This window comes from Shinella sp. OV683 (genome assembly GCF_057787725.1).
In genome coordinates this window covers 848,009-905,679 of the sequence record NZ_CM173543.1, presented here as the reverse complement: position 1 = coordinate 905,679, position 57,671 = coordinate 848,009, and the positions used below count along the sequence as shown (strand labels likewise).

49 protein-coding genes (2 of these 49 running past the window's edge) are annotated in these 57,671 nt (G+C 60.5%); 31 read left to right on the top strand and 18 right to left on the bottom strand.

Annotated features, from left to right (window positions below; translation table 11 throughout):
- The 5 genes in view from ACXHRN_RS04420 to ACXHRN_RS04400 are tightly spaced (at most 41 nt apart) and all read right to left on the bottom strand, a layout consistent with a single transcriptional unit that may run on beyond the window.
- On the bottom strand, positions 1 to 814 hold the 5' portion of the coding sequence (locus ACXHRN_RS04420; protein WP_488640132.1) for an acyltransferase. 290 nt of this gene lie to the left of the window's left edge; 814 of the gene's 1,104 nt are visible here — the first part of the coding sequence; it begins with the start codon at positions 812 to 814; its stop codon lies beyond the left edge, outside the window.
- Positions 815 to 855: 41 nt separating this feature from the next.
- Complete coding sequence (locus ACXHRN_RS04415) at positions 856 to 2,226, bottom strand: FAD-binding oxidoreductase (protein ID WP_488640131.1); 1,371 nt, start codon at positions 2,224 to 2,226, stop codon at positions 856 to 858.
- Positions 2,223 to 3,392: an alpha-hydroxy acid oxidase gene (locus tag ACXHRN_RS04410; RefSeq protein WP_488640130.1), complete on the bottom strand. Its 1,170-nt coding sequence runs from the start codon at positions 3,390 to 3,392 to the stop codon at positions 2,223 to 2,225. Before ACXHRN_RS04410 ends, ACXHRN_RS04415 begins: the two co-directional genes overlap by 4 nt.
- Before the next feature lie 23 nt (positions 3,393 to 3,415).
- The gene (locus tag ACXHRN_RS04405) at positions 3,416 to 4,339 is read right to left on the bottom strand and encodes a dimethylarginine dimethylaminohydrolase family protein (RefSeq protein ID WP_488640129.1); all 924 of its coding nucleotides are present in this window, start codon (positions 4,337 to 4,339) and stop codon (positions 3,416 to 3,418) included.
- Positions 4,340 to 4,355: 16 nt separating this feature from the next.
- Positions 4,356 to 5,927, bottom strand: coding sequence for a zinc-binding metallopeptidase family protein (locus ACXHRN_RS04400; RefSeq protein ID WP_488640128.1), 1,572 nt, complete (start codon positions 5,925 to 5,927; stop codon positions 4,356 to 4,358).
- A gap of 138 nt (positions 5,928 to 6,065) precedes the next feature.
- On the opposite strand from ACXHRN_RS04400, the gene ACXHRN_RS04395 reads away from it, so the two are divergent.
- From ACXHRN_RS04395 to ACXHRN_RS04355, 9 genes are all read left to right on the top strand, one after another.
- Entirely contained in the window at positions 6,066 to 6,971 is a 906-nt protein-coding gene (locus tag ACXHRN_RS04395) for a LysR substrate-binding domain-containing protein (RefSeq protein WP_488640127.1), read from the top strand.
- Positions 6,972 to 7,079: 108 nt separating this feature from the next.
- Positions 7,080 to 8,153, top strand: coding sequence for an ABC transporter ATP-binding protein (locus ACXHRN_RS04390; RefSeq protein WP_488640126.1), 1,074 nt, complete (start codon positions 7,080 to 7,082; stop codon positions 8,151 to 8,153).
- Between the two features lie 93 nt (positions 8,154 to 8,246).
- The gene (locus ACXHRN_RS04385; protein WP_488640125.1) at positions 8,247 to 9,362 is read left to right on the top strand and encodes an ABC transporter substrate-binding protein; all 1,116 of its coding nucleotides are present in this window, start codon (positions 8,247 to 8,249) and stop codon (positions 9,360 to 9,362) included.
- Between the two features lie 191 nt (positions 9,363 to 9,553).
- Positions 9,554 to 10,378 (top strand): ABC transporter permease, encoded by an 825-nt coding sequence (locus tag ACXHRN_RS04380; protein ID WP_488640124.1) that lies wholly within the window; start codon positions 9,554 to 9,556, stop codon positions 10,376 to 10,378.
- 5 nt (positions 10,379 to 10,383) lie between these two features.
- Entirely contained in the window at positions 10,384 to 11,187 is an 804-nt protein-coding gene (locus ACXHRN_RS04375) for an ABC transporter permease (RefSeq protein ID WP_488640123.1), read from the top strand.
- A gap of 185 nt (positions 11,188 to 11,372) precedes the next feature.
- Positions 11,373 to 12,998, top strand: a complete 1,626-nt coding sequence (locus tag ACXHRN_RS04370; RefSeq protein ID WP_488640122.1) for a 5-guanidino-2-oxopentanoate decarboxylase — start codon at positions 11,373 to 11,375, stop codon at positions 12,996 to 12,998.
- Between the two features lie 50 nt (positions 12,999 to 13,048).
- Positions 13,049 to 13,372 (top strand): hypothetical protein, encoded by a 324-nt coding sequence (locus ACXHRN_RS04365; RefSeq protein ID WP_488640121.1) that lies wholly within the window; start codon positions 13,049 to 13,051, stop codon positions 13,370 to 13,372.
- Positions 13,373 to 13,419: 47 nt separating this feature from the next.
- The gene (gene speB, locus ACXHRN_RS04360) at positions 13,420 to 14,364 is read left to right on the top strand and encodes an agmatinase (RefSeq protein WP_488640120.1); all 945 of its coding nucleotides are present in this window, start codon (positions 13,420 to 13,422) and stop codon (positions 14,362 to 14,364) included.
- Between the two features lie 160 nt (positions 14,365 to 14,524).
- A complete protein-coding gene (locus ACXHRN_RS04355) occupies positions 14,525 to 14,806 on the top strand; it encodes a hypothetical protein (RefSeq protein ID WP_488640119.1) in 282 nt (93 codons plus the stop codon).
- Position 14,807: 1 nt separating this feature from the next.
- Here the strand turns inward: ACXHRN_RS04355 and ACXHRN_RS04350 are convergent, their stop codons facing one another.
- Entirely contained in the window at positions 14,808 to 15,533 is a 726-nt protein-coding gene (locus tag ACXHRN_RS04350) for a TetR family transcriptional regulator (protein WP_488640118.1), read from the bottom strand.
- 242 nt (positions 15,534 to 15,775) lie between these two features.
- Here ACXHRN_RS04350 and ACXHRN_RS04345 point away from each other — a divergent pair, with 242 nt between their 5' ends.
- From ACXHRN_RS04345 to ACXHRN_RS04315, 7 genes are all read left to right on the top strand, one after another.
- Entirely contained in the window at positions 15,776 to 16,921 is a 1,146-nt protein-coding gene (locus ACXHRN_RS04345) for an aromatic ring-hydroxylating oxygenase subunit alpha (RefSeq protein WP_488640117.1), read from the top strand.
- A 71-nt stretch (positions 16,922 to 16,992) separates the two neighbouring features.
- Entirely contained in the window at positions 16,993 to 18,096 is a 1,104-nt protein-coding gene (locus ACXHRN_RS04340; protein WP_488640116.1) for a polyamine ABC transporter substrate-binding protein, read from the top strand.
- Between the two features lie 55 nt (positions 18,097 to 18,151).
- Positions 18,152 to 19,282 (top strand): ABC transporter ATP-binding protein, encoded by a 1,131-nt coding sequence (locus tag ACXHRN_RS04335; protein ID WP_488640115.1) that lies wholly within the window; start codon positions 18,152 to 18,154, stop codon positions 19,280 to 19,282.
- A 2-nt stretch (positions 19,283 to 19,284) separates the two neighbouring features.
- Complete coding sequence (locus ACXHRN_RS04330) at positions 19,285 to 20,244, top strand: ABC transporter permease (RefSeq protein ID WP_488640114.1); 960 nt, start codon at positions 19,285 to 19,287, stop codon at positions 20,242 to 20,244.
- Complete coding sequence (locus tag ACXHRN_RS04325; RefSeq protein WP_488640113.1) at positions 20,241 to 21,080, top strand: ABC transporter permease subunit; 840 nt, start codon at positions 20,241 to 20,243, stop codon at positions 21,078 to 21,080. Before ACXHRN_RS04330 ends, ACXHRN_RS04325 begins: the two co-directional genes overlap by 4 nt.
- Positions 21,081 to 21,092: 12 nt before the next feature.
- The gene (locus ACXHRN_RS04320; protein WP_488640112.1) at positions 21,093 to 21,734 is read left to right on the top strand and encodes a dimethylsulfonioproprionate lyase family protein; all 642 of its coding nucleotides are present in this window, start codon (positions 21,093 to 21,095) and stop codon (positions 21,732 to 21,734) included.
- Between the two features lie 36 nt (positions 21,735 to 21,770).
- Positions 21,771 to 23,414 (top strand): amidohydrolase, encoded by a 1,644-nt coding sequence (locus ACXHRN_RS04315; RefSeq protein ID WP_488640111.1) that lies wholly within the window; start codon positions 21,771 to 21,773, stop codon positions 23,412 to 23,414.
- Between the two features lie 9 nt (positions 23,415 to 23,423).
- On the opposite strand, the gene ACXHRN_RS04310 is transcribed toward ACXHRN_RS04315, so the two are convergent.
- Genes ACXHRN_RS04310 through ACXHRN_RS04295 form a run of 4 tightly spaced genes read right to left on the bottom strand, consistent with a single transcriptional unit; the run spans position 23,424 to position 25,313 of the window.
- Positions 23,424 to 23,867, bottom strand: a complete 444-nt coding sequence (locus ACXHRN_RS04310) for a hypothetical protein (protein ID WP_488640110.1) — start codon at positions 23,865 to 23,867, stop codon at positions 23,424 to 23,426.
- 34 nt (positions 23,868 to 23,901) lie between these two features.
- Positions 23,902 to 24,477, bottom strand: a complete 576-nt coding sequence (locus ACXHRN_RS04305; protein ID WP_488640109.1) for an SRPBCC family protein — start codon at positions 24,475 to 24,477, stop codon at positions 23,902 to 23,904.
- Complete coding sequence (locus ACXHRN_RS04300) at positions 24,464 to 24,844, bottom strand: ArsR/SmtB family transcription factor (RefSeq protein ID WP_488640108.1); 381 nt, start codon at positions 24,842 to 24,844, stop codon at positions 24,464 to 24,466. Before ACXHRN_RS04300 ends, ACXHRN_RS04305 begins: the two co-directional genes overlap by 14 nt.
- A 31-nt stretch (positions 24,845 to 24,875) precedes the next feature.
- Positions 24,876 to 25,313 carry an EamA family transporter gene (locus ACXHRN_RS04295; RefSeq protein ID WP_488640107.1) on the bottom strand — a complete coding sequence of 146 codons (438 nt, stop codon included), beginning with the start codon at positions 25,311 to 25,313 and terminating at the stop codon, positions 24,876 to 24,878.
- Positions 25,314 to 25,571: 258 nt separating this feature from the next.
- Between ACXHRN_RS04295 and ACXHRN_RS04290 the strand changes: the two genes are divergently transcribed.
- The 11 genes from ACXHRN_RS04290 to ACXHRN_RS04240 all read left to right on the top strand — a co-directional run bounded on the left by ACXHRN_RS04290 (position 25,572) and on the right by ACXHRN_RS04240 (position 43,454).
- Entirely contained in the window at positions 25,572 to 28,895 is a 3,324-nt protein-coding gene (locus tag ACXHRN_RS04290) for a transglutaminase family protein (protein ID WP_488640106.1), read from the top strand.
- Entirely contained in the window at positions 28,896 to 31,301 is a 2,406-nt protein-coding gene (locus tag ACXHRN_RS04285) for a circularly permuted type 2 ATP-grasp protein (protein WP_488640105.1), read from the top strand.
- A gap of 3 nt (positions 31,302 to 31,304) precedes the next feature.
- On the top strand, positions 31,305 to 32,186 hold the full coding sequence (locus ACXHRN_RS04280; protein ID WP_488640104.1) for a transglutaminase family protein: 882 nt from the start codon (positions 31,305 to 31,307) through the stop codon (positions 32,184 to 32,186).
- A gap of 211 nt (positions 32,187 to 32,397) precedes the next feature.
- A complete protein-coding gene (locus ACXHRN_RS04275; RefSeq protein ID WP_488640103.1) occupies positions 32,398 to 33,567 on the top strand; it encodes a vWA domain-containing protein in 1,170 nt (389 codons plus the stop codon).
- 282 nt (positions 33,568 to 33,849) lie between these two features.
- Positions 33,850 to 36,315: a glycogen/starch/alpha-glucan phosphorylase gene (locus ACXHRN_RS04270; RefSeq protein ID WP_488640102.1), complete on the top strand. Its 2,466-nt coding sequence runs from the start codon at positions 33,850 to 33,852 to the stop codon at positions 36,313 to 36,315.
- Positions 36,312 to 38,627 (top strand): 1,4-alpha-glucan branching protein GlgB, encoded by a 2,316-nt coding sequence (gene glgB, locus ACXHRN_RS04265; protein ID WP_488640101.1) that lies wholly within the window; start codon positions 36,312 to 36,314, stop codon positions 38,625 to 38,627. Before ACXHRN_RS04270 ends, glgB begins: the two co-directional genes overlap by 4 nt.
- Positions 38,628 to 38,681: 54 nt before the next feature.
- Positions 38,682 to 39,944, top strand: a complete 1,263-nt coding sequence (gene glgC / locus ACXHRN_RS04260) for a glucose-1-phosphate adenylyltransferase (protein ID WP_488640100.1) — start codon at positions 38,682 to 38,684, stop codon at positions 39,942 to 39,944.
- Position 39,945: 1 nt separating this feature from the next.
- Complete coding sequence (gene glgA / locus ACXHRN_RS04255; protein WP_488640099.1) at positions 39,946 to 41,391, top strand: glycogen synthase GlgA; 1,446 nt, start codon at positions 39,946 to 39,948, stop codon at positions 41,389 to 41,391.
- 2 nt (positions 41,392 to 41,393) lie between these two features.
- Positions 41,394 to 43,022: an alpha-D-glucose phosphate-specific phosphoglucomutase gene (locus ACXHRN_RS04250; protein ID WP_488640098.1), complete on the top strand. Its 1,629-nt coding sequence runs from the start codon at positions 41,394 to 41,396 to the stop codon at positions 43,020 to 43,022.
- A gap of 3 nt (positions 43,023 to 43,025) precedes the next feature.
- The gene (locus ACXHRN_RS04245; protein WP_488640097.1) at positions 43,026 to 43,235 is read left to right on the top strand and encodes a DUF6434 domain-containing protein; all 210 of its coding nucleotides are present in this window, start codon (positions 43,026 to 43,028) and stop codon (positions 43,233 to 43,235) included.
- Positions 43,236 to 43,454: a DUF6500 family protein gene (locus tag ACXHRN_RS04240; RefSeq protein ID WP_488640096.1), complete on the top strand. Its 219-nt coding sequence runs from the start codon at positions 43,236 to 43,238 to the stop codon at positions 43,452 to 43,454.
- A gap of 21 nt (positions 43,455 to 43,475) precedes the next feature.
- Here ACXHRN_RS04240 and ACXHRN_RS04235 read toward each other — a convergent pair whose 3' ends face one another.
- On the bottom strand, positions 43,476 to 44,093 hold the full coding sequence (locus ACXHRN_RS04235; RefSeq protein WP_488640095.1) for a hypothetical protein: 618 nt from the start codon (positions 44,091 to 44,093) through the stop codon (positions 43,476 to 43,478).
- Positions 44,094 to 44,892: 799 nt separating this feature from the next.
- On the opposite strand from ACXHRN_RS04235, the gene glgX reads away from it, so the two are divergent.
- Together glgX and ACXHRN_RS04225 are read left to right on the top strand one after the other, a co-directional pair.
- Complete coding sequence (glgX, locus tag ACXHRN_RS04230) at positions 44,893 to 46,836, top strand: glycogen debranching protein GlgX (RefSeq protein WP_488640094.1); 1,944 nt, start codon at positions 44,893 to 44,895, stop codon at positions 46,834 to 46,836.
- A 49-nt stretch (positions 46,837 to 46,885) separates the two neighbouring features.
- Positions 46,886 to 47,938, top strand: a complete 1,053-nt coding sequence (locus ACXHRN_RS04225) for a DUF2332 domain-containing protein (RefSeq protein ID WP_488640093.1) — start codon at positions 46,886 to 46,888, stop codon at positions 47,936 to 47,938.
- Positions 47,939 to 48,047: 109 nt separating this feature from the next.
- Here ACXHRN_RS04225 and ACXHRN_RS04220 read toward each other — a convergent pair whose 3' ends face one another.
- From ACXHRN_RS04220 to ACXHRN_RS04205, 4 genes are read right to left on the bottom strand one after another with little or no spacing between them, the layout of a single operon-like run.
- Positions 48,048 to 48,593, bottom strand: a complete 546-nt coding sequence (locus ACXHRN_RS04220; protein WP_488640092.1) for a sarcosine oxidase subunit gamma — start codon at positions 48,591 to 48,593, stop codon at positions 48,048 to 48,050.
- Positions 48,586 to 51,582, bottom strand: a complete 2,997-nt coding sequence (locus ACXHRN_RS04215) for a sarcosine oxidase subunit alpha (protein WP_488640091.1) — start codon at positions 51,580 to 51,582, stop codon at positions 48,586 to 48,588. Before ACXHRN_RS04215 ends, ACXHRN_RS04220 begins: the two co-directional genes overlap by 8 nt.
- Positions 51,579 to 51,899 carry a sarcosine oxidase subunit delta gene (locus ACXHRN_RS04210; protein ID WP_488640090.1) on the bottom strand — a complete coding sequence of 107 codons (321 nt, stop codon included), beginning with the start codon at positions 51,897 to 51,899 and terminating at the stop codon, positions 51,579 to 51,581. Before ACXHRN_RS04210 ends, ACXHRN_RS04215 begins: the two co-directional genes overlap by 4 nt.
- A 12-nt stretch (positions 51,900 to 51,911) precedes the next feature.
- A complete protein-coding gene (locus ACXHRN_RS04205; RefSeq protein ID WP_488640089.1) occupies positions 51,912 to 53,165 on the bottom strand; it encodes a sarcosine oxidase subunit beta family protein in 1,254 nt (417 codons plus the stop codon).
- Between the two features lie 234 nt (positions 53,166 to 53,399).
- Between ACXHRN_RS04205 and rpsU the strand changes: the two genes are divergently transcribed.
- Both rpsU and ACXHRN_RS04195 read left to right on the top strand, forming a co-directional pair.
- Entirely contained in the window at positions 53,400 to 53,708 is a 309-nt protein-coding gene (gene rpsU, locus ACXHRN_RS04200) for a 30S ribosomal protein S21 (protein WP_488640088.1), read from the top strand.
- 127 nt (positions 53,709 to 53,835) lie between these two features.
- Entirely contained in the window at positions 53,836 to 54,717 is an 882-nt protein-coding gene (locus ACXHRN_RS04195; RefSeq protein WP_488641822.1) for a tetratricopeptide repeat protein, read from the top strand.
- Positions 54,718 to 54,787: 70 nt separating this feature from the next.
- Here the strand turns inward: ACXHRN_RS04195 and ACXHRN_RS04190 are convergent, their stop codons facing one another.
- The 3 genes in view from ACXHRN_RS04190 to ACXHRN_RS04180 are tightly spaced (at most 7 nt apart) and all read right to left on the bottom strand, a layout consistent with a single transcriptional unit that may run on beyond the window.
- A complete protein-coding gene (locus tag ACXHRN_RS04190) occupies positions 54,788 to 56,185 on the bottom strand; it encodes an NAD(P)(+) transhydrogenase (Re/Si-specific) subunit beta (RefSeq protein ID WP_488640087.1) in 1,398 nt (465 codons plus the stop codon).
- Positions 56,186 to 56,192: 7 nt separating this feature from the next.
- Entirely contained in the window at positions 56,193 to 56,600 is a 408-nt protein-coding gene (locus ACXHRN_RS04185) for an NAD(P) transhydrogenase subunit alpha part 2 (protein WP_488640086.1), read from the bottom strand.
- Between the two features lies 1 nt (position 56,601).
- Positions 56,602 to 57,671, bottom strand: the 3' portion of a protein-coding gene (locus ACXHRN_RS04180) for a Re/Si-specific NAD(P)(+) transhydrogenase subunit alpha (RefSeq protein WP_488640085.1). It continues 91 nt past the right edge of the window; only the last 1,070 of its 1,161 coding nucleotides appear in the window; the start codon falls outside the window, past its right edge; its stop codon occupies positions 56,602 to 56,604.

The window sequence follows — 57,671 nt, the reverse complement described above, 5'->3', positions numbered from 1 at the left end:
AGTCCGTGCCCGTTCTGGCAAGCGAAAACGCTTCAAACAGCTGAAACGCAAAGCCGGCGACAGCCAGCAAGCCAAACACCAGCGTATGCCTGGGCACATCGCGCGATGCGATAAACGCACCCACCGCCACAAACACCGTTCCGAAAAACGGCCCGTTGCGGGATGGCAAGGTCCCGGTCTCGAAGCCCAGTCCGCGCAATATGTCGGAGATACCCGTTACCTCGGCATAGGGGTTTAGCAGCAACGCCACAAGAAACAGCACGAAGGAAATCGACAATATATAGACCTGCGGCAACCTGCGGATCAGGGCGAACACTGTTACGCACGCTCCCAAACTCGGCAAAAACCAGAGATGCCAGGCGACGCCGCCGGAAATCAGCGTAAACTTCAGAAAGGCAAATGGCGCATAGTTGCGCTCCTTATCGCCAATCGCAAAATCAGCCGCGATGTAAACAATTTCCCAGAAAACAAACAGCGACAGCAGACGCTGCAGCATTCGCCACCATTTCTCGAATGTCGGTCGCGAGCTGCTTTCGAACAGGTAGCCGCTGATCATGAAATAGATCGGCACAGCCCATCTGGTCGCGTGATCGAGGACCGCCGGAACATCGGGAGATTGGGTTGAATGGGATACCGTGTGAAGCAGGGCGACGGCCAGAAATCCGAAAAAGCGGATGGAATCTATTGAATTGTCTCTCACCTGGACGGCACCAATTCCTCGGAAAAATCTTAAGCATTGTTCGCAACTGCGAGCCAATAAATCAACCGGGAATCTGAGTGTCAATCGCAAATGCCGGAATAGCAGGCTATTCATCTCGCAGATGCGAAGAAGTTTGCGGATAACGACTGCGAATATCAGCCGAGCACCTTCCCTGGATTCATGATCCCGTTCGGATCCAGCGCTCGTTTGATCCTCCGCATCAGATCAAGCTCCTCGGCACTACGCGAATAGGGCAGATAATCCCGCTTCAGCGTGCCGATGCCATGCTCGGCAGAGATGGAGCCCTGATGCTGGCGAACGTGCTCATAGACCACCGCGTCTATCCGGTGTTCGGTCGCGTCATCGATCGCGCCGGCCGAGATGCAGAGATGGATATTGCTGTCGGCGACATGGCCGAAGATCGACACATGGATGCCGGGGAACTCAGCCTCCAGCGCCGCGGTCACCTCGCCGACGAACACGTCCAGCACACCGATTGGCAGGCTGACGTCGAAATTGATCAGTCGCGGCAGCTTGTCGAGCGCGGCCCCCTCGCGGACTTTCCAGAAGCGCTCGCGTTCCTTTTCGGATTGCGCGATCAGCGCGTCAGAGATCAAACCCTGCTCGAACATCTCCCCGAGGAACGCTTCCAGCGTCCCTTCCTCGCCACCGGATTGCTCGATGATCACAGTGAATGGATAGTCGCTCTCGAAGAACTTGAGGCCCTCGGCTTCATAGCTGAACCGGAAGAACGTCTCCCACATCAGTTCGAACGCCGAGAGGCCGTTCAGCCCCTTCCGCGCCTCATGTAGTAGAGCCACTACATCCTCGAACCGCTCTATCCCGCACAGTGCGGTCGCCCGGCCTGTCGGCAGCGGCTTCAGCTTGAGAACGGCGCGGGTGATGACGCCAAGCGTGCCCTCGGAGCCGATGAACAATTGCTTGAGGTCATAGCCGGTATTGTTCTTCTGCATGCGATTGAGCGAGGAAATCACCGTGCCGTCTGCCAGCACCGCTTCCAGCCCGAGCACATTGTCACGTGTCACGCCGTGGGTAATGACGCGAATGCCGCCGGCATTGGTCGAGAGATTGCCGCCGATCTGGCATGAACCGCGCGCGCCAAGATCGATCGGCAGGAGGAAGCCCGCATCCTCGGCCGCCTTCTGCGCAACCTCCAGCACCGTTCCGGCCAGCACCGTCATCGTACCGGCAGCGGTGTCGATGTCCTCGATGCCGGTGAGGAGATCCAGCGAAATCACCACGTCATGTCTGTCTGGATTGGCCCCGCCCGCAAGGCCCGTCAAGCCGCCCTGCGGCACGACCGCAAAGCCATAGGCGTTGCATGCCCGAAGCGCCGCCGAGACCTCTTCGATGGATCGGGGCCGGATATAGGCCAACGGCAAATGCCGCCCCGTCTGACTGGCGTCACCGCGCGCTTTCTCCGGGATACGGTTTCCCATTAGCAGGACATTCTCGTCCAGCAGGGAGGTAAGCGTCGAAAGAAATTCGTCCTGATGCCGGCTCATGGCAACTCGCCTACGAATGGATGTTGGTGCAGGAAGTTCGGGAGATCCGCCAACCGCGCGCAGCCCATCTGCGCCATGCTGCCGGCCAACTCCTGCTTGAGCACGTCGATCAGATGCGCAGGCCCATCGTCGCCGATTGCCGCCGAAGCAAATACAAAGGGGCGCCCAAGCAGCACGTAGTCGGCGCCGAGCGCGATCATGCGGGCAATGTCGAGACCAGACCGAACACCGCCGTCCGCCATCACAAGCGCATCCTTGCCGACGCGCTTACGGACCAGCGGTAACATCGAAACCGAGGACGGCGCCGCATCCAGCTGGCGGCCGCCATGGTTCGACACCACGATTCCATCGGCACCGAGCGCCAGATAGGAAGCTGCCTCCTCCGGATCCAGCACGCCTTTGACAATGACCTTGCCCGGCCACTGGTCGCGTATGCGCTTGAAACGCTCCGGAGTGATATGCCCCGCGAGAATCTTGCCGAGGAAGTTGCCGAACTCGGTCACCGACAGTCCCGGCGGCGCATAGGGTTCGAGGTTTTCGAAATGGGGAATGCCATGCCTGGCGAGCCGCAACAGCCAGTGAGGCCGCATGGCCGCATGAAAAGCTGTGCGAAGGCCCAGCTGCGGCGGCACGGAGAGGCCGTTGCGGATGTCGCGGTCGCGGCGGGTGACCGCCGGAATGTCGACCGTGACCACCAACACCTCATATCCGGCACGCTTGGCCCGATCCAGCATGTCGGCTTCCATCTTCGCATCATTGGGCGGATAGAGCTGGAACCAGCCGTTCGGGCCGGAATGCGCCTTCATCTTCTCAAGGCTGGTTGTCGCGTGGGTCGAGAGCACATGCACGATGTTGTGCGAGCGCGCGGCCTTGGCGATCGGCGGCTCGATACCCGGCCATTGCAGGCCCGCAAGCCCGATCGGCGCGACACCGAAGGGGGCCGAGTATTCCTGTCCGAACAGCTTTGTCGAGATATCCGGCGTGCCGGCATCATTGAGATAGCGCGGCATGAACAGAACCTTTTGCAGGTCATCCATATTGCGCCGGACATTCTCTTCGACGCCGATGCCGCCGTTCATATATTCCCAGGCGAAACCCGGTATGCGCCACCGGGCCGTCTTTTTCATATAGGGGATCGATGGAAACCGTTTCGAGATGTTTGCCATGAATCCCCCAGTGCTATTCTAACTTACGCAGCCTCGCGGCGGAGCGCCTGCGCCATGCAGTGAATGCCGCCGCCGGTCTTGGAAATTTCCGCCGTATCGACTGCAGCAACTTCGAAGCCGCGTGCCTTCAGCTGTTCGATCAGCGTCTTGCTCGCAGTCGGCGCGATGATCTTGCTGTTGCCGAGCGACATGAAGTTGCAGCCCAACGCCATCGTGTCCTGGAACGGAACGTTGACGATTTCGTGCCCCTTGTCCTTCAGCCAGGTTACGATTGCCGGATCGGTGCAGTCAAGGCAGACAGCCGTCAGCTTGTCGGCGATCGGTACGACCATCAGGTCGATATGCACATAATATTCGTCGATGAAGGCCAGGCGGGTTTCCCAGCCCTCCTTGTCGAACCATTCCTTGACTTGGCGGGCACCGTCTTCGTTGGTGCGGGCGCCGCCGCAGCCGATCAAAACCACGCCTTCTTCGATGACATTGAAATCGCCGCCTTCGAACGTGCCGGCGGTGACCATGTCGTAGATCGGCAGGCCGAGCTTTTCGAATGTGCGGATTGCGGCATAGTTCTCGCCGCGACGCCACGGCTGTGACATCGCCGTGATGATCATGCCATAGGGTGTCATGACGGCGGAGTCGCGCGAATAGACCTGCATCGGCAGTTCCGGCGTCGGCTCATGCCAGTGCACCTTGACGCCGAAATGTTCGTAGGCCGAAACCAGTTCCTTGTGCTGGGCCTGCGCGGTCTGGATGTTGCAGGGGTTTTCGCGCAGATGCTTGCGCGACAGCGACGAGGTGGCGAGGTGCCGGAGGTAGGCCGGCGAACCAAGCAGCACGTCCGTCAGCTTGTCGGTTTCGTTGGCAAAGCCCCATTCCGTAAGAGGCGTCGTGCCGCCCTTGAGATTGCGGCGCTGCAGGGAAAACGGCTCTTTGAATTGCGTTGTCATCGATGATCTCCAGGTATTAGAATGAGGGAATCCACCAGTCCCGGCCACGTGGTGTGGTCACGTATTCTGGCCAACGGAAATGGATGGGCGGTTCGTAATCGCACAGCGGCGCAATCCACTTGCTTCCACCCTGACCGCCGCCGGTCCGGGTCCTGAACTCGTCCATTGCCGCCTTGCGGGCAGTTTCGTCTTCGAGCAGACGCAGCGCCGAAGCAGCCAACACCTTCGATGCCGTCGTCACCATCGGATCGATGGTCGCGGGGATGCCGCCAAGCGCGTTCATCACCCAGGAAGGATAGCGATAGCCTTGCGGCGCCTTCAAGGCTGGCCGCGCGATATAGAAGCGCGCCAGCGGCGCATGCCACGACATGTCGGTATAATCGTCCGACGTCGAGTTCAGCTGCGACGGTGGCAGGTCACGGCGCAGCGTGGCTTCCGCCTGCTGTGGATCGACCATTCTCTCCAATTCGTCGATGAAGGGATTGTCCATCGGCTCAAGGCCGAGATTGGTCTGGATCTCGCGGGCAACGGCACGTGCATCCTCATCCCATTTCGGTGCACCAACAGTCTGCATCGCATCCCAGACCACATTGGCCATGGCGTGGTTGGCAAGTCCGGGCCGCGATTTGCAGACCCAGTGGCGCTCATAGCGGCAACCGGTCATATCGGCGGCCGCCTGTGCATTGCGATCGAGCACGGCAGTGATCTGCTCGGCCATGGCAATGGTCGGCACCCGCATCATGTACTGGATCTCGGCCAGACCGGCAGGCAAATTGTCCGCAGTCGCCTGCCCCGCCGTGAGAAACGCCTCGCTGATCGACCAGCCGCCCTGATGCGGCAGCATCGAATCCCGCAGTGCCTTGGAGGCAGTGTACATCGTCATCAGCGCATCATTGGCGCCCGGCGCACGCACCGCCGAATGCGATTGCGGAATCGGCGCACCGTCGCTAAGGCCCCAATTCTCCGGCTCATCGCAGATGAAGCGATAGATCATTGAGTAAGCCGCGCCACAATGCGTGTCCCAGCGAACCGTATTGCACATCGGCAGCATGTAGAACGGATGGAAGGACAGCATTGCGTCCAGTCCGTCGTAATACCCCTTGGCCGCATGAATGGGCTTTGAGCCGCGCACCTTCTCGGCGGGCTCGCCGGTGAATCGCAAAGTGCCCTTGATGCCGAAGTGTTCCATCGCGGCCTTGGTGGCCAGAAGACCACCGAGGCCGGAAATGCCAAGACCTGAATGCGGATCGGTATGGCCGCCCGCGTGGACCGATAGTCCGCCACGCCCTTCTTGCCGGGTCGATGCCGCCTGGCTGTTGCCCGGCACCGCATCATATTCGGCATACATGCCGATCGACGGGCCGGCGCCATTGCTCCACTGTGCGGCAAACGCCGTCGGCATGCCGCCAGACCCTTCCTCGACGGAAAAGCCGTGCGAACGCAATGTCTTCACATACCAGTCAACCGACTGATATTCGCGCCAGGCGGTCTCGCCAAAATCGAAAATGGTCGAAGTCCAGGCCGAAAGGTCGGCTTTGATGCTGTCGATATAGTGGCTGGCACGGGCCTGTGCGGCCGAATGGGGCATTGCAATTCTCCTTGGTGGAGGCAGTACAACCCAGTTCGAAAAATTGAAAAAGTGAAATATTTTCCAAGCACCGGCAAATTCTGTTCACCATTGCTCATATTTTGGATTAGGCTCGGCGCATATTTCAGGAGGTGAGGTATGAAGCATCTGCCGTCGACACAATCGCTGCGGGCACTCGATAGTTTTGCCCGCCACGGCTCTGTCTGGAAGACTGCCGACGAACTCAACCTGACCCGCAGCGCCGTAAGCCATCAGTTACGCCTTCTCGAACGCGACCTCGGCTTTCAACTGCTAAGCCGTGTCGGCACCAAGGTCGAACTGACCGAGCAGGGGCTCGGCTATGCGCTGGATATCCGCCGCGCGCTCAACACCATTTCAGGCTCCGCGGTGCGCCACGCCAATCGCGGTATCAGCGGTACCGTCAATGTCTGCTGCTCGCCCGGCTTTGCCTCCAGTTGGCTCTGCGCCCACATTTCCAGCTTTCGCGAGGCCCATCCCGATGTGCGGCTGACCATCCAGACGCCGCACCGGCTCGACGATGTCAGCAATCCGGATGTCGACGTGTTCATCGCCTTCGGAAACGGCTATTGGCCCGACATGCAGGTGGAGCTGCTGGTCGAGGTGGAGTTCACCCCACTTTGCAGTCCGGTGCTCATCAACAAGGTAGTCGGCCTCGCAGATCCCTCCGACGTCAAGAAGACCTGCCTTCTGCATCTGGTGGACAATGAGGATTGGGAGAACTGGCTGATCACCGCCGGCGTCGATCCATCATACGCACAGACGGGAATTACCTTTTCTGATATGAATCTGGTCTACTCCGCAGCAACCTCCGGCCAGGGTATTGCGATGGGTGACGAATTCATCTGTCGCACCGCGATGGAGACCGGCCAGCTGGTACGGCCATTCGACGTCAACATCGAGTCCAAGCGCTCCTATTACCTTGTCGCTTCCGAGGCAAAAGCCGACAACAAGACGGTGATGGCCTTCAGCACGTGGCTGAAGGAGGAAGTGATGAAAAATGAAGCAGGCACGAGCGTGGGATGAGCAGCAATTGACCCTATAGGTGAATAGAATTTGTCGATAGGGCGAAAATATTTCGTTTGTGCTGCTGGAATTTCATCCTTACGCTCCAATAAAAAATAGGGAACGGCAATGCAGGCTACAAAAAGGGCGGCAGAACTGACCGCCCAGGGGATTGGCAAGACCTATGGGGATTTTCACGCGCTCAGCGATATCTCGCTGAACATCGGGCGTGGGGAATTTCTGACGCTGCTCGGCCCCTCAGGTTCCGGCAAGACGACATTCCTGATGATCCTCGCCGGCTTCGTCACTGCAACCTCCGGCACGCTCCACAAGGACGGCATCGACATTACCAAGCTGCCCGCTGAAAAGCGCGCCTTCGGCATGGTGTTTCAGGGTTATGCGCTTTTCCCGCACATGTCGGTTGAGAAGAACATCGCCTTCCCCTTGCAGATCGCCGGCAAGAGCGGTGCCGACATCCAGGCGCGGGTCAACGACATGGTCGACAAGGTCGGCCTGCGTGGCCACGAGAAGAAGCGGCCTGCCGATCTCTCCGGCGGCCAGCAGCAGCGCGTGGCACTTGCTCGCGCGCTCGCATTCGAACCTTCCGTGCTGCTGCTCGACGAACCCTTCTCGGCGCTCGACAAGAATCTGCGCGGCTCGATGCAGGACGAGGTGCGCAGGCTCCATCAGGAAACCGGCACCACCTTCGTCTTCGTCACCCACGACCAGTCCGAAGCCCTGGCGCTTTCCACCCGCGTTGCAATCTTCAATCATGGCAAGCTGCAGCAGGTGGCCACCCCGCGCGATATCTACGAGCGCCCGGCCAACCGTTTCGTTGCCGAGTTCCTCGGCGACATCAACATTCTGCCGCTATCCGGCGCCTCAAGCATCGCCAATGGCGCCGAGGCGAAATGCGGCGATCAGGTGATCCGCGCCGCGGCCACAGCGGGCGCACCGACAGCCAATCTCGCCATTCGCCCCGAACATATGGCGCTCTATGCGGACAAGCCGGCCACGGGCAATGCCCTTCCGGTGATGATCGAAAGCGTCACCTATCTCGGATCCACGACGCGCTTTGCGGCCAAGGCCGATGCAGGCCCGGCGCTGGTGCTCGAAACGCCCACCCATGCCGCAGCGCCTGGCCTCGTGCCGGGCAGCCATGCCTGGGTCGGCTGGAAGGAGGAGCAGGGATATTTCCTGTGATCAATGCCAAAGTCTGCAAATTGCGGCGGACCTGACATCAATACCACTACCGAAATCAAGCATGTCCAACCATAAAAACAGAGGTGAACCATCATGAGTGACAATTTCGAGAAAGATTGCCTTGATATCCTGGACCAGAAGGTCGCGCGCGGGGAGATTTCGCGCCGCCGGTTCACGCAGATCGCTGCCTTCCTGCTGGTCGGCGCACCGGCCGCCCTGAAGGCAAAGGGTGCGATGGCCGCCGCCAACGAACTGGTCTTCGTCAACTGGGGCGGCGATGCAGGCACGGCTTATGACAAGGCCTATGGTGCGCCGTTCCTGGCCGAAGCAGGCGTCACCGTCAAGCAGGACGGCTCCGGCCCGACCGAAGGCGCCATTCAGGCGCAGTTCGAAAGCGGCAAGCCCAGCTGGGACATCGTCGACGTCGACCCGTTCTCGGCCCAGGCGCTGGGCAAGAAGGGCATGATGGAGCCGATCGACTATGCAGTCGTCGACAAAAACAAGATGCGCCCCGGCTTCGGTTGGGAATTTGCCGCTTCGACCTATTTCTTCTCCTACATCATCGCCTATGACGCCTCGAAATTCGGCGACAAGGTGCCGACCGGCATGGCCGACTTCTTCGACGTCGAAAAGTTCCCGGGCAAGCGCTCGCTCTACAAGTGGGGTGCAGGCATGTGGGAAGCAGCGCTGCTCGCCGATGGCGTTGCCGCCGACAAGCTCTATCCCCTCGATCTCGATCGTGCCCACAAGAAGCTTGCCGCCTTCAAGGACAACGTGGTTTCCTATTGGGGCGGCGGAGCGGAAAGCCAGTCGGTTCTTCTGAACGGCGAAGCCTCGATGGCGCTGATCTGGTCGACCCGCGCCGGCCTGATCGAAAAGGATTCCGGCGGCTCTATCAAGTTCGTCTGGGACCAGGGCTTGATCTCGCCCGGCGCAATGGGCGTCATCAAGGGCAATCCGGGCGGCAAGGAAAACGCGATGAAGTTCATCGCCTCCTCCCAGGATCCGAAGAAGCAGATCGTGATGTTCGAAATGCTTGGACAGGGCCCGGCCAATCCGGCCGCCGACGAACTGCTGTCGCCCGAACAGGCGCGCCTCAACCCGGTCGATCCGGAAAACATGGCCAAGCAGATCGCGCTCGACATGGCCTGGTACGAGACCAACTACGGCCCGGCGCTCGACGCCTACACGAAGATCATCGCGGCCTAAAAAATATCCCCTCCCCATCCCCTCCCCACAAGGGGGAGGGGCTAATGCGCGGCACGCTTCCACCCCAATTCACCCATCTCGCGAATAGCAACATGGAATGGAAGGGCGAGGCGAATCGGCGAGTTAAGCCCCTCCCCCTTGTGGGGAGGGGTTGGGGAGGGGAATTTATCTTCAAGAAAGGAGGCGGTATCATGCGCGACTACCTAAAACCCACGCTCTTGATAGCGCCCCTGCTGCTGTTTCTCGCAGTCGCCTATATCGTGCCGTTCCTTGGTGTCGTCAGCTGGAGCTTCACGCTGCCCGAGCCAGGCGTCGGCAACTATGGCCGGGCAGTCGCCGATCCGCTGATCATTTCCGTCTTCGTCCGCACCTTCCGCATCTGCGCCTTCGTCACGGTCTTTTCCGTCATCATGGCCTATGCGATCTCGCTGATCTGGGTGCGCGGCACGCCGGGGCAGCGGCTGATCGCCGAACTCTGCATCCTCATTCCCTTCTGGATTTCCGTGTTGACGCGCGCCTTCGGCTGGGTGTCGCTGCTTTCCAATCGCGGCCTGATCAACACCTGGCTGACCCAGCTCGGCGTGATCACCGAGCCGCTGACGCTGGTGCGCAACGAGTTCGGCGTCATTCTCGGCATGACCCATTTCCTCATCCCCTTCGCGGTCTTCCCGATTGCATCGGCGATACGCAGCCTGGATGAACGCGTCCTACTGGCGGCCCGCGGCATGGGTGCCTCGCGCACCCGCATCTTCTGGCAGGTCTTCCTGCCGATGACCGGTCCGGGCATTCTCGGAGCCGCGATCATGGTCTTCGTCTTCTCGCTCGGCTTCTTCATCACCCCGGCGATCCTCGGTGGTGGCCGCTCGGTGATGGCAGCGGAACTGATCTATCTCCGCATATTCCAGAGCCCGGATTGGGGCCTTGGCGCAACGATCAGCGTGCTGATGATGGTGATCGTCGGCGGTTTGCTGGCGCTGCTGATGCGCTACGCCCGACCCAAAAGCATGTTGAGGTAGCCGCCATGTACAAGCCAAGCACCCTCGCCCTGGTCCTCGCCGCTTTCGTCGCAATCTTCCTGTTGCTGCCGCTGTTTGCCGTGGTGCCGGTATCGTTCACCCCTGCCCGCTTTCTGTCGATGCCGAACGGCAATTGGTCGCTGCGCCACTACCAGGCGCTGGTTGAAAACCCGGCCTGGCTGACGGCGACGCTGCTTTCGGTGCGCATCGCCGTCATGAGCGCCCTGATCTCCACCGCGCTGGCGCTGGCCTTCAGCCTCGGCATCTGGATGTTCCGCCCATGGTTTGCCGGCATTCTCATCGGCCTGGTGCTGATGCCGATGGTTGCCCCGCCTGTCGTCTCAGCGATCACACTCTATTTCTTCCTGATCTCGCTGTCCAAAATGAACGACTGGGTGGGTTATGACACGCCGATCGGCGTTGCCATCGCGCATGCCGTGATGATCGCGCCCTTCGCGGTGGTGCTGATCACCGTGGCACTGGCGCAGGTCGACCGGCGCATCGATCTCGCCGCGCGCGGCTATGGCGCCGGCATCTTCCAGCGGGTCTTCAAGGTCATCCTGCCCAACATCCGCTTCGGGGTGCTGACCGCCTTCTTCCTCGCCTTCGTGCTGTCCTGGGAGGAAATCGGCGTCACCCTGTTCATTACCTCGGTCAATGCCGTGACCCTGCCCCGGATGATGTGGATGGGCCTGCGCGACAATATCGACCCGGCCATCGCCGCGATTTCCGTTGTGCTGATCATCATCGTCATTGCCGTCATCCTCGGCAAGACGGCAATCTCGGCACTCGCTGCCGGCAAGAAGTGAAATTCCCTCCAGAGCCGGATGATTTCAGGTCGAATCGACCTGAAATCATCCGGCTCTAGATTCAAGAAAGTAGAGCATGATGTCGCCCGAAAACCGCGCACACTTTTCGGCATCATGCTCTAGCGCATCGGCCCGCAACAAATTATACAATTGTACAATAAAAGAATCTGACTTGGGAGAATGCTGTGATCAGCACAGGTATGTATCTGACGAAACTGCTGGAAGCCTATGGCGTCGACACCGTCTTCGGCATTCCGGGCGTCCATACGGTCGAGCTCTATCGCGGCCTCGCCGGTTCGTCGATCCGCCACATCACGCCGCGCCATGAGCAGGGCGCCGGCTTCATGGCCGACGGTTTTGCACGCGCATCCGGCAAGCCGGGCGTCTGCTTCATCATCACCGGCCCCGGCATGACCAACATCGTCACGGCGATGGGCCAGGCCTATGGCGACAGCATTCCCATGCTGGTGATCTCGACGGTCAACAGCCACGGCCACATGGGCTCCGGCGAAGGCTGGCTGCATGAGCTGCCAAACCAGCAGGCGCTGGTCAACACCGTCTCGGCCTTCAGCTACACGGTCAACCGGCCTGAGGAACTTGCGCCTGCACTGGCTCGCGCTTTTGCCGTGTTCGATAGCGCCCGCCCCCGCCCCGTTCACATCGAACTGCCGATCAATGTGATGCTGGCATCGGCCGATCACCTGCCGGTACCGCAGAAAGTCGCGCGCCTATCCCGTCCCGACGCCGGGGCTGCAGAAATCGCTGCGGCAGCAGCGCTTCTGAATGGCGCCAAGACTCCAGTGATCCTCGCCGGCGGCGGCGCAACCCGTGCGGCGTCTGAAATCCGCGCGCTCGCCGAAAAGCTCGATGCACCCGTGGCGATGACCACCAACGGGCGCGGCATCCTGCCGCCCGAGCATCCGCTCGGCGTGTCGATGTCGGCCAGCTTTTCCGCTACCCGTCAACTCATCGAGGCCTCGGATGTCGTGCTGGCCATCGGCACCGAGTTCGGTCCGACCGACTATGACATGTACGAAGACGGCTTCTTCAAGATTCCCGGCAAGCTGATCCGCATCGATATCGACCCGGTACATATCATGCGCACCGTGATGCCCGAGATAGGCATTGTCGGTGATTCAGCGACCAGTGCCAAACAGCTTGCATCGGCGGTCACCCCCGCCAAGCGCAATGGCGCTGCGCGCGCAGCCGTCGTTGCCCAAAACCCCAACCGCGACCTGACGCCTGCCATGCTCGGCGACCTGCATATCCTGCACGCGATCCGAGACCGGCTACCGGGCGTGATCTTCGTGGGCGACTCCACCCAGCTCGTCTATTCCGGCAATCTCGGTTATGCCTCCGCCACGCCCGGAACCTATTTCAACTCCGCCACCGGCTATGGCACGCTGGGCTATGGCATGCCGGCTGCGATCGGTGCCAAAGCTGCCGCACCCGATCGGCCGGTCATCGCTCTGGCCGGAGATGGCGGCTTCCAGTTCTCCGTCGCCGAACTCGCGTCGGCCAAGGAAGCCAAGCTTCCCATCATTGTCATGCTGCTCAACAATTTCGGCTATGGCGAGATCAAGTCCTACATGGTCTCCAAAAACATTCCGACCCTCGGCGTCGATCTCTACACCCCGAACTTCATCGGCATCGGCGAAGCCTATGGCTGGGAGACGGCGACGGCCAACAGTGTCGATGATCTGATCACCATGGTTGACGCAGCAAGCCGCAGCAAGGAGCCGACGCTGATCGTGTTTGGCGAGGATGTGCGGAAAGAGGCGGAGAAGATAGCGGCGAGGCCGCTCGATTAGCATCTTCTGTGCCTCGGATTGAAAAAGACCATCCCTGAGGAGCTGGTGAAATGGCCTACGAAGTCATTCTCGTTAACGCAAGTATCCGGCTCCTACCTACCACCGAGAGCGGCCGCGCCGTACCTATTCGCGAGGGAAGTTATCGTCCGAACCACAACTTCTTCGGCGCTGACAATCTAAACATGACTGTGGGTTCCATTGATGTGCCCGAAGGCCAGGAACTACATCCGGGTGAAAGCATGGATTTGCCGGTCAAGTTTCTATATTGGCCCGGCCTCAAAGACCAGATTTACCCCGGCCGCGAATGGCGCATACAGGAAGGCGCTCGTTTAGTCGGCATGGGGACAGTTATCGAAGTCCTACCCAACCCTTGAGAGTTAAGACGAGATCTGATCTCAGTCGAAAACGAAGGATCTTTACCATGACCACCTTCAACCAGCCGCTCGGCGGTAACGAAATGCCTCGGTTCGGCGGCCCCGCCACGATGATGCGGCTGCCGACGCAGCCGACCGCCGAAGGGCTCGATGTGTGCTTCGTCGGCATTCCTCTCGATGTCGGTACGTCGAACCGGCCCGGCACGCGCCTCGGACCGCGGCAGATCCGCGATGAAAGCCGCATGCTTCGTCCCTACAACATGGCGACGGGTGCCGCCCCTTTCGACAGCGTTCAGGTTGCCGATATCGGCGATGTGCCGATCAACACCTTCGATTTGAAGAAGTCGGTCGATATCATCACGGCTCACTACAACGAGATCCTCAAGCACGACTGCATTCCGCTCAGCCTTGGCGGCGACCACACGATGACCTATCCGATCCTGCGCGCCATCGCCAGGAAGCATGGCCCGGTAGCACTGATCCACGTCGATGCCCACGCTGACATCAACGACGAAATGTTCGGCGAGAAGATTGCCCACGGCACGCCGTTCCGTCGCGCCTATGACGATGGCCTCTTGAACAACGACAAGGTCTTCCAGATCGGCTTGCGCGGCACCGGTTACTCGCCTGAGGACTTCAACTGGGCCCGCACCAAAGGCTGGACCGTTGTCCAGGCGGAGGATTGCTGGGGCAAGTCGATGAAGCCGCTGATGGAAGAGATTCGCGCCAAGATCGGCGACACACCTACCTATCTCACCTACGATATTGACAGCCTCGACCCGGCCTTCGCACCCGGCACCGGCACTGTCGAAATCGGCGGCCTGACAACCTGGCAGGCACTCGAAATCATTCGCGGTTGCGCCGGCCTCAATCTCGTCGGCGGCGATCTCGTGGAAGTCTCGCCACCTTTCGATCCCTCGGGCAACACGGCACTGATCGGCGCCAACCTGCTTTATGAGATGCTGTGTGTATTGCCGGGCGTTAAGCGGTAACTGCGTGTCCCCGCTGGACGATCACGACAGTTTGATTGCCGACTGCAATCTTTGACGCTATTCTCTCCACCAAAATAGTGGAGAGAAATCAAGATGAAAACGTTGCCCGGACTGCTTTCCTGCCTGCTCGCGATCTCCGTGCTGCTTTCGGCATGTATGGGTGGCCGCACAGAAGTGGACCCAGACCGGCATCCCGACGACGGTCAGCGTAGGGCCGCGCGCCATCATCTCGACAGACCCTAGTCTCGGCCGGTTCCAGAGGAACCGCAAGGAATTTGGCGTGAAGAGACTACCCTTCCTGGCGGCAAGTCTGGTCGCCACGGCGGTCCTGCTTGGAAGCTGCCAGACGCCACCCGCGACGCCGTACGATCGTCCGTTGAATGCGATGAAGCTTTCAACGGACGGGGTCAATCCGTCCCATCATCACGGCAAGAAGAAGTAGCCTACCGCGCGCCATCCTTGCCGAAATGCATCGGGAAGAAAGCCATGGCCAGCTGGAACATCGCGCCGAGCGCTTGGTCGACCGGGTAAGGCTCGGGCGTGTTCATCAGCTCCAGCCAAAGCCCCTCGAGCGACACGCGCACGACCCGCGACACCGCATCCACATCGAACGGATAGTCGCCCTCAGCGATCAGTTCACCACAGATCTCCTTGACGGTGGCCGCATATTCGACGTCGAAATTGACCCCGTACTCACGGTAGATCGGACGGCTCTGGATCTCGCCCCATAGCGCCGACCAGGCGCCGAGCCTTCCCGGGTTGCAGATGGACTCCACAAAGTCCGCGCGGATGAGCGCCTCGAGCTGGGCTGCGGGCTGTTTAGGTGCTTCGGCGAGTGCCTGCGTCCAGTTGTCGCGGTATTCCCGTGCCAGATAGACAAGCGTTTCCGCTAGCAACTTTTCCTTGTTCTCGAAGTGGAAGATAATCAGGCCGTGCGACAATCCCGCTGTCGCCGCAACATCCGTCAGCGTCGTGCGCGCGTAGCCATTCCGGGCAAGTGTCGCGATTGTCGCCTCGATGAATTGCTGGCGCCGCATCTCGCGGCTCGCCTTGCGCGGCGCGGCATCAACCAGCTGTTTTTTGTTCGAAGCAGACATCGGCAAGCCTGTGGTTGCGTTGAGTTCATTCCCTTGCATGGACGGCGGCCGGATGAAAAGAGAAATCTGCATGAAACTCGAATTTTGTTGATTGACAGTTCAGTCAAAATGCAAAAAACTGAACTTGTAATCACGTTGGACGCTGCTAGGCTCGGATGGAACTGGTGCAGCGAACCGAACGGAAACGGGAACAGCAGATGTCATCACCGGGACGCTTTGCGCTATTTGGTACGTATTGGGAGCAGCCCGCCGCTTCCTTGGCGTGTCTGCGCTTTTCCCGATTTTGGCTGATGCGCTAAGCCGGGAGAAGACCGATGAACCAGATGCACATGCCGCATTCAGCTTCCCCGCTTCTGGACCATTGCCCGCCTACCCTCCCCGCTGAAAGCTATTTCGATCCGGCATGGTTTGCCCGCGAACAGGCGAAGATCTGGTCGCACCAATGGGTCTATGCCGGCCGCCTCAACGATCTCGCTGTCATGACGATGCGGCGCATCTCCGTTGCCGGCGAAAATCTCATCCTGATCCGCGATCGCGACGACAATGTCACGTGTTTCCACAACACCTGCCGGCATCGTGGCTCCGAACTCTGCCTGACCGATGAGAAACAGCTGTCTTCTAAGCTGATCTCCTGCCCCTATCACCAGTGGAGCTATGGGCTCGACGGCCGTCTGGTGCGCACCCCGTTCATTTCTGTGACGCCGGATTTCCGCAAGGAGGATCATGGCCTGTTCAAGGTTCACGTGAACATCTGGAACGGCTTCATCTTCGTCTGCCTCGCTGACGAGGCATCGGACTTTTCCACCGCTCCCGATCTTGGCGTCAGGGCTTTCGACAACTGGCCGATGGAAAGCCTTGTCACCGGCCATACACTGGTCAAGGAACTCGCCTGCAACTGGAAGATCTTCTGGGAAAACTACAATGAATGCCTGCATTGTCCCGGCATTCACCCCGAACTTTCCGAAATGGTGCCCATCTATTCTAAGGGCTACATGGCACCCAACGAGGCGCCCGGCTGGACGCCGGAAAACGACAGCCACGACCACGTGCTCAAGGAAGGCGCCTCGACCTGGTCGATGAACGGCCAGCCTTGCGGGCCGGAATTCCAAGGGCTGAGCGACGCCGAACGCGCCGCCGGCCAAACCTTCGTGACGCTTCTGCCCACCATGTTCATCGTTGCCCATGTCGACTATGTGCGCGCCGTGTCGCTCAGGCCGCTTGGACCGGAGCGCACCGAGCTCAAAGCCGAATGGCTGTTTCCCGCCGAGACTTTGGCGCAGCCAGGCTTCGACCTCGGCAACACAGTCGATTTTGCCACCATCGTGATGCTCCAGGATGGCGCTGCCTGCGAAATGAACCAGCGTGGCCTCAAGAGCTCAAAATATCGCCAGGGTCGGCTCATGCCACAGGAATTCGATGTCCACCGCTTCCAGAACTGGATTCGCGAACAGATGAAATAGCCAGACGGCGTACTTGGCAACGCCCGAGATATCAGACGGACTACAAAAACAACAAAACAGGGAACAAAATCATGCCACTTCTCACCAGACGAACAGCACTTTCACTCATAGGCGGCACGGTGCTTGCCGCCCCTTTCGTCAAGCGCGCCCGCGCTGAAGGCACGCTCGCAGTCTATAACTGGGCGGACTACATCGGCGAGACGACGATCGAGGACTTCCAGAGCGCCACGGGGATTGCCGTCACCTACGACAACTATGCGTCGGCGGAGGAAATGCAGGCCAAGATGCTGGCCGGCGCCACCGGTTACGACGTCGTGGACCACGCGGGCCTCAGCCTGCCTCCGTTCATAAAGGCCAATGTCTACGAAAAGCTCGACAAATCCAAGCTGCCGAACTGGAAGAACCTCGACCCGGCCGTCCTGAAAATTCTCGAGGGCTGGGATCCGGGCAACAACTATGGTGTGCCGTATATGTGGGGTTCAGTCGGCATGACCTTCAATGTTGATATGGTCAAGGAACGGCTGCCGAATGCCGACCTGCAGTCTCTCGACATTCTCTTCAAGCCGGAAAATGCCGCCAAGCTCGCCGATTGCGGCATCTCCGTGCTCGACAGCCCTACCGACATTCTGTTCATGGTGCTGAGATATCTTGGAAAGAACCCGGACACCGCGACCGAAGCCGACTACAAGGCAGCCGCCGACGCCTTCAAGCCGATCCGCAAATACATCAAGACCTTCGACAACTCGAACTACCTGAACGCAATCCCCAACAAGGAGCTCTGCGTCATCAACAATTGGTCGGGCGACTACGCCACGGCCAAGACGCGCGCCAAGGAAGCCGGCGTCGATATCAATCTCGCATATTACGTGCCGAAGACAGGCGCTCCTGCCTGGTGCGATTGCCTGTGCATGACAAGCGACTCGGCCAACAAGGAGAACGCCTACAAGTTCATCAACTACATGATGGACCCCGAAGTCGTCGCCAAGTGCACCAACTTCACCAACTATGCCAACGGCAACCTCGCCTCGAGACCCTTCATCAATCCCGATGTGCTGAAAAACCCGGCGGTTTATCCGGATGCGGAAACCATGGGTCGCCTCTATGCGCCCAAGGCGCCGACCGAAGAGCAGGAACGTGCTTTCACCCGCGTCTGGTCAGATGTGAAATCTGGCTGATCCAGCCACAGGACAGAGGTGAGACATGAGCGTTATTTCTGTTTCGAGGACCGGTATGCCAAGCACAAGCCCTGCGCCAGATGCGAGCCCCGGTTCTCAATTCGTCCGAATCGACAAGGTCACCAAATCGTTTGCCGGCATCCGCGCCGTTAACGAGGTCAGCCTCGACATTGCCAAGGGCGAGCTCTTCGCCCTTCTCGGCGGTTCGGGCTGCGGCAAGACCACGCTGCTACGCATGCTGGCGGGGTTCGAGACGCCGACCGAAGGCCGTATCCTGATCGATGGCAAGGATATGACCGACGTGCCGCCCTATGAGCGGCCCGTCAACATGATGTTCCAGTCCTACGCGCTCTTCCCGCACATGACGGTGGAGAAGAACGTCGCCTATGGCCTCAAGCACGAACAGATGACCGATATCCAGCGCAAGGACCGGGTCAAGCAGATGCTCGATCTGGTCCAGCTCTCCGAACTCGGCCATCGCAAGCCGCACCAGATCTCCGGCGGCCAGCGCCAACGCGTGGCGCTTGCCCGCTCGCTGGCCAAGAGCCCGAAAGTTCTGTTGCTCGACGAACCGCTGGGGGCGCTCGACAAGAAGCTGCGCGAACACACCCAGTTCGAGATCGCCAACATCCAGCACAAGACGGGCATCACCTTTGTCGTCGTCACCCACGACCAGGAAGAAGCGATGACGCTGGCGACCCGCATCGCCGTGATGGACAAGGGCATCGTCAAGCAGATCGGCACGGCGACCGAAGTCTACGAATATCCCAACAGCCGCTTCGTCGCCGGCTTCATCGGCTCGATCAACCTGTTCGAGGGCGAGGTGATCTCGGTCGTCGACAATCTTGCCACCGTGCGCGTTGCAGCACTCGGCATCGACGTCATTGGCTACGCCGGCAAGGATATCGCCCAGGGTCAGAAGATCTCGGCGGCAATCCGCCCGGAAAAGATCTTCATTTCGCGCGAAGCCCCGCAGGTGCCGGGCAACAGCGTCCAGGGCACGGTCGACGATCTCGGCTATTTCGGCAAGGATTCGCTCTATCGCATCAGGCTGGCGACCGGCACGGTGCTGCAGGTCAATTCGGTCAATGCACGCCGCCGGCCTGAAAACGAACGCGTCGCGCAATGGGAAGACAAGGTCTGGCTGTCCTTCGACCCATCCGCCGTCATCTTGCTCAAGGATTGATCATGGCGGCCATCGAGCAAGCACCCTCCGCCATCCCGCACGAAACCGGCCTACGCCACTGGTTCAATCGCCATGGCTGGCGTCAGACGATCATCGCCACTCCCTATTTCTGGCTGACCCTCTTCTTCTTCGTGCCATTCCTGATCATCGTCGCGATCAGCCTGGCCAAAACCGCACCGACCTCACCGCCTTTCGCCTACAAGGCGCAATGGCCCTATATTGATCTCGAAGGCTACCAGCGGCTGTTCACGGATACGCTTTACATCAGGGCTTATTTGATCTCGGTCTACAATGCCGGCATCGCTACCATACTCTGCCTGCTGATCGGCTATCCCATGGCGCTCGGTCTCACTCGCATCAGCCGCACATGGCGAAGCTTCTTCCTCATCCTTGTCATCCTGCCGTTCTGGACGTCGTTCCTGTTGCGCGTCTATGCCTGGATCGGCCTGTTCGGCTCCAACAGCTGGTTCAACAAAGGCCTGACCTCAATCTACAACACCGTCGTGCCGGCAGATTGGGCCATCGCCAATATCCCGATGATGAACACCAATTTCGCCGTCGTCCTGGTGATGGTCTATTCCTACTTGCCGTTCATGATCCTGCCGCTCTACGCCAATCTTGAAAAGCTCGACATGACGCTCAACGAGGCGGCGATGGACCTCGGCTCGCGACCGTCGCAGGTGTTCCGTGACGTGACCCTGCCACTGTCGATCCCCGGCATCATAGCCGGCGGCCTGCTTGTCTTCATCCCGGCCTGCGGCGAGCTGATCATCCCGAGCCTCGTCGGCAACGCCTATGACCCGATGATCGGCCGCGTCATCTCCGATGAGTTCTCCTCGGCGCGCGACTGGCCGATGGCCTCAGCCGTAGCGGTGGCGCTGCTTCTGCTACTGGTGCTGCCGATGATGCTCTACAGCCACTTCGAGTCCCGCGCACAAGCGGGAAGCGAGGTGGGCAAATGAACAAGAAGCCCGTCTTCCTGCTGACCTGCCTCTGGTTGGGTCTAGCCTTCTTCTACATCCCGATCTTCTCGATGATCGTCTATTCCTTCAACAAGTCGCGGCTGGTGACGGTCTGGGGCGGCTTCTCCACCCAATGGTACGGCAAGCTGTTTGCCAATCACCAGATCATCGATGCGGCGCTGCTTTCGCTGCGGATCGCGCTGGTCAGCGCCACATTCGCCACCATCCTCGGCACCATGGCCGGCATCGCGCTGGCGCGTTTTGGCCGGTTCAAGGGCAGGACGCTGTTCTCCGGCTTCGTCACCGCGCCGCTGATCCTTCCCGAAGTGATCACCGGCATCTCGATGCTGATGCTGTTCATCCTGATGGCGCAATGGCTGGGCTGGCCGGGCAAGCGCGGCTTTACCACCGTCACTCTCGCCCACATCACCTTCTCGATGACCTATGTGACCACCATCGTGCAATCAAGACTGTCCACCATGGATGGCTCGATCGAGGAAGCGGCACAGGACCTCGGCTCCAAGCCGTGGCAGGTGCTGAAGGACGTGACGCTGCCGATCATCTTCCCGGCCATCATGTCGGGTTGGCTGCTAGCCTTCACGATTTCCCTCGACGACGTGGTCATCACCAGCTTTACGACGGGGCCTGGCGCCACTACGCTGCCGATCCTGATCTGGAGCAAGGTCAAGCTCGGCGTCACGCCTGATATCAATGCCCTTGCCACCCTGATCATCGTCATTGTCGGCTTCTTCGTGGCCATCGCCGGTTTCATCATGAGCCGGGCGGAACTTCGCAGGCAGCGCGACTACCACCTGGCAACCGCCGCGAATGAATAAACGGAAATGACAATGACCCGCGAAACCGCGATCAGGACGCTCGTCGATGTCCTGGACACCTATCTCGGCCGCTTTGATGGGCCGGGCATCGCCGATGTCCGCTCTGGTATCGCGCGCTGGACGAAGGCGCCGCTGCAGGACATCGCACCGGGCACGATCGAGGCTGTACGCCATGTCGATGCAGCCCTGGCCTCAATGAAGAACAATGGCGAGGCCGTAATCGCAGAGGCGATCGAGGCTGCCCTGCCCTATCTGGAATGGGGCGCCTACGATCCCTATCCGCGCGAAGAAATCGGTGAGACATTCGCGCTTGCTCATGCCGCGTCTTCACTGATCGGCGAGCATGGCCAACTGGCATCCGATGATTTCGACGTCGGGCTGTTCGTTGTCGCGCCCGATACGCTCTATCGCGATCATCATCATGCGGCTCCCGAACTCTATGCGCCGCTGACTGGCCCGAACGGCTGGCGTTTCGCCTCAGGCGCGCCGCTCGACTGGCGGCCGGCCCATCAACCCATCTGGAACGAGGCCTGGGCTCCACATGCCTTCAAGTCCGGTCCAGTCCCATTCTTCTGTATCTACGCCTGGACGCGCGACGTCGCCATCCCTGCCAAAATGATCATCGAGCCCGACTGGGCCGAACTCGAACGTTAAATCCTCCCTCCCGCCCGAACTGGAAAGAGCTCCCGCATGCCCGCCCCCGACCTGATCGTCATCAACGCCAACATCGTCACCATGGACCCACTTACCCCGAAGGCTGAGGCGCTCGCCATCAAGCGAGGCCGCGTCATCGCGCTCGGCACCGATGAGGAAATCTGCGCGCGCGCCGGCGCCGCCACCGAAATCATCGATGCTGGTGGACGGCTCGTTCTGCCGGGCTTCCAGGACACCCATATCCATTTGCAGGATTCAGGTCAGGGTTACGGCCAGAATGCCGCCCTGGACGAAGCGCGCACCGTGGATGAAATCGTCGACACCATGCAGGCCTTCGGCGCTTCGCATAACCGGCCATGGGTCGATGGTGTCGGCTGGTACACCGGCATTTTCAACGACGAGAACCTCAACCGGCATGTGCTTGACCGCGCTGTTCCCGACCGTCCCAGTTTCATCCTGGCATCCGATGGCCACAATGCCTGCCTGAATTCGCTCGCCTGCGAATATGTCGGGCTGGTCAAGGGCATTGCTGATCCGCCGAATGGCCATTTCGTGCTCGACGCCGATGGCGTGCCGACCGGCATGCTGCATGAAGATGCGATCAAATGGGCGGATGCGCGCATGCCGCAGCCCACCGACGAAGACTTTGCCTTCGGCATCAAGTTTGCCCAGGCGCTGGCCAATCGCCATGGCATCACCGGTGTCATAGACGCGTCAGTCGCCGACCGGCATGTCCGCGTCTATGACGGACTGGAAAAGGCCGGCGCGCTGACCGTCCGCGTTTGCGCCACCGCACGCATCGAGCCGCATGAAGCAACGGCTGATGCCGTCGCCCGTGTCTCGGCCTACCGCGCGGCCTACCAGTCGGAAATGTTCCATGTCCATTCGGCAAAGTTCTTCCTCGACGGCGTCCTGGAAAACCGCACTGGCGCGATGATCGACGACTATTCCGATGCGCCCGGAGGCAACGCGCCGCTGATGTTCGGCCACGCCCAGATCCTCGACCTGTTCACCGCCTTCGATGCCGCCCGCTTCCAGATCCATGTGCATGTGATCGGCGACAATGCCGTTCGCGCCGCCCTGGACGGCTTGGAAGAAGCCCGCGTGGTCAACGGCCGCTGGCCGAGCCTGCACCAGCTCGCCCATGTCCAATGCATCGACCCCGCCGACATCCCGCGCTTCCACGAACTGGGCGCGATGATGAACATCCAGCCGCTCTGGGCCCGTCACGAACCGTCGGTCACCGATGTCGCGATGCCGATGGTCGGCGAAGCCCGCGGCAAATGGATGTACGCCTTCCGCTCACTCATCGATGCCGGTGCGCCCTATGCGCTGTCGAGCGACTGGGGCGTGTCGACCCTCAATCCGTTCGAAATCATGGAAACGGCTATCACCCGCCAGCCACCCTCGAAGCCGAAGGATCACCCCGTCTTCCTGCCGGAACAGCGGATGACGCGCGAGGAATGCATCAAGGCCTATACGATCCACGCAGCGCAAGCCGCCTGGCGCTCGGCCGACACCGGTTCGCTCACCCCCGGCAAGTATGCCGACCTGATCGTGCTGGACCGCGACATAACAACCTGCGACGTCTACGACATCGGCGACACACAGGTGCTGCTGACCTTGCTCGGCGGCAAGGAAGTCCACCGCGATCCGAGCTTCCGGACGCTGAATTCCTAGTATCCGGACTTAAAAGCTCGCAGCGCTGGAACAGTGCGACGCTGAATGTCCTGGATACGCTCGTGACAGGTGGTATCGGTTCTGCTCCTCGGTGTAGCCGAGGAGAGTTCCTTCAAGCCATTCCAGGTGGGAACACCATCCATTTTTGCGAAGCATGCCCAAAAGCAGGCAATAAGCCTCGACACGCCATTCTTCGCCTTTCAACGTGTAGAAATAGTAGTCGATATCAATAGGGGAAACATTGGGCAGCCGAGTTTCGAAAGTTCTCATATGCTCGGAGATGATTCCACTCGCAACGTGTGATGCAAAGTCCTGATCCGACAGCGCATCAGACTTTTCGAAACCGGCCACGCGTTCATGTGCGAATACAGCAAGCGGCTTTTCCCCTGCCAACATCAATTCAAGTTCCCGGTTCGTATGGATTGGATACGGGTATGGTTCGGCGTTCGTCATCGGCGGCTTCTGTCCTGTCTGCTGTCATTATATCCTAGGCTGGGGCCTTGGCTTTCTCGGCATCTTCCAGCCGCTGGGTCTTGGCCCGCGCAGCGGCCTCTGCGTAGTCCGCTGCAAGTTCGTCGCGTGGGGCCTTATCATAGTGCGTAGGCTGCAGCAGGCCGGCACCGTGGGCGAAGAGAACGTAATCGGCGAACATGTCGAGCGTGCTGTTCCAGCCCCAACGGTGACCGTCGCAATCCTCCTCGCTGCGGAACTCCGCCTGACGAAAACGCATGATCGTTGCATCGCCATCCGCCTCGAAATCCAGCGTGATCAAGGTCTCGTAGCGCAGGCTGTCCATGCTGTAGGAGAAAACCAGCCGATCCGGCGGTGATATCTCGTGATAGGTGCCCCACACCCAGCACGCGACATCTCCGCTTTCCATGCACAGACGCCAGGCGCCGCCTTCGCGAAAATCCTGCTCGGCATGGGTAAGGCCGAAGCCGCGCGGACCCCACCAGCGGATGAGGTGCTTGGGATGGGTCCAGAATGAGTAGACCAGTTCGCGGGGCGCGTTGAAGCGGCGCTCGAGGATGAGAACCCGGTCGGATGTGCTATGAATGTTCATTGCCCTTCTCCCTTTCTTCCATGATCTCGGCGAGATACTCGTCCATCTTGTCGAAGCTCTCGCTCCAGAATCGACGCATCTCGACGGTCCAGTCTCGAATTTCCTTGAGCGAGGCGGTTTCCAGTCGGCAGGGTCGCGTCTGCGCCTCTCTTCCCCGACTGATCAGGCCAGCGTCCTCAAGCACCCTGAGATGCCGCGATATGGCTGGCGCCGAGATGTCGAACGGCCGGGAGAGTTCCAGGACTGTCGCTTCCCCCTGGGCAAGGCGCTCGACGATCGAACGGCGTGTCGGGTCGCCCAGCGCCGCGAAGATCGCCGTCAAACGATCCGGGGACGGAGAATAATCAGCATTTTGGTTAATTAACATAAATGTTAATTACAGAACTGAAACACCAAGGTCAAGCCTTGTAGGCGACCATCACCACACCCAGGAAAATCAGCACGATGCCGGACCAGTTGAGAAGCGTCGGCCGCTCGCCGAGAAACAGCACGGCAAAGATCGCCACCAGCACCACGCTGAGCTTGTCGACCGGGGCCACCTGCGCCGCATTGCCGATCTTCAGCGCCCGGAAATAACAGAGCCATGAGGCCCCGGTCGCTAGCCCGGAAAGCGTCAGGAACGTCCAGGTCTTCGGCGAGATCGTCAGCGGTGATTGCCATCCGCCGATGAGAAACAGCATGCCGCCAAGCACGACGAGGATGATGATCGTCCGGATGAAGGTTGCAAAATCCGAATTGACGTTCTCGATGCCCACTTTGGCGAAGATCGCCGTCATCGCCGCGAATGCTGCCGAAAGGAGAGCCCAGAATTGCCAGGAGACGAGAAGACTTTTCATTGAGTTTCCAACCTTTTCAATGTCGCACCGGCGATGATGACGGGTTTATGAAATAGCAGCTTGCTTTCCTTGTTTGCATTGCACAAACTCCCGAAGTTCGCTCCAGCACTCTTCAGGGCGCGGCGAAAATGGCGATTTCGAGAACCGGAGCGGAGCGTACTTAAAGGTACGTGAGCACCGGAAGCGCAGAAATTGCCATTTGCAGACCGTCCTGATGAGTGCTGGAGCGAACTAAAAAAACAGGGAACTGCTGAGCGTATGTCCATCAAAGCCAGTATTTATCATCTGACCCACTATATCTACGACAAACCTGTCGTTCTGAGCCCACAGATCATCCGCCTGAAACCAGCCGCGCACTCGAAAACCAAGGTCTTGAGCCATTCGCTCAAGGTTTCGCCCGAGAATCATTTCGTCAACCTGCAGCAGGATCCCTACGGCAACTACCTCGCCCGCTTCGTGTTTCCAGAGCCTGTGACCGAGCTCAAGATCGAAGTCGATCTCGTCGCCGACATGACTGTCTACAATCCCTTCGATTTCTTCATCGAGGAATCGGGGGAAATGTGGCCATTCGCCTATCCGGAAGACCTGAAGGAAGACCTGTCGATCTACTTGAAGCCGGAGCCCGTTGGGCCGCTTCTGCAAGCATTCCTCGACACGATCGACCGGACGCCGGTCAAGACCATCGATTTCGTGGTCGGCCTCAATCACCGCCTGCAGCAGCAAATCGGCTATGTCATCCGCATGGAGCCCGGCGTTCAAGAACCGGAATTCACGCTCTCGAGCGCACTCGGCTCGTGCCGCGATTCCGGCTGGCTTCTGGTGCAGATCCTGCGGCATCTCGGCCTGGCCGCCCGTTTCGTCTCCGGCTACCTCATCCAGCTCGCGCCCGACATCAAGGCGCTGGACGGCCCCTCGGGCACCGAGGTCGACTTCACCGACCTGCACGCCTGGTGCGAAGTCTATCTACCCGGCGCAGGCTGGGTGGGCCTCGACCCCACATCTGGGCTGCTGACCGGCGAAAGCCACATCCCGCTTGCCGCCTCCCCACATTTCCGGAATGCGGCGCCGATCACCGGCGGATATTTCGGCCAGGCGAACACCACCTTCGATTTCGACATGAAGGTGACGCGTGTCTCCGAGCATCCCCGTATCACCAAGCCCTTCCCGCAGGATTCCTGGGAGCATCTCGACAAGCTTGGCGAGGAGGTCGACGCTTACCTGAAGACAGAAGACGTCCGCCTGACAATGGGCGGCGAGCCGACCTTCGTGTCGATCGACGATTTCCAGTCGGAGGAATGGAACACCGGCGCCGTCGGCCCGCAGAAGCGCGCGCTCGCCGACACCCTGATCCGCAAGCTGCGCGATCGCTTCGCACCAGGCGGCTTCCTACATTACGGCCAGGGCAAGTGGTATCCCGGCGAAAGCCTGCCCCGCTGGACCTTCTCGCTCTATTGGCGACGAGACGGAAAGTCGGTCTGGTCAAACGAGAAGTTGATTGCCGTCGAAGGCAAGAAGTATGACGTCACCGACACCGACGCCGAAAAGCTGCTCGGCGGCATCGCCAAGGAACTCGACATCAACCCGGAACTCGTCGTGCCAGCCTATGAGGATCCGGCGGAGTGGGTCATCAAGGAAGCCAACCTTCCGGAAAATGTCGATCCATCCAATTCCAAGCTCGAGGATCCGGAGGAACGCGCCCGCATCGCCAAGGTGTTCTCCAAGGGCCTGACCGCGCCATCCGGCTTTGTCCTGCCGGTGCAGGCGTGGAATGCGCGCGCCGAGGGGCGGCGATGGATATCGGAGAAATGGGAGACGCGCCGCGGCCGCCTCTATCTGGTGCCGGGCGACTCGCCGGTCGGCTATCGCCTGCCCTTGGGATCGTTGCCTTATCTGCCGCCTTCGCAATATCCCTATATTCATCCGGTCGACCCGACTGTTCCGCGCGGCGAGCTTCCCGATTTCGAGAAAGAAGCCAAACGCACCCTGCCCGCGCATTCCACCCAGGCAACCACAACCATCCAGCAGAAGCAGACCGGCCAGTCCTTCGAAGAGATTGGTGGACGCGTCCGCACCGCCATCAGCGTCGAAGTTCGTGATGGCCGCCTGTCCGTCTTCATGCCTCCGACGGAAGCGGTCGAGGACTATCTCGACCTGATCGCCTCGGCCGAACGCGCCGCTGCGGCCCTCAATCTGCCGGTCCACATCGAAGGCTATACGCCGCCGCACGATCCGCGCCTGAATGTCATCCGTGTCGCGCCAGACCCCGGCGTCATCGAGGTCAACATCCATCCGGCGACAAACTGGAAGGAATGCGTCGACATCACCACGGCGGTCTATGAGGAAGCGCGGCAATCGCGCCTCGGAGCCGAGAAATTCATGATCGACGGCCGCCACACCGGCACCGGTGGCGGCAACCATGTCGTGGTCGGCGGCGCCAACCCCAATGACAGCCCGTTTTTGCGTCGCCCCGACCTGCTGAAAAGCATCGTGCTTTTCTGGCAGCGCCACCCTTCCCTCTCCTACCTGTTCTCCGGCCTGTTCATCGGCCCGACCAGCCAGGCGCCGCGTATCGACGAGGCCCGTCATGACGGCCTCTACGAACTTGAAATCGCGCTTTCGCAGGTTCCCTCGCCCGGAAAAGGCGTGACCCCGCTGCCATGGCTGGTCGACCGGCTGTTCCGCAACCTGTTGGTCGATTCCTCGGGCAACACGCATCGTGCCGAGATCTGCATCGACAAGCTGTTCTCGCCGGATGGCCCAACCGGGCGGCTTGGTCTGGTCGAATTCCGCGGTTTTGAGATGCCGCCTGAAAGCCGCATGAGCCTGGCGCAGCAATTGCTGATCCGCGCGCTGATCGCCCGGTTCTGGAAATCGCCGCTCGACGGCAGGCTGACACGATGGGGCACGACGCTGCACGACCGCTTCATGCTGCCGCATTTCGTCTGGCAGGATTTCCTCGATGTACTGGAAGACCTGAAGATGCACGGCTTCAACTTCCGCCCCGAATGGTTCGAAGCGCAGCTCGAGTTCCGCTTCCCGTTCTATGGCGAAGTCGATTACGACGGCACCAAGCTCGAACTCCGCCAGGCGCTGGAGCCGTGGCACGTCACGGGCGAATCGGGCGCCATCGGCGGCACTGTGCGGTTTGTCGATTCCTCGGTCGAGCGGCTGCAGGTCAAGCTCGAAACGTCCAATCCGGAGCGCTTCGCCGTCGCCTGCAACGGACGCCCCTTGCCGCTCCACAAAACCACGGCCGGTGGCGGCGCCGTTGCCGGCGTGCGCTTCAAGGCATGGCAGCCGGCGGCCGGTTTCCACCCGGCTTTGCCGGTTAATACACCCTTGACCTTCGACATTTATGATCAATGGACGGGAAAGGCTGTTGGCGGCTGCATTTACCATGTTGCTCATCCGGGTGGACGCAACTATGAAACATTTCCAGTCAACGGCTATGAAGCACAGGCACGGCGGCTTGCTCGCTTCGAACCATGGGGCCACACCGCAGGGCGCTACCAGCTCCTGCCGGAAACACCCCATCCGGAATTCCCGCTGACATTGGATCTCAGGAGGCCGCCGGGAGTGTAAATGACAGCGACCGGCGCGACCAGCAAACGGGAAACCGTGGCGGAAAAGAAGCGGGGCTTTGATTATCGGCCGCTCCCGGGCATAGCCGACGAGATGCTGGGACCGGACGGCAAGGTGCGCCCGGTCTGGAAGCATTTCATCGATTCCCTTTCGCGCATGAGCGAAGAAGATCTCGAAGGCCGGATTGCCAAGGCCGACCGTTATCTGCGCGATGCCGGCGTGTTCTACCGCGCCTATGGTGGCGCGCCCAATGTCGAGCGCTCATGGCCGCTGGCCCCGGTTCCCGTGCTGATTGATGGCAAGGAATGGGAAGTGGTTGAGGCTGGCCTCGTTCAGCGGGCCGAACTGCTGGAGCGCATCGCCGCCGATATCTATTCCGAGAACCGGCTGGTGCAGGAAGGCTTCCTGCCGCCGGCGCTGATTGCCGCCAATCCCGAATATCTGCGCCCCGTCGTCGGCTTGACCCCTGCCGGCGGCAAGTTCCTGCATTTCATCGCCTTTGAAATCGGCCGTGGCCCCGACGGCAACTGGTGGGTGCTTGCCGACCGCACGCAGGCGCCGTCAGGTGCGGGCTTTGCGCTCGAAAACCGCGTCGCTACCACCCGCGCCTTCTCCGACATCTACGCCGAGACTCATGTCCATCGCCTCGCCTCGTTCTTCGGTGCGTTCCGCGATGCGCTGCAGAGCCACAAGAAGCATGCCGACGATCGCATAGCGGTTCTCTCCCCCGGCCCGGCCAACGAAACCTATTTCGAGCATTCCTACATCGCCCGCTATCTCGGCTTCATGCTGCTCGAGGGCGAAGACCTCACCGTCGTCAACAATCAAGTCATGGTGCGCACCGTCGCCGGCCTCAAGCCGGTCAGCGTGCTCTGGCGCCGCCTCGATGCCAACTACGCAGATCCGCTGGAACTGAACCAGGGATCGCAGATCGGCACGCCCGGTCTTGTGCAGGCATTGCGCGCCGAAAGCGTCACCATCGTCAATGCGCTGGGGTCAGGCCTGCTCGAGACGCGCGCCTTCCTGTCCTTCATGCCGGCCATCTGTCGGCGGCTGTTGAATGAGGACCTGAAACTGCCGTCGATCGCCACCTGGTGGTGCGGCCAGAAGGCCGAACGCGAACACGTCGCGCGCAATCTCGACAAGATGGTCATCGGCCCGGCCTATTCGAGCCTGCCCTTCTTCGACGACTATAACCAGTCGCAGGCCGGCAGTGCGCTCAAGGAGAGCGGCGATGAATTCCTCAAGCGCCTCGCCGAAGAAGGCAACGGCCTTGTCGGCCAGGAGATCGTCAAGCTTTCTACCACGCCGGCTTTCGTCGACGGCAAGCTGCAGCCCAGGCCGATGAGCCTGCGCGTCTTTGCCGCCCGCACCCGCGACGGCTGGCAGATCATGCCCGGCGGTTTTGCCCGCATCGGCACCAGCGACGACAACTCGGCGATCGCCATGCAGAAAGGCGGCTCGGTCGCCGATGTCTGGGTCGTCTCCGACGGGCCGGTCAAATGGTCGACGCTTCTGCCGTCGGAAGAAAACTTCACCCGCAACATGCCCGGCAGCCTGCCGAGCCGCGCCGCCGACAATCTCTTCTGGCTGGGCCGCTATATCGAGCGGGCTGAAGGCGGACTGCGCATCCTGCGCGCCTGGCATGGCCGTTTCGCGGAGTACGCCGACCGCAAACAGCCGCTGCTGGCCAATGTCTCCGAGTATCTCGCCGCCCTCGATATCGATACGGAAGAGACGATCCCGGAAAGCCTGGTCAACAACATCTCCAGTGCGCTCTATTCCGCCTCCAACATTCGCGACCGGTTCTCGCCCGACGGCTGGCTGGCGCTGAACGATCTCGCCAAGACGACGCAGGAATTCCGCGAGAAGATCAAGGCCGGCGACGACGCCACCAGCGCCATGACCGTGCTCCTGCGCAAGCTCGCGGGCTTTGCCGGTCTGGTGCATGAAAACATGTATCGCTTCACCGGCTGGCGCTTCCTGTCGATTGGCCGCTATCTCGAACGCGGCCTGCACATGTCGCGGCTGCTCGGGCATTTCTCCGGCCCTGATGCGCCGGATGGCGCGCTCGACATGCTGATCGAGATTGGCGACAGCGTCATGACCCACCGCCGCCGCTACAATGTCGCGACCGCACGACTGACAGTGACCGATCTCTTGGCGCTCGATCCGCTCAATCCGCGCTCGATCCTCTACCAGCTCAACGAGATCCGCACCGAAGTCGAGCAATTGCCGAACGCCATCGTCAACGGCCAGATGTCGCCCTTCCACCGCGAGGCGATGCGGCTCTATTCGAACCTCGCCCTGATGACGCCGGAAAGCATGGACGGCGCGGTCTATGACAAGCTTGAAAACGAGATGGAGCGGTTCTCGGATCTTCTCGCTCGCACCTATATCGGTTGATCCATGCTCTATGATGTCTCGATGACCATCGAATATACCTATGAGGTCGCAGCCTCCGGCGCGCGCCATGTCGTGCGCGTGCTGCCGCTGACGCTCGACAGCGGTCAGCGCCTGATCGCAGGCACCGTGACCATCCTTCCCGCACCCGACGAACGCAGCGACTTCGTCGACTTTTTCCAGAACCCCGCAGCCGAGATCAGTTTCCGCAATCCGCACGACCGGCTGGAAATCCGCATGCAGGCGCGCGTGCAGGTGGATAACCCCGCCCCGCAGGCAGATTTCAGCCCGGCAATCGAAAAGCTGGGTGCCGAAGTCTTCGACAGCTGGACGCTGGAGCCGGAAGCGCCGCATCATTTTCTTGGTGAAAGCCCGCGTCTGGGCCACTCCAAAGATATTGCCGCCTGGATCCGCACGATGATCAACCCGCAGATGTCAGTGCGCGAAGTCGCGACGACTGTCTGCAGCAAGATCCACGAACAGTTCAAATATCTGCCGGGCGCCACCAAGGTCGACACCTCGGCCGATGTCGCCTTCCGCCTGAAGAAAGGCGTCTGCCAGGATTTCGCCCATGTCATGATCCTGGCTTTGCGCTCCGTCGGCGTCCCGGCGGGCTATGTCTCGGGTTTCCTGCGCACCATTCCCCCGCCGGGCAAGGAACGGCTCGAAGGTGCCGATGCCATGCATGCCTGGGTGCGTGTCTGGTGTGGCCGGGCAACGGGATGGATGGAGTGGGACCCCACCAACAATATCATGGCCGGCAGCGACCACATCCGCGTCGCCTATGGCCGTGATTACTCCGACGTCGCACCGGTCGTCGGCATTCTCAAAAGCTATGGCGGTCACAAGACCGACCAGGCGGTTGATGTCATCCCCGTCAGCGTGTGATCTATTCTATAAAAATGGCATACATTCCTTTGTACACAAGCAAAACTACCGCGCCTTCGCGGGAGTTGCTGGCGGTCTACCAGCACTTTTCACACGCAATAATGCCTGGTGTAAGATTTTCTTAAAATTCAAGGGTTTGCTGAAACACTAACAAAATAAATGTCTGTTAACTTCTCGTTCAGTGGCAAACCCCGAACCGACGAGAACCTCCATGCGTTCATCTGCATTTTCATTTGCAGTCCTCCGCCGTCTCATCAAAGACAAATATGGTAATCTTTCGGTCATGGCCGCGCTTATCCTGCCGGTCGGCCTCGGCGCGGCGGGGCTGGCCCTCGACGCCTCAAAGATGATCGCCAGCCGAACGGCCCTGCAGAACGCTGCCGACGCCGCAGCGCTTGCCGCGGCATCGGCGCTCGCCAACAAGGGCGTGACGACAACCGAGGCCAAGGCACTGGCGGCGGACTTCATTGCTGGGCAGATGTCCAACAATGTCGACAACGCCGAAGAACTGGCGACGCCGTTCAATTTCGGTAGTTGCACCAATGTCGACGTGACCGAGACGACCACGGTTGGCACGGCCAAGAAATACGATGTCAAAGTCACGACATGCTACGATGTCAAATACACCGCACTCTCCGCCTTCCTGGGAAAGAGCGGCGGACGATTGACGGTGTCGAGTTCCACCGAATCGACCACCGAGAGCAAGAACGCGCTGTCGATGTATCTTGTCCTCGACCGCTCAGGCTCGATGTCGGAATATACAGACACGGTGTCTGGCAGCTATTCCTGCCGCTATGGCCGCAAGACCTACACCTGCTACACCTATTACGACAAGATTACCGCGCTCAGGATGGCAGCGACCAACCTGATGAAGCAGCTTGGAGCGTCCGATCCGGACACCACCCTGGTGCGCACCGGTGCGGTTTCCTACAACGCCAGCATGCAGACGCCGGTCGACATGGCCTGGGGCGAGACGAGCACCAAGAGCTACATCAGCGCACTGACCGCCACCGGCGGCACCGACTCCAGCCTCGCCTTCAAGACCGCCTACAACGCGCTGTCGGCGGCGACCGAAGACGCCAAGCACATGGCCAAGAACGGTCAGGTTCCATCCAAATACATCGTCTTCATGACGGACGGTGACAACAACTACACCACTGCCGACACCGCGACGAAGCAGTGGTGCGACCTGGCCAGAACGGCCGGCATCGAGGTCTACTCCGTGGCGTTCATGGCACCGGACCGCGGCAAGGCGCTGTTGAATTATTGCGCTACCACCAGTGCCCACTATTTTGCTGCCGAAGACGCCGACGATCTCAATGCCGCCTTCGAATATATCGGCGACCGTGCGACCGAAACCGCAACCCGCCTCACCCAGTAGTCCAGACGCCTCCCTGTCCCTGACTTGAGCCGCCGGTGCCTAGCACCGGCGGTTTTTTCGTTCGGCACCATTGACCACCTGTCTTCCAGCCATCGGCTCGCAAATAAATCGCCAAAAGGCGCTGGTCGAAGTCCTCCGGCTAAACTGCCATTTTTGCTAAATTCTTCTCCAATTCGAATAAACCGTTGCATGTGCATTTGAACGGTGCAAATCTTTGAAGTGCTGGGGCGCCTTGATCCTCCCGAAGGCGCTGGAAACTTAAAAGAAGTGATTGAGCCGCCTATGAAAAATCTTGCCGAGCCGACAGATTTTCCCCGTCCTCCAGTGCGTTCCACCGATCCCCAAACCCTTGCCAACGACATTGTTGAACGCCTGATCTACCGCATTGGCAAGGACGTGAAGGTGGCCAAGCCACATGACTGGCTGACGGCGACGATCCTCGTCGTCCGAGACCGGGTGATCGATCGCTGGATGGAATCAACCCGCAGGACCTACGAATCGGGCGGCAAGCGCGTCTATTACCTGTCGCTGGAGTTCCTCATCGGCCGATTGACGCGCGATGCAATCTCGAATCTCGGTCTCATGGAAGAAGTGCGCGATGCCCTGCAGTCGCTCGGCGTCGATGTCGATCTCATCGCCTCGCTGGAGCCCGATGCAGCCCTCGGCAACGGCGGTCTCGGCCGCCTCGCAGCATGCTTCATGGAATCGATGGCGACTGTCGACATCCCGGCTTACGGCTACGGCATCCGCTATGTCCATGGCCTGTTTCGCCAACAGATCGCAGATGGCTGGCAGGTGGAACTGCCGGAGACCTGGCTTGCCCACGGCAATCCGTGGGAATTCGAGCGCCGCGAAAGCGCCTATGAAATCGGCTTCGGCGGCACGGTCGACTCTGTGCTCGCCCCCGACGGCGATGCACGCTATGTCTGGAAACCTTCGGAGCGCGTGATCGCGGTCGCCTACGACACGCCGATCGTCGGCTGGCGCGCCAACCGCGTCAACACCCTGCGTCTGTGGACCGCCCAGCCCATCGACCCGATCCTGCTCGACGCCTTCAACGCCGGCGACCATATCGGCGCCTTGAAGGAAAGCAACAAGGCGGAATCCCTCGCCCGCGTCCTCTATCCCGCCGATGCGACGCCCGCTGGCCAGGAACTGCGTCTCAGGCAGGAATTCTTCTTCTCCTCGGCCTCGCTGCAAGACATCCTGCGGCGCCATCGCCAGCAATATGACACGCTCGAAAACTTGGCCGACAAGGTGGCGATCCAGCTCAACGACACCCATCCGTCGGTTGCTGTCGCCGAATTGATGCGCCAGCTTTGCGACGTGCACGGCTTCGCATTCGACGCCGCCTGGGAGATCACCCGCAAGACGATCTCCTACACCAACCACACGCTCCTGCCCGAAGCGCTCGAAACCTGGCCGGTGCCGCTGTTCGAACGGCTGCTGCCGCGGCATATGCAGATCATCTATGGCATCAACGCCAAGGTGCTGGTCGAAGCCCGCAAGGTCAAAAATTTCACCGACCCGCAGATCCGCGCAATCTCGCTGATCGACGAAAGCGGCGACCGCCGCGTGCGCATGGGTAACCTCGCCTTCATCGGCTCGCATTCGATCAACGGCGTCTCGGCGCTGCATACCGAACTTATGAAGGTCACTGTGTTTTCCGACCTGCACAAGCTCTATCCCGACCGGATCAACAACAAGACCAACGGCATCACGCCGCGCCGCTGGCTGAACCAGTGCAATCCCGGTCTGGTCACGCTGCTGCGGGAGACAATCGGCGACAAGTTCCTCGACGAGACAGAAGCGCTGCAGGACCTCAACGCCTTCGCCGACAATGCCGACTTCCAGAAGAAGTTCGCCGCCGTCAAGCGCGACAACAAGGTGCGCCTCGCCCAACTGATCCAGAGCCGCATGGGCCTGAAGCTCGACCCGTCGGCGATGTTCGACATCCAGGTGAAGCGCATCCACGAATACAAGCGCCAGTTCCTCAACATCATCGAGGCCGTCGCACTCTACGACCAGATCCGCTCGCACCCGGAAAAGGACTGGGTGCCGCGCGTCAAGATTTTCGCCGGCAAGGCAGCCCCGAGCTACCACAATGCCAAGCTGATCATCAAACTGGCCAACGATGTCGCCCGCGTCGTCAATTCGGACCCGGCCGTGCGCGGCCTGCTGAAGGTCGTCTTCGTGCCGAACTACAATGTCTCGCTCGCCGAGATCCTGGTGCCCGCCGCCGACCTTTCCGAGCAGATCTCGACCGCCGGCATGGAAGCCTCCGGTACTGGCAACATGAAGTTCGCTCTCAACGGCGCGCTGACCATCGGCACGCTCGACGGCGCCAATGTCGAAATGCGCGATCATGTCGGCGCCGAAAACATCCAGATCTTCGGCATGTCGGCTGAGGAGGTCTCAACGGCGCGTGCCGAGGGCCACAATCCCCGTGCCATCATCGAGGGTTCGCGCGAGCTCGCCCAGGCACTGCACGCCATCGGCTCCGGCGTCTTCTCCCCCGATGACCCCGGCCGCTTCTCGAGCCTCGTGGATGGGCTTTACCAGCACGACTGGTTCATGGTGGCCGGCGATTTCGACGCCTATGCGGCCGCCCAGCGTGAGGTCGATCGCACATGGATGAATGAGAAAGACTGGTGGGGTAAGGCCATACGGAACACGGCCCGGATGGGGTGGTTCTCCTCCGACAGGACGATCCGTCAATATGCGAAGGAAATCTGGAGGGCGGGATGAAATCCGTGACAGGCAAGTCCAAAAGCAAGAAATCATCGAACTCGGGAGGAGATGCGATGGACAAGGCTGTTACGAAAAACAAGAAGGGCGAAACCGTGGATGCCCCGCCGCCCGTGCCAAAGACCAAGGTGGCCAAGGATTTCCGCATCTTCAACGAGGAAGTCGCAGCCATCGTGGCTGGCGTGCACGCCAACCCGTTCGCGGTGCTCGGCGTGCATGAATTTGGCAAGGAATTCGTTGCCCGCACCTTCATTCCGGGCGCCGAGGAAGTCACGGCCTTCACGCTGAAGGGCGAGCCCGCAGGCTCGATCCCTCGCCGCGACCAAGCCGGCTTCTTCGAAGGGCTCGTCACCATCAAGTCGCGCCAGCCGCTGCGCTACCATGCCAGGAATGCCGATGGCGAATGGGACTTGGTCGACCCCTACGGCTTCGGCCCCGTGCTTGGGCCGATGGACGATTATTTCATCCGCGAGGGCCAGCATCTCCGGCTGTTCGACAAGATGGGCGCCCATCCCCTCCATCACGAGGGTGCCGACGGCTTCCATTTCGCCGTCTGGGCGCCGAACGCAGCCCGCGTTTCGGTCGTCGGCAGTTTCAACGATTGGGATGGCCGCCGCCACGTCATGCGCCTGCGCAGCGATACCGGCGTCTGGGAGATCTTCCTGCCCGGCATCGACAGCGGCGAGGCCTATAAATTCGAGATCCTTGCCAAGGACGGCAAGCTGTTGCCGCTCAAGGCCGATCCCTATGCCCGGCGCTCGGAGCTTCGTCCGCACACCGCCTCGATGACCACGCCGGAAATGCACCAGGAGTGGGAGGACAAGGCACATCGCGACTGGTGGTCGTCGATCGATGCACGCCGCCAGCCGATCTCGATCTACGAGGTCCATCCCGGCTCATGGCGTCGCGGCGCCGACAATGCCATGCTCACCTGGGACGAAATGGGCGACCTGCTGATCCCCTATTGCGTCGAGATGGGCTTCACCCATGTCGAATTCATGCCGATCACCGAACATCCATTCGACCCGTCATGGGGCTACCAGACGACCGGGCTGTTTTCGCCAACCGCCCGCTTCGGCGAGCCAGAAGGCTTTGCCCGCTTCGTCAACGGCGCCCACAAGGCAGGCATTTCGGTGTTGCTCGACTGGGTGCCGGCCCACTTCCCCACCGACCAGCACGGGCTGCGCCATTTCGATGGCACCGCGCTCTACGAGCATGAAGACCCGCGCCAGGGCTTCCACCCCGACTGGAACACCGCGATCTACAATTTCGGCCGCACCGAAGTGGTGAGCTTCATCATCAATTCGGCGCTCTATTGGGCGGAAAAATTTCATGCCGACGGCATCCGCGTCGATGCAGTCGCCTCGATGCTTTACCTCGACTATTCGCGCAAGGAAGGCGAGTGGGTGCCCAATAAGTATGGCGGGCGCGAGAATCTTGAGGCGGTCGAATTCCTCAAGGACATGAACCGCCATCTCTACGGTTCGCACCCCGGCATCCTCACCATCGCCGAGGAATCCACCTCGTGGCCGAAGGTCTCGGCACCCGTCCATGACGGCGGCCTGGGCTTCGGCTTCAAGTGGAACATGGGCTTCATGCACGACACGCTGCAATATCTGCAGCGCGACCCGATCTATCGCCGGCATCATCACAACGAGCTGACCTTCGGCCTGCTCTACGCTTTCTCGGAGAATTTCGTCCTGCCGCTCAGCCACGATGAGGTCGTGCATGGCAAGGGTTCGCTGATATCAAAGATGACCGGCGACGACTGGCAGAAATTCGCAAATCTCAGGGCCTATTACGGCTTCATGTGGGGCTATCCCGGCAAGAAGCTGCTGTTCATGGGCCAGGAATTCGCACAATGGGCGGAGTGGTCGGAAGCCAAGTCGCTCGACTGGCATCTGCTCGACTATCCCAACCACGACGGCATGCGCAAGCTGGTCAAGGACCTCAACAATCTCTATCGCACCACACCGGCTTTGCATGCGCGCGACTGTGAGGGCGAGGGCTTTGAATGGTTGATTGCCGACGACAGCGAAAATTCCGTCTATGCCTGGCTGCGCAAGGCGCCGGGTGAAAAGCCGGTGGCGGTGATTTCCAACTTCACACCGGTCGTACGCGAGAATTACGGTGTGCCGCTGCCATTCGAGGGCAAGTGGCGCGAGATCATGAACACCGATTCCGAGGGTTACTGGGGCTCCGGAAAGGGCAATGGCGGCGAAGTGACCGCATGGAGGCAGGAAACTGGCCGGATCGAGGCGCGTTGCGTCCTGCCGCCACTTGGGACAATCTGGCTTGAACTTTCGGAATAACCGAATTCTCGAAGTAACATTGAGTTGCATGACAATAAGAGTAGGGAGGACACTATGACTGAAAAACGGATCCAGCCTCTCGCGCGTGACGCGATGGCCTATGTTCTCGCTGGCGGCCGGGGAAGCCGCCTCAAGGAACTCACCGACCGACGAGCCAAGCCCGCCGTCTATTTCGGCGGCAAGACGCGCATTATCGATTTCGCGCTGTCAAACGCGCTGAATTCCGGTATCCGCCGCATCGGTGTCGCCACCCAGTACAAGGCGCATTCGCTGATCCGCCACCTGCAGCGCGGCTGGGACTTCTTCCGTCCTGAACGTAACGAAAGTTTCGACATCCTGCCGGCCTCCCAGCGCGTTTCGGAAACGCAGTGGTATGAGGGCACGGCAGACGCCGTCTACCAGAACATCGACATCATCGAGCCGCACAATCCCGAATACATGGTGATCCTGGCCGGCGACCATATTTACAAAATGGACTACGAGCTGATGTTGCGCCAGCACGTCAATTCCGGCGCCGACGTCACCATCGGCTGCCTGGAAGTGCCGCGCATGGAGGCGGTCGGCTTCGGCGTCATGCATGTCGATGCCAAGGACATCATCATCGACTTCATCGAAAAGCCCGCCGATCCGCCCGGCATTCCCGGCAACGAGGAGATGGCGCTGGCCTCGATGGGTATCTACGTCTTCCACACCAAGTTCCTGATCGAACTTCTCAAGCGCGATGCCGCCGACCCCAATTCGTCGCGCGACTTCGGCAAGGACCTGATCCCCTATATCGTCAAGAACGGCAAGGCCGTCGCCCACCGCTTCGCCGAATCCTGCGTGCGCGCCGAGATGGAAAAGCAGGCCTACTGGCGCGACGTCGGAACGGTCGACGCCTATTGGCAGGCCAACATCGACCTCACCGACGTGGTGCCGGAACTCGACCTCTATGACGGCAACTGGCCGATCTGGACCTATTCGGAAATCACCCCGCCGGCAAAGTTCGTCCACGACATTGATGGCCGCCGCGGCTCGGCGGTCTCGTCGCTGATCTCGGGCAATTGCATCGTCTCGGGCGCCCAGATCAATCGCACGCTGCTGTTCACCGGCTGCCGGGTCAATTCCTATTCGCAGCTCGACCATTCCGTTGTTCTGCCGGAGGTGATCGTCAATCGCCGTGCGCGGCTAAGCAACGTCGTGGTGGATCGCGGCGTTATCATTCCCGAAGGACTAGTCGTCGGCGAGGATCCTGAACTCGATGCCAAGCGCTTCCGCCGCACGGAATCGGGCATCTGCCTGATAACCCAGGCGATGGTCGACAAACTGGGCATGTGAGATGAAAGTCCTTTCCGTCGCCTCGGAGGTTTTCCCGCTGATCAAGACAGGGGGGCTCGCGGATGTCGCGGGCGCCCTGCCCTTGGCGCTCGCCCCGCTGGGCATCGCCATGCGCACCTTGCTGCCGGGCTATCCAACGGTGATGGCGAAGCTTAAGGACCCGCGCAAGATCGCCGACATCCCTTCGCTGCTCGGCGAGCCGGCAAGCATCCTGTTCGCCAAGCATCACGGACTCGATCTCTATATCCTCGACGCGCCATTCTACTTTGATCGCGAGGGCGGCCCCTATACCGATGTCGTCGGGCTCGACCACGACGACAACTGGCGGCGCTTCGCAGCGTTGTCGCTGGCAGGCTCGGAACTGGCCAATGGGCTGGACCCCGCCTGGACGCCTGATCTGGTGCATGTCCACGACTGGCAGGCGGCGCTGACGCCGGTCTATCTGAAATACTCGCCCGTGGGCGCGACCACGCCCTCGGTGATCACCATCCACAACATCGCCTTCCAGGGACAATACTCCCCGGCGATCTTCGCGGAACTGTCGCTACCGCTCGACGCGTTCTCCGTCAGCGGCATCGAATATTACGGCGATGTCGGCTTCCTCAAAGGCGGCCTCAGGACGGCCTGGGCGCTGACCACAGTCAGCCCGACCTACGCCACCGAAATCCTCGAACCGCAATTCGGCATGGGCCTCGAAGGGTTGGTGGCAGAACGTGTCGACGACCTCTACGGCATCGTCAACGGCATCGATGATGCCGTCTGGGACCCCGAAAGCGACAAGCACATAGGCTCTCAATACGCCTCCGGCTCGCTCAGGAAGCGTGCCGAGAATCGCGCAGCCCTTGCCACCCGCTTCGGCCTGACGCCGGGCGATGGGATGATCTTCTGCGTTGTGTCGCGGCTGACCTGGCAAAAGGGCATCGACCTCATTGCCGAAGCCATCGATTTCATCGTCGAGAACGGCGGCAGCCTTGCTGTGCTCGGCTCCGGTGATCCGGTGCTGGAAAAGTCCCTGAAGGATGCGTCTGCGCGCCATCCCGGCCGGGTCTCGGTGATCTTCGGCTATGACGAACCGCTGTCGCATCTCATGCAGGCCGGCGCCGATGCCATCCTCATTCCCTCGCGTTTCGAGCCCTGCGGCCTGACCCAGCTCTATGGCCTGCGCTATGGCTGCATTCCCATCGTCGGCCATACCGGTGGGCTTGCCGACACGATCATCGACGCCAATGGCGCAGCCGTCGCCGCAAAAGTCGCGACCGGCGTGGAATTCACGCCAGTGACGGCGGAAGGCCTGATCGGAGCCTTGCGCCGCACATTCCGGCTGTTTTCCGAACCGAAGACATGGGCAACGATGCAAAAGGCGGCTATGAAGTCTGACGTCTCCTGGGCGTCTTCAGCCCGTCAATATGCCGACCTATACAAGACTCTTCTCAGCAGGGTGACTTAAGCATGATCACGATCGTTCCGACCACGCCCTATTCCGACCAGAAGCCGGGCACTTCGGGCCTCCGCAAGAAGGTGCCGCATTTCCAGCAGAAGAACTATGCGGAGAACTTCATCCAGTCGATTTTCGATTCGCTGGAAGGCTTCGACAACAAGATCCTGGTGATCGGCGGCGACGGTCGCTACTACAACAGAGAAGTCATCCAGATTGCCATCAAGATGGCCGCAGCCAATGGCTTCGGCAAGGTGATGGTCGGCCGTGGCGGCATCCTGTCGACGCCTGCCGCCTCGCACCTGATTCGCAAATACGGCGCCTTTGGCGGCATTATCCTGTCTGCATCGCACAATCCCGGCGGCCCGACCGAGGATTTCGGCATAAAATACAACGCTTCCAATGGCGGTCCCGCACCGGAAAAAATCACCGATGCCATCTTCGCGCGCTCCAAGGTGATCGACAAGTATCGGATCTCCGATGATGCCGACATCGATCTCGACGTGCCGGGCATCAAGCATGTCGAGGAAATGGAAGTCGCCGTCGTTGACCCGGTCGAGGACTACGCGGCGCTGATGGAGACGCTGTTCGACTTCCCGGCCATCAAGGCGAAGATCGCCTCGGGCTTCCGCGTCGTGTTCGACGCGATGAGCGCGGTGACCGGCCCCTATGCCAAGGAAATTCTCGAAAATCGCCTCGGTGCCCCGAAAGGCTCCGTCTACAATTTCATCCCGCTGCCGGATTTCGGCGGCCATCACCCGGACCCCAACCTCGTCCACGCCAAGGCGCTCTACGACCAGATGATGGGACCGGATGCGCCCGATTTCGGAGCGGCATCGGACGGCGACGGCGACCGCAACCTGATCATCGGCAAGGGCATCTTCGTGACGCCGTCCGACAGCGTCGCGATGCTTTCGGCCAACGCCCATCTGGCACCCGGTTATTCCAAGGGCCTCGCCGGCATCGCCCGCTCCATGCCCACCTCCGGTGCGGCCGACCGCGTGGCGGAAAAACTCGGCATCGGCATCTATGAAACCCCGACGGGCTGGAAATTCTTCGGCAATCTGCTTGACGCCGGCATGGTCACCATTTGCGGCGAGGAAAGCGCTGGCACAGGCTCCAGCCATGTGCGCGAAAAAGATGGCCTGTGGGCCGTGCTGTTGTGGCTCAACATTCTTGCTGTGCGCAACGAGTGCGTCAAGGACATCGTCACCAAGCATTGGGCCGCCTTCGGACGTAACTATTATTCTCGCCACGACTATGAGGAAGTCGATAGCACCGCCGCCAATGGCCTGGTCGACAATCTGCGCGCCCAGCTCGCCACCCTGCCAGGCAAGACATTTGGTGCGCTCACGGTTCAGACCGCCGACGACTTCGCCTACAACGATCCGGTCGACAAATCCGTATCCGAGCACCAGGGCATCCGCATCCTGTTCGAAGGCGGCAGCCGCGTGGTCTTCCGGCTGTCCGGCACCGGCACTTCAGGCGCAACCCTGCGCGTCTATATCGAGCGCTACGAGCCCGATGCCTCGCGCCACGACATCGACACGCAGGAAGCTTTGGCCGACCTGATCGCGGTTGCCGACGAGATTGCCGAGATCAAGTCGCGCACCGGCCGCGACCAGCCAAGCGTGATTACGTGATCCATGCGTGACTTCGACTGGCATGGCGGCACGATCACAGCAGACACGGTCGTGACGGACAGTTACCGCAATACCCAGAATGTGCGCCGCTTCATGACAGCGGCGTGCGGCAAGGAATTCAGGTTCGATCGCGCCTTCATGGCATGGATGAAGGACGGCACACCCAAGACCATGGGCGAAGCCGCCGCCGAATGGCTGAGGCGAAAGGGTTGAATGCGGTCCAGCCTTAGACAGAAGATTATCGAGGTCTGCGACCGGAAGATTTCCGAAAAAGGCCCGGGCGTCGGGTTGTCATTCTACGCGTTCTTCGCCAATCGGAACGACGATCCCGAATGCCTGATGGAAGCCGCCGAGTGGTGGATCCGCAACCATCGGCTGGATCATTTCGAAAAGGCCGTGAAGATCAAGGCAATGGTGGTGGAGATGCGATGAAGCGCTGAGATCTGCGAGCGCTCAATCACTATTCAAACCGCCCTTCCTGAACGCAGCTAGTGCCGCACCCACAAATTTTCCATCCTCTCCTAGAGCAGCGACACGGCGCAAATGTGCGCTCACCGCGACCTTGCCTCTCCCCTTGTGGGAGAGGATACGCAGGCCGGGTGAGCCTGCGAGCCCTTGGCCGGAGTTGGTGAGGGGTGAACCGCAACGCCAAATCCAGTTGCACAGTTCAATTTTTCGCGTCATTACTTTGCCATGCCCCATCATGAGCCACCCGAACAGCATCGAAGATCTGCTCGCGCCATGCGGACCGACTCGACCAAGGCGGAAGAAATGCTCTGGCGGCAGTTGAAGGGCCGCCAGATCGGCGACGCGAAATTCAGACGACAGGTTCCACTCAAGGGCTTCATTCTCGATTTCGTCTGCTTCGATGCCAGATTGGTTATCGAAGTCGATGGCAGCCAGCATGCGGAAAGCACAAGAGATATAGCGAGGGATGCCCTGTTTCGGGCGGAGGGTTTTCGCGTGTTGCGGTTCTGGAACGAGGAGATCGAGAAGGGTCTCGATTTTGTCGTCAGGAGGATTTTGGCAGAGTTGCGTGGCGCCGTGGGGTGAGTGCTCGTCGGCGTTCAAGGCACCCCTCACCAAGCGCGCCCAAGCGATCGGCTCGCGCCTCTCGCGGGCTTGCTATCCTCTCCCACAAGGGGAGAGACAAAATCGAGGCCGCGCCACACCTCTACTTCTCCCCTTGTGGGAGAAGAAGCAATTTCATCGGCTTAGCGATTGCGCCCGAAAAGGTTGCCTTAAGTGGGACGGTGCACGCAATCGCTAAACGATAGAAATTGCAGATGAGGGGCTTATGAGGCAAATCACCATCAATCGTTCGAATCGAGATACGCCAACATACTCAATGCCTTACCCGCCAATATCCCCGCCCTCTCCAACCCACTTATACTGATTCCCGTCCCATCACGGATACACCATGAGGCGTCATGGCGAGGTGGGGCCGGTGACCGGTTGGAGAGGACGACGTAAATTCTCTTGTCGGGGGCCTGCGAGAAACGGAGCCCTCTTCGGCGGCGCTCGAAAGAGCGTGACTGGCCGCGGACGTGCCTTAGAGGCACACATCTCCCCATCGGGCACACTGCCGCGATGGGGAAGCAGATCTCCAGGTTCGCAAGCAAAAACCACCGAAACGGGGCGCAAAGCGCGCCACATATTATTTACTAAACGAGGCACGATTTGCGCCCCGGCCGATCCGCGCGCATCTGAAGATGGATTGCAGCGGGATCAGATGAGAATGACACATCACCCGGAGGCATCCCAGCCTGCCGGCTTTTTCCTGCGCCTATGATATTCCAACCCGATAGCTCTTTTTATCACGTGCCCGATATGCTCTGATCAGCCAACCCCACCTGAAAGCCAATTGCTCATGATTCCTGCGAAACTCGGTGCCACCATCACTCCCCAGGGCGTCGATTTCGCCGTCTACTCCGGCAATGCCAGTGCCATCGACCTCTGCCTGTTTGCCGATCAGGGCAGCCACGAACTTTGCCGCCTGCCGATGACGCGCGGTGAAGGAAATGTCTGGAAGATCTCGGTGGAAGGTTCCGGCAAGGGCACGCGCTACGGCTTTCGGGCGCATGGCGACTATGCACCGGATCGCGGCCTTTGGTACGATCCATCCAAGCTGCTCGTCGACCCCTATGCGATCGAGCTGGACCGCGCCTTCATCTACGATCCGTGGCTCAGCAACTTTGCCGCTGAGACGATGGATCTGGTTCCCAAAGCTGTGGTCACGGAGCTTGCTGAAGTCGCGATAGCACCTCCACTTTTCACGCCTGGCAGCCTTGTCTACGAGGTCAATGTCCGGGCGATGACCATGCTGCATCCGGATATCCCGGAAGCCGAGCGCGGCACGATCAAGGCGCTCGCCCATCCCAAGCTGATCGCGCATTACCAGAAGCTTGGCGTCTCTGCCCTCGAGCTGATGCCGATCACCGCCTGGATCGACGAACGGCATCTGCCGCCGCTCAATCTCCGCAACAGCTGGGGCTACAATCCCGTGGCACTGATGGCGCTCGACCCTCGCCTCTGCCCCGGCGGTGTTCGCGAACTCGCCGAGACCGTCTCGGCGCTGCATGCTGCGGGCATCGGCGTCATTCTCGACCTGGTCTTCAACCATTCCGGCGAGAGCGACCAGCTGGGGCCAACCATCTCGATGCGCGGGCTCGACAGCCTCGCCTACTATCGCACACCCGAGGGCCAGCCCGGCCAACTGATCAACGACACCGGCTGCGGCAACACGCTGGCCTCTGATTCCCCGGCCGTCCACGATCTCGTGCTCGACACGTTGCGTCACTTCGTGCGCCATGCCGGCATCGACGGCTTCCGCTTCGACCTGGCGCCGATCATGGGCCGCAGCGGCAATGGCTTTAACGCCGACTCGCCCTTGTTGACAGAGATCCACAACGACCCGCTGCTTGCCGATCGGATATTGATCGCCGAACCCTGGGATATCGGCCCCGGCGGCTACCAGCTCGGCAATTTCCCGCCCTGTTTTTTGGAATGGAACGATCGCGCCCGCGATGACATCAGGCAGTTCTGGCGCGGCGATGGCGGCAAGCTTGGCAGCTTCGTCACTGCGATCGCCGGGTCCTCCGACATCTTTGCCCGCAATGGTGCGACCGACACCCGCACGGTCAATTTCATCGCCGCCCATGACGGCTCTTCGCTGATGGATCTGACATCCTACGAGCACAAGCACAACGAGCTGAACGGTGAGGAAAACCGCGACGGCCACAACGAAAACTATTCCTGGAACAATGGCATCGAGGGCGAGAGCGCGGACATCGTCGTACTTGCGGCCCGCGAAAGGGACGTGCGCGCCATGCTGGCCACGCTGTTTGCAAGCCGTGGTACGATCATGCTGATGGCCGGCGACGAGATGGGCCGCACCCAGCGCGGCAACAACAATGCCTATGCGCAGGACAACGCGCTGACATGGATCGACTGGGCGCATATCGACGAGTCGTTGCTGGCGTATGCGGCAAAATTGGCTGATGTCCGGAAGCGCTTCGATGTTTTCTCGCAAACCCACTTCCTGACTGCTGGCGATGTAACTTGGCTTACGCCTCATGGCGCCCCGATGCAGGGCAGCGACTGGGAAAATCCCGCCAATGGTGCTTTCGTCATGCTGCTGACGACAAAGGACAACGAGACCGGCACATTGGTGCGACTGGCCATTGCCTTCAACCGTACTGCAGACGATGTGTCCCTTCAGCTTCCCGAGAACGCATCCTGGCAAGTGCTGGTTGGCGATGGCATGACGCTGGCGGCGAGATCGGTGAGCATATTTGTGAGCGCCGCCAGTTAACCCGTCAATAAGCGGAGCTAGACTCGTGACGTGATGGAGGGTCCGGACAATGTCATCTGAACGCGTTCGGCAGGCTTTTCTCGATCAGGCGCAATATTGCGATGCGCTCGGTTCACCGTTTACGGCGCGCGTCTGTCGCCTGTTTGCCCAGCGCCTTGCGCCGGATGGGGCGGTGTCCGACGTGATCCTGAACTGGTCAGGCGATCCGTCTTCGAAAGCCGATTCCGTGCCGCTGCGTATCGCCGGCTGCCTGCACGCTTTGGTGCTGGAAGGCAAGGACGCCGCCCTTGCCGCGTCCTATCCGCCAAATGCTACAGACGAGGATACACTATGGACAGCCATATCCGACACTCTGGATGAGCAGTCGGCATTTATCCTTGAGCGCCTGAAATCTGCGCCCCAGACAAACGAGGTCCGCCGCTCCGCTGCCTTGCTGCCGGGCTTCATCACCATTGCCGAGCTGTTCGACAAGCCGTTGGTTCTATCGGAGATCGGCGCCAGTGCTGGCCTGAACCTGCAATGGGATCGCTATGGCTACATCCTGCAAGGCAGCCAATGGGGTGACGTAGCTTCGACGGTTTTGATCGAACCCGATTGGCACGGTGGTACCCCACCCGTCGGCAATGTTGAAGTGCAGCAGCGCGCCGCCTGCGATCTCAATCCGCTCGACGCAGCCAATCCCGATGACCGGAGGCGCATGCTGGCCTATATCTGGGCCGATCAGGCCGATCGCATCAGCCGCACCCGCAACGCGCTCGACCTGGCCGCCAAAAATCAATTGCATGTCGAAAAGGCGGATGCGGTGGACTGGTTGAAGCTTCGTCTAAACAAGACCTTCACCGGCGCGACACACGTCATCTTCCATACGATCGCCTGGCAATATTTGCCCAAAGCGCTTCAAGAACAAGGCGAGCGATTGATTGCAGAGGCCAGTCAGCGTGCGACCAATGAGGCGCCGTTGGCTCGGCTATCGCTTGAAGCCGACGGCGGCCACGACGGCGCTTCGCTGACGCTGCAGATCTGGCCCGCCGGCCAAAAACAAGAAATCGGCCGTGCTGATTTTCACGGCCGATGGGTCAAATGGCGGGGATGGCAGGGCTAAAACGCGTCGCGATCCTTCGGATTCGCTGTCGCGCTTTAGCTCTTCGTTTTGACGCATGTTTTAGGCGCAAAACCGCTGCACACTTTTGCGCAACATGCTTTGGGCGGTACTACAGATCCGCGTCGGCTGCGCCTTCGCTGAGCATGCCGAAGCAATATTCGGCAAACGACCGCCAGCATTCGACGCGGTAGGTGTCTTCCTCGGGACGATAGAGAACGATCTCCATCTTGCCGAACACCGTTCGCGAGCAGGCCCCGACCGGGAAAACCGATGGCGTGAGATCCTGCGGGCAGGCCGAGCTGATTGCCGTTTGCGCACCCGGACCCGACACGATGATGCCGATGTTGCGATGGGATACGTCGACCGCCGAATGCAGCGCGCCGGACTTCGCGGCAAGACCGACGAAATCCGTGCCGTCAGGGCCGATCAGCAGCCACTCGTCGGGACCGAGCCAGAGAGCATGAATGCCATTGCCATTGGCCGAGGTCTTCGGCTTTTGTGGCAGGGTCACGCCGAGCGCGGCCGACAAGGCGGCGATGGCATCGGGAGCCGCACGCAGAGACGCGCGAGCCGCTGGCGGAGCCATCGTCAGGCGCACCGAAGCGGAGCCGCCATGAACCTGCGAGAGAGGGGTCTTGCGCATTGCCTCAACCATTGATCCGGCCTCCATCCTTGTCATAGAACACCGCGTCGCAAACCTCGACCGAGATCACCCGGTCCGCCATCGGCACATAAAGCGTCTGGCCCATCAGCAAACGTCCGCCGGCTACCAGCGCCATGGCGATGGAGTGGCCGCAATTTTCCGACCAGTATGACGACGTCACGTGACCGAGCATCTTCATCGGAATCGGCTGGTTGGGATCGGCGACGATCTGCGCGCCCTCCTCCAACACGTCCTTGGTATCCTTGGTTCTGAGTCCAACCAGTTGCTTGCGGCCTTCGGCCAGAAGATCCGGGCGCTTGATGCCGCGGATGCCGACGAAGTCGGCCTTCTTCTTGCCAACGGCCCAGGAAAGGCCGGCATCGTCGGGCGTCACCGTGCCGTCGGTGTCCTGGCCGACGATGATGTAGCCCTTTTCGGCGCGCAGCACGTGCATCGCCTCGGTGCCATAGGCGCAGGCACCCATCGGCTCGGCCCGTTCCCAGATTGCTTCCCAGACGGCCTGACCGTAATCGGCCGGCACGTTGACTTCAAAGCCAAGTTCGCCGGCAAAGGTCATGCGGAACAGACGCGTCGGCACGCCGGCAATCTTGCCCTCGACAACGCTCATATGTGGGAATGCTTCGGCTGAAAGATCGATGCCCTCAAGCAGTGGCTCGATGATCTCACGGGCCTTTGGACCCTGCACGGCGATGACAGCCCACTGTTCGGTGGTCGAGGTCAGCCATACCTTGAGATGCGGGAATTCAGTCTGCAGGTAGTCTTCCATGTGATGCATCACGCGCGGCGCACCGCCGGTGGTGGTGGTGACATGGAAGCGATCCTCAGCCAGACGACCGACGACGCCGTCGTCATAGACGAAGCCGTCTTCGCGCAGCATGATGCCGTAGCGGCAGCGGCCCGGCTTCAGCGTGTCCCAACTGTTGGTATAAAGCAGGTTCATGAAGGTAGCGGCATCCGGGCCGACCACCTCGATCTTGCCGAGTGTCGAGGCGTCGAACACGCCAGCGACGGTGCGCACGGTCTTGCATTCGCGGTTGACCGCCTGATGCATGTCCTCGCCCGCCTTCGGATAGAACCAGGCACGCTTCCAGATACCGACGTCCTCGAACATCGCGCCATGATCTTCCGACCATTGGTGCATGGGCGTCTTGCGGGCAGGATCGAACAGCGGACCTCGCGCATGATTGACGATCGCACCGAAGGTGACCGGCGTGTAAGGTGCGCGGAAGGTGGTGAGACCGACTTCCGGGATCGGCTTACCCAGCGATTCCGCAGCAATGGCCAGGCCGTGGACGTTGGACAGCTTGCCCTGGTCGGTCGCCATGCCATTGGTCGTGAAGCGCTTGATATGCTCGATCGAATGCATGCCTTCGCGGACTGCGAGGCGGATATCCTTGGCGCACACGTCGTGCTGGAAATCGACGAAGGCCTTGGCTGAGGTGTTTTCCGGTCCGGCGCCCTCGCCGGCTCCGGCCATGCCACCGGTCCATTCGAAGGCTTGGGTAGCATTGATCGACAGGCTCGAAGCACCCTCGGCACCTGCCGCACGCGCCATCAGTTCGCCTGCGCCAAGCGCTTCTTCGATCGTCGCCGTGATCGAACCAGTGCCGTTGCAGGCGCCGACCGAAAGGCAATCTTGGGCATAGGTGCCCGGCAGGAACCGCTGGTTTTCCGTATCGAAGGCTAGCTTGCCGCGCGACTGCGAGAACAGATGCACGGACGGCGTCCAGCCGGATGACATGATCAGCGCATCCACGGCGATCTTTTCGCCGCTACGCATGCCCTTGCGGGCCACCGTCATCGACGAGATGCGCAGCTTGCCGCCGGTCGAGATGACAGCCTGTCCGGTGCGAACATCGATGCCGAGTTCGCGGGCCTTGGCCAGCACCGCCTCACCGGGCTTGTCACGGGTGTCGACGATCGCTGGGATCTGCACACCGGCAGCCTTCAAGTCGAACGCGGCTTCATAGGCCGAATCGTGGGATGTGTAGACGCCGACCTTGGCGCCGACGGCCACGCCGAAATGGTTGAGATACATGCGGGCGGCCGAGGCCAACATGACGCCGGGACGATCGTTGCCGTCAAACACCATGTGACGTTCGATAGCGCCGGTGGCAAGGATCACGCGCTTGGCGCGGACCTGCCAGAGCCGTTCCCGCGGCGCGTGACGATCCGGACGGGCAACATGATCCGTGACGCGCTCGACCAGGCCAATGAAATTCTGCGCGTAGTAGCCGAACACGGTGGTGCGGCTCAGGACCCGCACATTCGGCATTGCAGCGAGCTTGGCCACCATCTTCTGCGCCCAGGCAAATCCGTCCATTCCGTCGATGGCGACACCGGTGTCGAAATAGAGCGAGCCACCGAACTCCGCACGCTCGTCAGCGATGATGACGCTGGCGCCGGTTTCGGCTGCAGCCAGTGCCGCGGCAATGCCAGCGGCTCCACCACCGGCGACCAGCACGTCGCAATGGGCGAAGCGCGCAGCGTAATGATCGGGATCCGCTTCCTTCGGGGCAACGCCGAGACCGGCCGATGCGCGGATGCGCGGTTCATAAATCTTGTGCCATGCAGCCTTCGGCCACATGAAGGTCTTGTAATAGAAGCCGGCAGGAAAAAACGGCGAAAACAGATTGTTGACGCCGCCGATATCGAAGGCCAGCGACGGCCAGCGGTTCTGCGATTTCACGGTCAGGCCGTCATAGACTTCCTGCATGGTGGCGCGCACATTCGGTGCGGCACGACCAGCGTCGCGGGAAATGTCCATCAGCGCATTCGGCTCTTCCGGACCAGCGGTCAGGATGCCGCGCGGGCGGTGATACTTGAACGAACGGCCAGCCAGATGAATGCCGTTGGCCAGCAGCGCCGAGGCGACGGTGTCGCCCTCGAGTGCCGTCAGCGTGCGACCGTCATAGGAGAAGCGCGCGGTCTTGGCGGGCGTCAGGCGGCCCTTGCCGGCGATACGATTTGCAGCGCTCATTTCTGGCCTCCATTGCCGGCAAGCTTGGCGTCGATTGTGGCCTGGTCTGGCTTGGGCTCATCTTGCCGATAGGTCATGACGAACTTGTCGGTGACCGTGTGACGGACGGCGCGGAAGAACTTGCCGCAGCCGGAAATATGCCGCCAGCGCTCGAAGACCATCCCCTTGGGATTGTCGCGCAGGAAGAAATAGTTCTCGAAGTCTGCATCCGAGATCTCGGTGATGTTTTCCGGACGGACGATATGCGCCTCGTCACCGTTGCGGAACTCGAGTTCCGGACGCTCTTCGTTGCAATAGGGGCAATGGATCAAAAGCATGTCAAACCCCTCTTAGTGCGCGACGGCGGCGGCTGCCGCCTCGTCGATCAGCCGGCCGGTGCGGAAGCGCTCCAGCGTGAATGGTGCGTTGATCGGATGCGGCTCGTTGCGGGCGATTGTGTGCGCAAACACATGCGCCGAGCCCGGCGTCGCCTTGAAGCCACCCGTCCCCCAGCCGCAATTGACGAACAGGCCAGGCACCGGCGTCTTGGCGATGATCGGCGAGCGGTCCGGCGTCACATCGACGATGCCGCCCCATGACCGCATCATCTTCATGCGCGTAAACATCGGGAACATTTCGCAGATCGCATCGAGCGTGTGGTTGATGATGTGCAGGCCACCGGTCTGCGAATAGGACGCATACTGGTCGGTACCGGCACCGATCACCAACTCGCCCTTGTCAGATTGCGAGATATAAGCGTGCACGGTGTTTGACATGACGACGCATGGGAAGATTGGCTTGATCGGTTCGGAAACCAGCGCCTGCAGCGGGTAGGACACCAACGGCAGCTTCAGCCCGGCCATCTGCATGACCACCGATGTATGGCCTGCGGCCACGACGGCGATCTTCTTGGCGCCGATAGAGCCCTTGGTGGTCTCAACGCCAGTAACGGCGCCATCCGGGCCACGATTGATTCCCGTGACTTCGCAATTCTGGATGATGTGCACACCGCGATCGGATGCGCCGCGAGCATAGCCCCACGCGACGGCGTCGTGGCGAGCCGTGCCGCCCTTCCGCTGCAACGCGGCACCGATGACCGGATAGCGCGCCGACTTGGAAATGTTGAGCGGCGGGCAATAGTCCTTCGCCTGCTCGGGCGTCAGCCATTCATTGTCGACGCCATTGAGGCGATTGGAATGGATGTGACGCTTGAACACCTGCTCGTCGTGGATGTTGTGAGCGAGCATCATCACGCCGCGCGGCGAGTACATGACGTTGTAGTTCATGTCCTGCGAGAGATTGTCCCACAGCTTCAGCGCATGATTATAGAGAGCGGCACTCTCGTCATAGAGATAGTTCGAACGGATGATGGTGGTGTTGCGGCCGGTATTGCCGCCGCCGAGCCAACCGCGTTCGATCACCGCGATATTGGTGATGCCATGCTCTTTCGCCAGATAATAGGCGGTGCCCAGGCCATGCCCGCCGGCGCCGATGATGATGACATCATACTCCTTGCGCGGCTCGGGCGAGGTCCATTGCTTTTCCCACCCCGTATGCCCCCTGAGGGCCTCGCGGGCGACGGCGAAAACTGAGTATTTGCGCATTCGCTGATAACTCCATATGCAAGAGGCGAATTGCTATTGCTGGCTAAAGCAAATCGCAAAAATACGACGCTGACAACGTTTCTTTTGCGACGCCCGGCGGCGCTCAATCACCACAATGAAAGCTGAGATAACAGCCCTATTTCATCAAAATATGATGGAACCACTGGACTTGCCGCAATTGTTCTGTTATCGCCTAGCATCAATCGCTTGGCCAACGGCCCTGCGAAACAACTATTGTTTGCTTCCGGAAACTGCATAGTTTCGGAAAATCAACTCGAGATAAGGAACGGGATTCACGTGCAGGTACTGGTTCGCGACAACAATGTTGATCAGGCGCTCCGCGCTCTCAAGAAAAAGATGCAGCGCGAAGGCATTTTCCGCGAAATGAAGATGCGCGACTACTACGAAAAGCCGTCGCAGAAGCGTGCTCGCGAAAAGGCTGAAGCCGTTCGCCGCGTGCGCAAGCTGGCTCGCAAGCGCGCCCAGCGCGAAGGTGGCATCGTCACCGGTGGTCGTCCTGCGGCAGCAGCTGCTGCTCGCTGATCTGCCGTCGTTCTGACGAAATCTAATGTCTGTGTGGCGGGGGCGATTCTAATCGCCGCCGCCTTTTTGGTTGAATAGGCTGCCCCGGACTGGGCGGCTTGTGGGAAGAATACGAGAAATGGCCAATATGACTGCAGATTTCCTGATCGGCTCGACAGGGGGAAATCGTAAGCCCCCGCGCATTTTCGGGCTCAAGTCGGGAGTAATTCTGCTCGCCTTGACCGCCGGCCTGGCAGCCTGCACCAGCACCGACACATCAGATACGATCCGTATCAACAAGGAACAGGGCACCGAAGAGAACATCGCTTCGCTGACCGCTGTTATCGACTCCAATCCGTCCGATCCCGAGGGCTATAACACCCGCGGTTCGGCCTATGGCCGCGCCGGCGAATTCCGCAGCGCACTGGACGATTTCAATCGCGCCCTCGAGCTCAATCCGAAGTTCTACCAGGCCTATGCGAATCGCGGCCTGATCTATCGCAATCTCGGCCAGCCCGAACAGGCACTGCAGGACTACAACACGGCGCTGCAACTCAGCCCGCGCTACGACGTGGCTTTCATCGGCCGTGGCAACGTCTATCGCCAGGCCGGCCAGCTCGATGCGGCGATGAACGATTTCAACAAGGCTATCGGCCTCGATACGACTGACCCGCGCGCCTACCACAATCGCGGCCTGATCTACCAAAAGCGCGGCAACCACGCCAAGGCGATCGAAGACTTCTCGACGGCGATCTCGCTGTCGCCGAACTCCGCCGAACCTTACAACGGCCGCGGCATCTCCTATGTGGCGATGAATGACGACGACAATGCCTTCGCCGATTTCAACCACGCGATCGAGCTCGACGGCAAGCTCGCCGAATCGTGGGCCAACCAGGCGCTGATATATGAGCGCAAGGGCGACCTCAAGCGCGCCTACAAGTCCTACGCCCACGCGGCATCGCTCGATCCGAAATACCAGCCTGCCAAGGATGGCGTGGCGCGTACCCGCGCAGCAGTAGCCGCGAACTGATTCTTCTTTTGATGATCATGAAAAAAGCCCGGCGGATGCCGGGCTTTTTTGTTTCCAATCGTCTATTCGCTCAATGTGCCAGTGCCTTGACGATGTCTTCGGTCATCTTCTTGGCGTCGCCGAGCAGCATCATCGTGCCATCCTTGTAGAACAACGTGTTGTCGATGCCGGCATAGCCGGAGCCGAGCGAGCGCTTGACGAACAGGCAGGTCTTGGCCTGATCGACATTCAGGATCGGCATTCCGTAGATCGGCGAGGACTTGTCGTCGCGCGCTGCCGGGTTGGTGACATCGTTGGCGCCGATCACATAGGCCACATCGGCCTGCGCGAATTCCGAGTTGATATCCTCGAGTTCGAACACATCGTCATAGGGGACGTTTGCTTCGGCCAGCAGCACGTTCATGTGGCCGGGCATGCGGCCCGCAACGGGATGGATCGCATACTTGACCTCGACGCCGGCGGCTTTCAGCCTGTCGCCCATTTCGCGCAGGGCGTGCTGGGCCTGGGCCACCGCCATGCCGTAGCCCGGCACGATGATGACCTTGGAGGCATTGGCCATCAGGTAGGCGGCATCATCGGCCGAGCCGAGTTTGACCGACTTGTCGGAATTATCCTCAGCCGCCGAAGACGTATCGCCGCCGAACCCACCGAGAATCACCGAGATGAACGACCGGTTCATGCCCTTGCACATGATGTAGGAGAGGATAGCACCCGACGAGCCGACCAGAGCACCGGTGATGATCAGCGCCAGATTGCCGAGCGTGAAACCGATGCCGGCCGCAGCCCAGCCCGAATAGGAGTTGAGCATCGAAACCACGACGGGCATGTCGGCGCCACCGATCGGCACGATCAGCAGCACGCCGAGCGCCAGCGACAGCACGACGATCAGCCAGAAATCGACATGGCTTTCGGTGATCGCCAGACCGGCGATGAAGAACACGATGCCGATCAGCAGGGCCGCATTGATCACATGCCGGTAGGGCAGCATGATCGGCTTGCCGGACATGCGACCGTCGAGTTTCAGGAAGGCGATGATAGAGCCGGTGAAGGTGATAGCACCGATGGCGACACCGAGCGCCATTTCCACCAGCGCCTGGCCGTGGATCTCGCCGATTTCACCGATACCAAAGGACGACGGCGCATAGAGCGCTGCTGCGGCCACCAGCACGGCCGCAAGACCGACGAGCGAATGGAAGCCGGCAACCAGCTGTGGCATCGACGTCATGGCGATACGGCGGGCGATGACGGCACCGATGCCGCCGCCGATGGCAAGACCGAGCACGATCAGGCCGAAACCGGCGATCGATGGGCGCGCCAGCGCCAGCGTCGTCAGGATGGCGATTGCCATGCCGACCATGCCGTAGATGTTGCCCTTGCGGCTGGTCGACGGATGGGACAGGCCGGACAGCGCCATGATGAACAGCACGCCGGAGACGAGATAAAGAAAGGCTGCGATATTGACTGACATCACGGCCTCACTTTACTTTTTTCTTGTACATGGCAAGCATTCGCTGGGTCACCAGGAAGCCGCCAAAAATATTGATCGAGGCGAGAATCAGTGCCACGAAGCCGAAGCCGGTCGCCCAGTGACTGACCGACAGGCCGACAGCGAGCAGCGCACCAACCACGATCACCGAGGAAATCGCATTGGTCACCGCCATCAGCGGCGTATGCAGCGCCGGGGTCACCGACCAGACGACGTAATAGCCGACAAAGATCGCCAGCACGAAGATCGCCAGGCGAAACACGAACGGGTCGATCACTCCGCCAGAAAGCGCATGCGCGGCATCGGCGATCGACGGCTGGGTGGCGACCGCATCGTGAACGGCCTTGACAGCATGATCGAGATTCTCAAGCGCCTTGTTCAGAGCCTCACTGGCCATCTCAAGCCTCCTTCACGGTGTCGACATTCGGCATGGCGCCGAAATTCGGATGAACGACGGCGCCGCCATGGGTCAGCATGGTTGATTTGACCAGCTCGTCATCCAGATTAAGCGCCAGTTCCTTGGTCTCCTTGGAAACCATGGTCTCCAGGAAGGTTACGAGGTTCTTAGCATAGAGAAGCGAGGCCGAGGCCGCGATCCGCCCGGCGACGTTGAGGTGACCGATCACTTTGACGCCGTCGACATCGGCGACATCACCGGCGACTGCGCCTTCGATATTACCGCCACGTTCAACAGCGAGATCGACCGCAACCGATCCGGGCTTCATGGCTTTCAACATGTCGCGTGACACGAGGCGCGGCGCAGGCCGACCGGGGATCAGCGCCGTGGTGATGACGATATCCTGCTTGGCAATGTGCTCGGCGACCAGCACCGCCTGCTTGGCCTGATATTCCGCCGACATCGGCTTGGCGTAGCCGGCGGCGGTTTCGGCCGCCTTGAATTCCTCATCCTCGACCGCGATGAACTTGGCACCCAGCGAGGCGACCTGTTCTTTGGCGGCGGGGCGGACATCCGTGGCCGAGACCACGGCGCCGAGACGGCGGGCGGTGGCGATTGCCTGAAGACCCGCGACCCCTGCCCCCATGACGAAAACCTTGGCAGCGGGCACGGTGCCGGCAGCGGTCATCATCATCGGCACGGCGCGGTCATAACAGGCGGCAGCGTCGATGACGGCCTGGTAGCCGGCGAGGTTGGCCTGCGAGGAAAGTACGTCCATCGACTGGGCGCGAGTGATGCGCGGCATCAGTTCCATGGCAAAGCTGGTCAGCCCCGCCCGCGCCATGTCTGCAATTGCAGCCTCGTGACCATAGGGATCCATGATCGCAATGACGATAGCGCCTGATTTGTAGCCCTTGATCTCATCGGCGGTGGGCCGGCGAACCTTCAGCACCACATCGGCACTGGCCGCATCGGCCTTGGTGCCGATCCGCGCACCGAGCTTCTCATACTCGCTGTCCGGAATGCGCGACAACGTTCCGGCACCGGCTTCGACCACGACGTCGAGACCGA

Bases quoted from the DNA above. Each gene is read 5' to 3' on its own strand.
- ACXHRN_RS04415 (WP_488640131.1), bottom strand. From the start codon at position 2,226: ATGAGCCGGCATCAGGACGAATTTCTTTCGACGCTTACCTCCCTGCTG.
- ACXHRN_RS04410 (WP_488640130.1), bottom strand. From the start codon at position 3,392: ATGGCAAACATCTCGAAACGGTTTCCATCGATCCCCTATATGAAAAAG.
- ACXHRN_RS04405 (WP_488640129.1), bottom strand. From the start codon at position 4,339: ATGACAACGCAATTCAAAGAGCCGTTTTCCCTGCAGCGCCGCAATCTC.
- ACXHRN_RS04400 (WP_488640128.1), bottom strand. From the start codon at position 5,927: ATGCCCCATTCGGCCGCACAGGCCCGTGCCAGCCACTATATCGACAGC.
- ACXHRN_RS04395 (WP_488640127.1), top strand. From the start codon at position 6,066: ATGAAGCATCTGCCGTCGACACAATCGCTGCGGGCACTCGATAGTTTT.
- ACXHRN_RS04390 (WP_488640126.1), top strand. From the start codon at position 7,080: ATGCAGGCTACAAAAAGGGCGGCAGAACTGACCGCCCAGGGGATTGGC.
- ACXHRN_RS04385 (WP_488640125.1), top strand. From the start codon at position 8,247: ATGAGTGACAATTTCGAGAAAGATTGCCTTGATATCCTGGACCAGAAG.
- ACXHRN_RS04380 (WP_488640124.1), top strand. From the start codon at position 9,554: ATGCGCGACTACCTAAAACCCACGCTCTTGATAGCGCCCCTGCTGCTG.
- ACXHRN_RS04375 (WP_488640123.1), top strand. From the start codon at position 10,384: ATGTACAAGCCAAGCACCCTCGCCCTGGTCCTCGCCGCTTTCGTCGCA.
- ACXHRN_RS04365 (WP_488640121.1), top strand. From the start codon at position 13,049: ATGGCCTACGAAGTCATTCTCGTTAACGCAAGTATCCGGCTCCTACCT.
- speB (WP_488640120.1), top strand. From the start codon at position 13,420: ATGACCACCTTCAACCAGCCGCTCGGCGGTAACGAAATGCCTCGGTTC.
- ACXHRN_RS04350 (WP_488640118.1), bottom strand. From the start codon at position 15,533: ATGCAGATTTCTCTTTTCATCCGGCCGCCGTCCATGCAAGGGAATGAA.
- ACXHRN_RS04345 (WP_488640117.1), top strand. From the start codon at position 15,776: ATGAACCAGATGCACATGCCGCATTCAGCTTCCCCGCTTCTGGACCAT.
- ACXHRN_RS04340 (WP_488640116.1), top strand. From the start codon at position 16,993: ATGCCACTTCTCACCAGACGAACAGCACTTTCACTCATAGGCGGCACG.
- ACXHRN_RS04335 (WP_488640115.1), top strand. From the start codon at position 18,152: ATGCCAAGCACAAGCCCTGCGCCAGATGCGAGCCCCGGTTCTCAATTC.
- ACXHRN_RS04330 (WP_488640114.1), top strand. From the start codon at position 19,285: ATGGCGGCCATCGAGCAAGCACCCTCCGCCATCCCGCACGAAACCGGC.
- ACXHRN_RS04325 (WP_488640113.1), top strand. From the start codon at position 20,241: ATGAACAAGAAGCCCGTCTTCCTGCTGACCTGCCTCTGGTTGGGTCTA.
- ACXHRN_RS04320 (WP_488640112.1), top strand. From the start codon at position 21,093: ATGACCCGCGAAACCGCGATCAGGACGCTCGTCGATGTCCTGGACACC.
- ACXHRN_RS04315 (WP_488640111.1), top strand. From the start codon at position 21,771: ATGCCCGCCCCCGACCTGATCGTCATCAACGCCAACATCGTCACCATG.
- ACXHRN_RS04310 (WP_488640110.1), bottom strand. From the start codon at position 23,867: ATGACGAACGCCGAACCATACCCGTATCCAATCCATACGAACCGGGAA.
- ACXHRN_RS04305 (WP_488640109.1), bottom strand. From the start codon at position 24,477: ATGAACATTCATAGCACATCCGACCGGGTTCTCATCCTCGAGCGCCGC.
- ACXHRN_RS04300 (WP_488640108.1), bottom strand. From the start codon at position 24,844: ATGTTAATTAACCAAAATGCTGATTATTCTCCGTCCCCGGATCGTTTG.
- ACXHRN_RS04295 (WP_488640107.1), bottom strand. From the start codon at position 25,313: ATGAAAAGTCTTCTCGTCTCCTGGCAATTCTGGGCTCTCCTTTCGGCA.
- ACXHRN_RS04290 (WP_488640106.1), top strand. From the start codon at position 25,572: ATGTCCATCAAAGCCAGTATTTATCATCTGACCCACTATATCTACGAC.
- ACXHRN_RS04285 (WP_488640105.1), top strand. From the start codon at position 28,896: ATGACAGCGACCGGCGCGACCAGCAAACGGGAAACCGTGGCGGAAAAG.
- ACXHRN_RS04280 (WP_488640104.1), top strand. From the start codon at position 31,305: ATGCTCTATGATGTCTCGATGACCATCGAATATACCTATGAGGTCGCA.
- ACXHRN_RS04275 (WP_488640103.1), top strand. From the start codon at position 32,398: ATGCGTTCATCTGCATTTTCATTTGCAGTCCTCCGCCGTCTCATCAAA.
- ACXHRN_RS04270 (WP_488640102.1), top strand. From the start codon at position 33,850: ATGAAAAATCTTGCCGAGCCGACAGATTTTCCCCGTCCTCCAGTGCGT.
- glgB (WP_488640101.1), top strand. From the start codon at position 36,312: ATGAAATCCGTGACAGGCAAGTCCAAAAGCAAGAAATCATCGAACTCG.
- glgC (WP_488640100.1), top strand. From the start codon at position 38,682: ATGACTGAAAAACGGATCCAGCCTCTCGCGCGTGACGCGATGGCCTAT.
- glgA (WP_488640099.1), top strand. From the start codon at position 39,946: ATGAAAGTCCTTTCCGTCGCCTCGGAGGTTTTCCCGCTGATCAAGACA.
- ACXHRN_RS04250 (WP_488640098.1), top strand. From the start codon at position 41,394: ATGATCACGATCGTTCCGACCACGCCCTATTCCGACCAGAAGCCGGGC.
- ACXHRN_RS04245 (WP_488640097.1), top strand. From the start codon at position 43,026: ATGCGTGACTTCGACTGGCATGGCGGCACGATCACAGCAGACACGGTC.
- ACXHRN_RS04240 (WP_488640096.1), top strand. From the start codon at position 43,236: ATGCGGTCCAGCCTTAGACAGAAGATTATCGAGGTCTGCGACCGGAAG.
- glgX (WP_488640094.1), top strand. From the start codon at position 44,893: ATGATTCCTGCGAAACTCGGTGCCACCATCACTCCCCAGGGCGTCGAT.
- ACXHRN_RS04225 (WP_488640093.1), top strand. From the start codon at position 46,886: ATGTCATCTGAACGCGTTCGGCAGGCTTTTCTCGATCAGGCGCAATAT.
- ACXHRN_RS04220 (WP_488640092.1), bottom strand. From the start codon at position 48,593: ATGGTTGAGGCAATGCGCAAGACCCCTCTCTCGCAGGTTCATGGCGGC.
- ACXHRN_RS04215 (WP_488640091.1), bottom strand. From the start codon at position 51,582: ATGAGCGCTGCAAATCGTATCGCCGGCAAGGGCCGCCTGACGCCCGCC.
- ACXHRN_RS04210 (WP_488640090.1), bottom strand. From the start codon at position 51,899: ATGCTTTTGATCCATTGCCCCTATTGCAACGAAGAGCGTCCGGAACTC.
- ACXHRN_RS04205 (WP_488640089.1), bottom strand. From the start codon at position 53,165: ATGCGCAAATACTCAGTTTTCGCCGTCGCCCGCGAGGCCCTCAGGGGG.
- ACXHRN_RS04195 (WP_488641822.1), top strand. From the start codon at position 53,836: ATGACTGCAGATTTCCTGATCGGCTCGACAGGGGGAAATCGTAAGCCC.
- ACXHRN_RS04190 (WP_488640087.1), bottom strand. From the start codon at position 56,185: ATGTCAGTCAATATCGCAGCCTTTCTTTATCTCGTCTCCGGCGTGCTG.
- ACXHRN_RS04185 (WP_488640086.1), bottom strand. From the start codon at position 56,600: ATGGCCAGTGAGGCTCTGAACAAGGCGCTTGAGAATCTCGATCATGCT.